Genomic DNA, 56097 nt, shown 5'->3' on the forward strand with positions numbered 1-56097 from the left:
CACGTCACGAGCTTCGCCCCGAGGCATCCCACTCTCGCCGAGATCTTCAAGGAGGTCATCCAGTGAGCACCACCGTCGCCACCGCCACCACCACCCCGCGCAGCACCGGCCCCAGCACCGCCGAGAGCATCTGGCTCGTCGCGGAGCGCGAGATCGCGTCGAAGCTGCGCAGCAAGGTGTTCCTCGTCTCGACCGGCATCCTGTTCGCGATCGCGCTCGTCGCGGTCGTGTGGGGCAGCATCGCCGCACAGACCCGCACCGACACCCCCGTCGCCGTCACCAGCCAGACGGCGAGCGTCGTCGACGGGCTGACCGGCATCAAGGCGACCGAGGCGCCGAGCACGGCCGCGGCCGTCGCCATGGTCAAGAAGGGCAGCGTGGATGCCGCGATCGTGCCGGCCGCGAACGGCGGCGCCTTCGACTACCAGATCGTCGCGAAGGACTCCGCGCCGGGCGCCCTCGTCTCGCAGCTCAGCCAGTCGCCGGAGGTGAAGCTCTTGGAGGGCTCGACGACCGACAACATCCTGCGCTACTTCGTCGCGCTCGGGTTCGGTCTGGTGTTCCTCATGGCCGCGTCGACGTTCGGCGGCACGATCGCGCAGAGCGTCGTGGAGGAGAAGCAGACGCGCGTCGTGGAGATCCTCATCTCCGCGATCCCCGTCCGCACGCTCCTCGCAGGCAAGGTCATCGGGAACACGATCCTCGCGATGTCGCAGATCGTCGTCTTCGCCGCCATCGCGATCGTCGGCCTGTCCATCACCGGGCAGGGGGAGCTCCTCGCCGGCCTCGGCGGTCCCGTCGTGTGGTTCGCGATCTTCTTCCTGTTCGGCTTCGTGCTGCTGGCATCCCTCTTCTCCGCCGGCGGCGCCATGGTCTCGCGACAGGAGGATGTCGGGTCGACGACCGCGCCCCTGACGATCCTCGTCGTGCTGCCGTACATGCTGGTGCTGCTCTTCAACGACAACCCGCTCGTCCTCGGCATCATGTCGTACGTGCCGTTCTCCGCCCCGGTCGCGATGCCCCTGCGGCTGTACCTCGGGGAGGCGGCGTGGTGGGAGCCGCTCCTCTCGCTCGTCATCCTCATCGCCACGTGCCTCGGCGCGATCCTCATCGCCGCGCGCATCTACCGGAACTCGATCCTCCGCATGGGCGGCCGGGTCAAGCTCTCGGAGGCCCTCGCCGGCTGACGAGACGGGGGGAGGATGCGGCGGCATCGGCTATCGGCCGGGCCGCCGCATCCGTCTGCGGTACTACCATCCACACGTGGGCAGGCGGATGGCGGTCATCGGCGGCGGCATCGGCGGAGTCGCGGCCGCGTACTTCTGCGATGACGCGTTCTCGGTGGATCTCTTCGAGGCGGAGACCGTGCTCGGCGGCAACGCTGCCACCGTCGTCGTCGACGGTGTGGCGGTCGACCTGGGTGCGGAGACCTTCCACCCCGCGACGCATCCCCGGTATTGGGCGCTGCTCCACGAGATCGGGGCGGACGACACGATCGTCGAGATCCCCGGATCGCTGTCCATCTTCGACGCGGTGACGCGGCGGCCGCGGTTCGTGTCGACACATCCGCTGCGGACCCCGGGCTCTGCACTGGGCTTCCTGCGGTTCACGCGGGCCGCGCGGGGGTTCCTCGCGTCGGATCCGCCGCCGGAGGTCACCCTCGGCGAGTGGTTCGCGCAGCATCCCTTCGGCCGCTTCGAGAGCGAGGTGCTGCTGCCGTGGCTCGCCTCGCTGACGTCCTCGCGCGTCGAGACGCTGAAGATGCAGTCCGCGCACGCGTTCTTCGCGCTGTTCGTGCCGGCATTGCCGTCGAACCCGCTCAGCAAGGCGCGCACGTACGGATCACGCATCGGGCTGGGCGGGATCGTCGCACGGCTCGCGGATCGCTGCGCGAACCTCACGCTGCATCTCGGCACCCGCGTGACTCGTCTCGTGCGCGGGAATGACGGATGGTTCGTCGAGACGACTGCGGGACCGTCGGGGCCGTACGAGCACGTCGTCGTGAATGCGCCGCCGCACACCGCGCTGTCGTTCCTGGCGGATGCGCCCGGGGAGCTCCGGGAGATCCTCAGCCGCTACGAGTACTACCCCGCGCGGCTCGTCATCCACGACGATGCGAGTGTGATGCCCGCGGATCGCCGCGATTGGGGCATGCACGATGCGGCCGTCACTGGTGACACGTGCGAGGCATCCTTCTGGCTCGGCGCGTATCGCGCGGATGCAGCGGGCCGCCCGCTCGAGCTGTTCAAGAGCTGGGCGACGTACCGGGAGATCGACCCGTCGAGGATCCGCGCCGAGCGGACCTTCCACCATCTGCTGCTGACGCCGGAGGCGGTGCGCGCAGCGCGCGAGCTCGCGGAATGGCAGGGCGTCGACGGCCTCCACTTCGTCGGCCATGCGACGGCCCTCACCGACCTGCAGGAGACGGCGCTGCAGTCCGCGATCGCGGTCGCGAAGTCGGTCGCTCCCGGCTCGGAGCGCCTCACCCACCCCTAGATGCCCGTAGGGATGGCGAGAGATCGTCCAGATGGCGAGAGATTTCGGCGGATGCAGGTCGCCTAGCGGGGATCTTCTCGCCAGCCGTACGGGCCGCGGTCACCATGACACGAAGGAGGGGGCGAGCCTTTCGGCTCGCCCCCTCGAGTGACTGGTCCGTGGCAGCGGATCAGACGAATGCGACCGCGGATGCCCAGACCTCGGGCGCGGCGGCGAGACCCTCGCGGGTGACCGTCGCCTCGATGAGGCCGTAGGGACGGTCGGCGGCGAAGAAGACCTCGTTCGGGTTGTCGAGGCCGAACGGCGACAGGTCGACCACGAAGTGGTGGCTGTTCGGCATCGAGAACTTGATCTCGCCGATCTCCGGGTGCGCCTCGAGCACGGCCTTGCCCATGTCGAACAGGGTCGTCTGCAGGGCGGCCGAGTAGCGGCGCGAGAACTCCTCGAGGAGGATGCGCTTCACGTCGTCGTAGACGGCGTTGAAGTCGACGTCGACGACGCCCGGGAGGTAGCGCCACTGCGTCGCGACACTCGTCGCGAGGATGCGGTCGTTGGTCTCCTGGAGGGTGGTGTAGCGGTCCTTCGGGTAGCCCTCGAAGCCCGACGCGGTCGACTTCAGGACCTTGAGGTCCTTGAGGCCGGCGAGGACGTGACGCTCGTCGCCGTCGGCGACGACAGCGGCGGTGCGGACCTCCTGGCCCTTGCGGACGAACGAGTGGTCGTGCTCCTGGCCCTCGAGCTGGATGCGCTCCCAGGCGTAGCTCTCAGCGAGCCAGCGGCCGCCGGTGATCCACTCGAACTCGCCCGTGAAGTGGTTCGCGAGACGGAGGAGGAACTGCTCGGGCGAGCCGATGCCGTCGCGGGCGAACGCGTAGACCGTGTTCTTCTGCGTGTCCGTCGGGACGACGTGGGCGTTGTCGCCCGCGAGGTGGGCGCCGGCGAGGTCGCCGCGCAGCTGCGACGTGACGTTGAGGTCCTCGATCTCGTGCCGGTCGGAGTCGCGCGTGATCTTGACGACGCGGACCTCGGCCTTGCCGTACTGGTTGGGGCCCAGGACGATGGCGCCGGTGCCGGTCTCGGTGGTGGTGTCGGTGATGGTCATGTCAGCTTCCTCGGTAGGTCGAATAGGCGAAGGGGCTCAGCAGGAGCGGCACGTGGTAGTGCCGGTCGACGTCGTCGATGACGAACGCGAGCACCGCTTCGGGGAAAAAGGTCGGAATGGAACGGGATGCGAAGTACGCGCCCGTGTCGAAGCGCAGGCGATAGACGCCCGGAGTGAGCTGCTCGGGTCCGAGCTGCTTGGCACGGCCGTCGGCATCCGTCTCGGCCTCCGCGATGAGCGCGCCGTCCGCTGCGAACAGCTGGACCGGAACGCCTGGCGCGGGAAGCCCGCTGACGGCGTCGAGGACGTGGGTGGTCAGGTGCGACACGCTCATGCGGTGACGGATCCCTTCAGCCTCAGCAGTGCGATCTCCCGCAGCTGCCCCGCGACGACGCGGTCTTCCTCCTCCGGCGTGTGCGTGAGCCGCACGTTCAGGGAGGCGAGGATCTCGTCCGCGCTGCGACCGGCAGCGCGGATGAGGAACACCCGCCCGAAACGCTCCTCGTAGGCGAGGTTGCCCTCGCGAAGAGCTTCCTGGACCGCGCTGTCGGACGGGTCGACCCCGGCCTGCTCGGAACGGGACATGCTGGCCTCGCGGCTCGCCCCGTCCGCGCGCTCCCCGATGCGGGGATGGTGCGCGAGCGCGGCCTCGATCTCGGCCCCGGTGAACGGATCGGCGGCACCGGCCGCCTCGTTCCACAGGTCCTCGAGCGAGGCGTACGGACGACGGTCGGCGACGGTCTCATACCATCGCATCACATCGACACACGGCCGAAGCGTTGCGATCGCCTCCGAGCGATCAGCTTCGTTGAATTGCTCAAGCAGCATCGCTTGACTTCCTTCTTGTGTCTGCTGGCATCCACGGTGTACGTAAATACGAAGTCGGAGTGATTTCGTATCGTGGAACTGTTATTTCAGCATACGACAATACTAGCGCCAGAGATGGATGCTGGCAACCCCCTGCGCAGGAATAGCCCCGATGAAAGGACGGACGCCCTGCCTCCTCCGCCGGCAGGGCGTCCGTCGTCTTTCGGAACCGGGTGTCAGGCGGCCAGCGCCTCGCGCAGCCGGCCCACGTGGCCGTTCGGGTTCACGTTGTACTCGATCGACGTAAGGCTCCCGTCCTCGTCGATCACCATCGTCGAGCGGATCAGGCCGTCGAACGTGCGGTCGCCGACGGTCTTCTGACCCCACGCGCCCCACGTCTTCGCGATCTCGGCGTCCTCGTCGGAGAGGAGCGGGAAGCTCAGCTGCTCCGCATCCGCGAACTCCTTCAGACGCGAGACGGGGTCGGGCGAGATGCCGAGCACGGTGTAGCCCGCACCCTGGAGGGAGCCGAGGTTCTCACGGAAGTCGCACGCCTCGGTCGTGCAGCCCGGCGTGAAGGCGGCCGGGTAGAAGTACACGATCACCTTCCCGCCGCGGTAGTCGGTCAGGGATCGCTCGACGCCCGTGGCGTCGGTCAGCGTGAAGTCAGGGGCGATGTGGCCGAGTTCGAGCTCGTCTGTCATCGTTCGCTCCGTTCTCTTTCGTGCCGCGATGCGGCTCTCTTGTTCCACCGTGGCCGGCCGGCCGTCGCGCCCCTCCGCGCTCCGGCCGACCGGCCACGAGGTCTTTACGCGACGCCGCGGCGGAGGAGCCGGCCGCGGGGTCGCTCCCGGTCGATCGGCGCGCCGGCCAGGTAGGTCGTGCGCACGATTCCGGACAGCACTCGTCCCTCGTAGGGCGAGACGGGATGGCGGTGCTCCAGCGTGTGCGGATCGACGACGAACGTCGCCTCCGGCGCGAAGACCGCGAAGTCTGCGGCGTTGCCGACCGCGATGCGGCCCTTGTCGGTGAGACCCACGCGCGCGGCGGGGGCCTCCGACATCCACGAGACGACGCGCTCGAGCGGGATGCCACGGCCCTTCGCCTCGGTCCAGATGAGCGGAAGGCCGAGCTGCAGCGATGAGATGCCGCCCCAGGCCTGCTCGAAGTCGCCGTCGCCCTTGAACTTCATCTCCGGCGTCGAGGGCGAGTGGTCGGACACGACGTAATCGATCGTGCCCGCCTCGAGGCCCTGCCACAGCTCGTCGCGGTTGGCGTGCTCGCGGATGGGCGGGCAGCACTTGAACGCCGTGTTCCCCGCCGGGATGTCCTCGGCGTCGAGCGTCAGGTAGTGCGGGCAGGTCTCGACCGTGAGGCGCACGCCGCGAGCCTTCGCCTCGGCGATGCGCGACAGCGAGTCGCCGTTGGACAAGTGCAGGATGTGGGCCTTGACGCCGGTGTCGGCGGCACCCCGGATGACCTCGGCGATCGCCGCATCCTCCGCCGCCCGCGGACGCGAGGCCAGGAAGTCGGAGTATTCCGGGCCGCCGTGGTGCGGCGCGTGGTCGATGATGTGACCGTCCTCGGCGTGGACGACCAGCAGCGAGTCGAGCCGCTCGATCACTGCCATCGCGTCGCGCATCTCGTCGACCGAGACGTCCGGGAACTCGTCGACGCCGGACGGCAGCAGGAAGCACTTGAAGCCGTAGACGCCCGCCTCCACCAGCGGCGGCAGCTCCGCGATGTTGCCCGGGATCACGCCGCCCCAGAAGCCGACGTCGACGAAGACGCGTCCTTCCGCGGTGGCGCGCTTGATGTCGAGCGCCTCGACCGACACCGTGGGCGGGATGCTGTTCAGCGGCATGTCGACGATCGTCGTCACGCCGCCCGCGGCTGCGGCGCGGGTGGCGGACTCGAAGCCCTCCCACTCGGTGCGGCCCGGCTCGTTGACGTGCACGTGCGTGTCGACGAGACCGGGGAGGATGACTTCTCCCTCCGGCACGTCGACGAGGTTCTCCGCCTGCAGCCCCGTGCCGGCCGCCGCGATGCGCGTGATGCGCCCTTCGCGCACGCCGATCTCGACATCGGAGAAGGCTCCGTCGACGAGCGCGCGACCGCGCAGCACCGTGTCGAAGACGAGGGGCGGGATGCCGGAAACCAGGTTCTCGGCGAGCTGTTCGAGGAGTTCTCCGGCGTCGGTCATGCTGCGCTCCGCATCGGGTTCGAGTTCGGAAAGGGCGCGGACGGACGCGAACACCGTCGTCTCGTCCTCGCTGAGGAGCGTACGCCCGCAGACGGCGTGCACGGGGATGCCGGCGGCCGCTGCCGCACGCGCGACGCCGATGGGCGTCTTGCCCATGAGGCTCTGCGCATCGAGGCTCCCCTCTCCGGTGATGACGGCGTCGGCACCGGAGAGACGGTCCTTGAGACCGGTGAACTCCAGCACGACGTCGATGCCCGGGCGGCGCACGGCGCCGAGCGCGATGGCGGCGAAGCCGACGCCGCCTGCCGCTCCCGCGCCGGGGCGGGCCGCCGCGGCCGCAGCCGGCACGACGAGGTCGGCATCCTGAGAGCCCAGCACGTCGACCAAGCGGGCGAGGGCGGCGTCGAGGTCGCCCACATCCTGCGCGGTCGCGCCCTTCTGCGGACCGAAGACCGCGGCGGCGCCGCTGCGCCCGAGGAGCGGGTTGTCGACGTCGCTCGCGAGCACGAGCTCGGCCTCGGCGAGACGGCGGTCGAGACCCGAGAGGTCGACCGACGCCAGCCCGGCGAGCGCCGCTCCCCCGAGCGCGACCTCAACGCCGTCTGCGTCGAGCAGCTGCGCGCCGAGGGCCTGCAACACCCCGGCGCCGCCGTCGGTCGAGGCGCTTCCGCCGACGCCGAGGACGATCCGCCGGGCACCCGCATCCAGAGCCGCGACGATCAGCTGGCCCGTGCCATAGCTCGTCGCGCCCCGCGCATCCTTCACGCCTCCGGGAAGGACGTCGAGACCCGACGCCTGCGCCATCTCGACCACGGCGTCCGTGCCCCGCAGTGCGTACGCCGCGACGACCGGCTGGCCGGTCGGGCCGGCCACGGGCACCTCACGGCGCTCGTAGCCGGCCGCGATCGCGGCATCCAGCGTGCCTTCGCCGCCGTCGGCGGCAGGGATCGCGACGACCTCGATCGAGGGGTCGGCCCGCCGGGCGCCCGCGGCGACGCGAGCGGCCACCTCGGGAGCGGTGAGCGACCCCTTGAACTTGTCGGGGGCGATGACGATGCGCATCTGCGGATCCTTCGTGCGTGGCGCGTCAGTCGAGCAGGGCGTAGATCGCCTCGGGGGCGTCGGCGGGCGACGTCGCGAGGTCCTCGAACTCGTTCATGGTGTCGAGATCGGCGCCCATGGCGATGTTGGTGACGCGCTCGAGGATCACCTCGACGACCACCGGCACCTGGAATTCGTCGCGCAGACGCTGCGCCTCGGCGAAGCCGGCGGCGAGATCTTCCGGACGCTCCACGCGCAGCGCCTTGGCGCCCAGGCCCTCGGCCACCTTGACGTGGTCCACACCGTAACCGGTGGCGATGCTGGACGAGTCCTGCGGGGTGTTCACGTTGTCGAACGCCAGCGACACCTCGTAGTCCATCTCGAAGCCGCGCTGCGACTGACGGATGAGACCCAGGTAGCTGTTGTTCACCACGACGTGGATGTACGGCAGCTTGTGCTGCGCGCCCACGGCGAGCTCCTCGATCATGAACTGGAAGTCGTAGTCGCCCGAGAGCGCGACGACCTGCTCGCCGGGCTTGCCGCGCACGACGCCGAGGGCGGCGGGGCCGGTCCAGCCGAGCGGGCCCGCCTGGCCGGCGTTGATCCACTTGCGCGGGCCGTACACGTGCAGCAGCTGCGCGCCGGCGATCTGCGAGAGGCCGATCGTCGTGACGAACGTGGTGTCGCGGTCGAACGCCGACAGCATCTCCTGGTAGACGCGGTGCGGCTTCATCGGCACGGTGTCGAAGTTCGTCTTGCGCTGCAGACGCGCCTTGCGGTCGCGGCATTCCTCGGCCCAGCCGTTGTAGTCGGGCAGCTCGGCGACGCGGTCGCGCGCCGCCTCGAGGAGAGCGTCGATGAACGCGCCCGCGTCGGAGACCACACCGTAGTCGGGCGCGAACACGCGGCCGATCTGGGTCGGCTCGATGTCGACGTGCACGAACGTGCGGCCCTTGCGGTACGTGTCGAGGCCGCCGGTGTGGCGGTTCGCCCAGCGGTTGCCGATGCCGAGCACGAAGTCGGACTCCAGGAAGCTCGCGTTGCCGTAGCGCTGCGAGGTCTGGATGCCCACGAGGCCCGCCGCGAGCGGGTGGTCGTCGGGAAGCACGCCCCAGCCCATGAGGGTCGGGAAGACGGGGACGCCCAGGGTCTCGGCGAGCTCGACGAGCTTGGCGGACGCGCCGGAGTTCACGATGCCGCCACCGGCGATGATCGCCGGGTGCTTCGAGGCCACGAGCATGTCGAGGACCTTCTCGGCCTGCGCGCGCGTCGCCGCGGGCTTGGCGACCGGGAGCGGCTCGTACGTGTCGATGTCGAACTCGATCTCGGTCATCTGCACGTCGAAGGGCAGGTCGATGAGCACCGGGCCGGGGCGGCCGGAGCGCATGATCTGGAACGCGGACTGGAAGACGCCGGGCACCTGCGCGCCCTCGAGCACGGTCTTCGCGAACTTCGTGACCGGCTTCGCGATCGACGCGATGTCGACGGCCTGGAAGTCCTCCTTGTCGAGCTTCGCGATCGGCGCCTGGCCGGTGATGCACAGCATCGGGATGGAGTCGGCGATCGCGGCGTAGAGGCCCGTGATCATGTCGGTGCCGGCGGGGCCCGACGTGCCCAGGCACACGCCGATGCGGCCGTCGCCGGTGCGGCTGTAGCCGTCGGCCATGTGCGAGGCGCCCTCCACGTGACGGGCGAGGGTGTGCCGGATGCCGCCGTTGGCGCGCATCGCGGAGTAGAGGGGGTTGATCGCGGCGCCCGGAAGGCCGAACGCCTCGTCGGCGCCCTCCTTGATCAGGATCTGCACGATGGCGTCGACGGCACGCATGCGGGTCATTTCAATGCTCCTAAGTTCGGTCCCCGAGCCTGTCGAGGGGTCGGTCCCCGAGCCTGTCGAGGGGTCGGGGGAATTCAGTCAGTCGCGGCCGGACAGCTCGTTGGTGAGCTTGAACAGGCCCGAGTGGTCGAGGCCGCCGTCGCCGCGGGCGACGAGCGAGGTCACGAGCTGGGCGACAGCCGACCCGAGCGGGACGGAGATGCCGGCCTGGCGGGCGGCGGCGGTGACGATGCCCAGGTCCTTGTTGTGGAGGGCGAGACGGAATCCGGGCGCGAAGTCGCGGTTGAGCATCTTCTGGCCCTTCTGGTCGAGGACCTTCGAGCCGGCGAGACCGCCGCCGAGGACCTTCAGGGCGGCGTCGGTGTCGACGCCGTAAGCCTCGAGGAAGACGACAGCCTCGGCGAGCGCCTGGATGTTGACGGCCACGATGAGCTGGTTGGCAGCCTTGACCGTCTGGCCGGCGCCGGCGGGGCCGACGTGGACGATGGTCTTGCCGATCGCGTTCAGGACGGGCTCCGCCTTCGCGAAGTCGTCCGGCGAGCCGCCGACCATGATCGAGAGCACGGCGTCGATCGCGCCCTGCTCGCCGCCGGAGACCGGGGCGTCGACGACGCCGAAGCCGGCGGCGACGGCCTCCTCGGCCAGCTCCTTCGCGACATCGGGGCGGATCGACGAGTTGTCGATCCACAGCGCGCCGGCCTTGGCATTGGCGAACACGCCGTCCTCACCGCGCACGACACCGGCGACGTCCGGCGAGTCCGGGACCATCGTGATGACGACGTCGGCATCCTTCACCGCATCCGCAACCGAGGAGGCGCCGTGGCCGCCGGCCTCGACGAGCGCGTCGATGGGGCCCTGGCTGCGGTTGTAGCCGGTGACGTCGTAGCCGGCCTTCACGAGGTTCTTCGCCATGGGCAGGCCCATGATGCCGAGGCCGATGATCGCGATGTTCGTCATTGTTCGCTCCTTCGCGCGGTTGGTTCAGTGAGTGGATGCGGCGGCCCAGGCGAACGGGTCGCTCTGCGTGGCCTTGTACTCGAGGCCGATGACGCCGGTGTAGCCGCCCGCCTCGGCGTCGGCGATCCACTGCGCGAGCGGGAGGTCGCCGGTGCCGGGCTCGCCGCGGCCGGGGGCGTCGGCGATCTGGATGTGGCCGAACTCGGCGGCGTGGCCGGCGATGACCGCTGCGACGTCGTCGCCGTTGACGGCGAGGTGGTAGAAGTCGGCGAGGAGCTTGACGTTGTCGACGCCCTCTTCGGCCTTCACGCGGTCGATGATCGCGAGCGCGTCGGCCGCGGTCTTCAGCGGGTAGGTCTCCATGCCGCTGACCGGCTCGAGGAGCACGATGCCGCCGAGCTCGGCGACGGCGCGGCCGGCGGCGGCGAGGTTCTTGACGGCGAGGTCGTCCTGCGCCTGCGGGTCGACACCCTCGATGCGGTTGCCGTACAGGGCGTTGAAGGCCTTGGTGCCGAGGCGCTTGCCGATCTCGACGACGACGGCGATGTTCGCCGCGAACTCGTCCTCCCGGCCGACCCACGACACGAGGCCGCGGTCGCCGCCGCCCATGTCGCCGGCGAAGAAGTTGAGACCGGTCAGCTGGACGCCGGCATCCTGGATCGCCGCGACGAACGCGTCGACGTCGGCCTGCGCCGGAACGGCGGTGGCGAACGGCCACCAGAACTCGACGGCGTCGTAGCCCGCGGCCTTCGCGGCGGCGGGGCGCTCGAGGACGGGGAGGTCCGTGAGGAGGATCGAGCAGTTGACCGTGTACGTCATCGTCAAGTCGCTTTCTTAATTCTTCCGCAATTCGGAAGACAACTTTTACTACGTGAAAGTCTAGGCGAGGTATACCGCCCCGTCAACAGGCAATCCGCACCCGGAACGCCGCCCGTGTCCCGTGTCCGCATCCGTGTCCCCCGAAGTGCGGCCTCCGGCGTCGGCAGCCCGCATGTTCTGGGACACCCGCTTTGCTCGTGTCACACAAAGTGCGAGTCGTCGCGCGGTCAGCCCGCGTGTTCTGGGACAGGAGGCACATCGGCACCGGAATGGCAGACGCCCGGTACCCCTCGCGGGGCGCCGGGCGTCTCGACCCCTCGACGAGCTCGGGGACCGGGATGGGACGAGCTCGGGGACCGGGATGGTGCGAGCTCGGGGACCGGGACAAAGACCTCAGGTGAGCTTGATCTGACGGTTCATGTCCTTGTAGAGGAGGTAGCGGAAGTCCTCGGGGCCTCCGGCGTAGCAGGCCTGCGGGCAGAACGCGCGCAGCAGCATGTAGTCGCCCGCCTCGACCTCGACCCAGTCGTCGTTGAGCCGATAGACGGCCTTGCCCTGCAGCACGAACAGGCCGTGCTCCATGATGTGCGTCTCCGCGAACGGGATCGACCCGCCAGGCTTGAAGGTGACGATGTTCACCTGCATGTCGTGCGCCATGTCGGAGGCGTCCGAGAAGCGCGTGGTCGCCCACACGTCGTCGGTGTCGGGCATCGAGACGGGCGCGATGTCCTGGTCGCGCGTGACGAAGGATGCCGGCGCCGCGATGCCTTCGAGGTACTCGTACGCCTTGCGGATCCAGTGGAAGCTGGTGCGCTCGGCACCCTCGTTCGCGAGCGACCACTCGGACTCCGGCGAGATGAAGGCGTAGCCGCCCTCGCCGAGCACATGCTGCTGTCCGTCGAGGGTGAGGGTCAGCTCGCCGGCGGTGACGAAGAGCACGCTCTCGACACCCTTCTCAGCTTCGGGCTTGGGTGCGGCACCGCCGGGGCCGATCTCGACGATCAGCTGCGAGAACGTCTGCGCCGAGCTCGGCGTCGGGCGGGCGATGATCCACGCGTGCGTGTTCGTGAACCCGGGCAAGCTGCTCGTGACGATGTCGCGCAGCACGCCCTTCGGGATGACCGTGTACGCGAGCTTCACGACGGCGCGGTCGGTGAGCAGGTCGGACTGCGGAGGCAGCCCGCCCGCGGGGGTGTAGTAGCCCATGTGGGTCCCTTTCGATGCGGAGGAGACGGGCGTCAGGCGGCGGCCAGACGCGGGTGGGCGAGCAGCAGGAGCTCGCTTTCGGAGATCCCGATGTCGGTCTGCACCTCGTCGGCGCCGATGGCACCGCACTGTACGCCGCGCAGCACGAACCACGCCAGGGCGCGCGCGGTCGCCGGCTCGTCGAGGACCGCGCCGACGGTCTTCTGCAGATAGTTGCGCAGACGCACCGCCGAGGCCGGGTAGCCCTCGCGATAGAAGGCGTAGGTCGCGATGTAGCGGGTCGCCAGGTTGTGGGCGTGCATGTCCCACCCCTGGTAGATGCCGCGCTCGAGCGAGCGGCGCACCAGTCGCGCGTGCAGCGCCCATGCGTCTTCGGCGCGGTCGCCGACGGGCAGGATGTTGGTCGAGCCGTCGGAGATCCGGATGCCGGTGCCCGCAGCCGCGAGCTGCATGACCTCCTTGGCGAGGTCGGCGACGGGGTGCTCCATCGACTGATAGCGGGCGGAGATGCCGAGCGATGCACTGTAGTCGTACGTGCCGTAGTGGAACGCCGTGATGCGCCCGGGCACCGCGGTCGGCAGCTCCGCGAGCGGCGACCGGCCGGAAGCGCCGAGGATCAGCTGCGGCGTCTCGACCTGCACCTCGAAACGGATGCGGCCGTCGGGCAGGCCGTTCGCGCGCTCGATCGCAGCGGCGGCATCCGCCATCGCCTCGACCTGGGCGACCGTCGACACCTTGGGCAGCGTGAGCGTCAGGCCGTCGGGAAGACCGCCCTGCTCGAGCAGCGCGCCGAGGAAGATGTCGAGGGTGCGCAGCCCTCGGGCCCGCGTCGGCGCCTCGAAGCACTTGAACCGGATGCCGATGAACGGCGCCGCGGTGCCGGCAGCCACCGACCCGGCGACGATGCGCGCCGCGCGCGCCGCATCCTCGTCCTCGACCGCTCCGCGGTCTCCGTAGCCGTCCTCGAAGTCGAGGCGGATGTCCTCGATGGGCTCGGACTCGAGCTTCGCCGCGACGCGCGAGGCGACCGCATCCACGTCGTCCGCCTGGACGCCGACCCGCGCCGCGAGCGCGGCGATCCCGCCCGCCTGCGAGACCGCGTGGAGCGCCGCAGCGCCCCACGCGGCCTCGAGGCCCGGCGTGTAGGTGTCGCCGGGGACGTACACCGTGTGCACCGGCTGACGCGACCCGTCATCACCCGGATAGGCGGTGGCGAGCAGCTCGTCGGTGGCGGCGAGCTGCGCATCGATGCCGGCGAGGTCCGCCGGGGTGAGCGACGTCATACGGCTGCGCCCTCGAGCTCGATCGAGTCCAGCAGCTCGTACGCGGGGAGCGTCAGGAAGTCGACGAACTCCTCGCTCAGGCAGATGTCCGACACGAGCTGCGCGGCGGGGACGTAGTAGCGCTCGAACCGCACGGGGTCGTTCTCGCCGCGCAGGCGCTCGACCTCTTCCGCGAGCACGCGCGAGACGAGCTCGGGGGTGACGACATCACCGGTGTCCTCGAGCACGACGCTGTTGCGCAGCTGCTGCCAGACCTGCGAGCGCGAGATCTCGGCGGTCGCCGCATCCTCCATCAGGTTGTGGATGCCGACCGCGCCGTTGCCCGAGAGCCACACGGCGGTGTAGGCGACGGACACGTAGAGGTTGGTCCGCAGGCCCTCTTCGGTGACGCGGCCCGGGGCGGACTCCACGTCGATGAGCTGGGCCGCGGAGACCGAGACCTCGGGACGCTGCTTGTCGAGCTGGTTCGGCTTGTCGCCGAGCACGCCGTCGAACACCTCGCGGCAGACGGACACGAGGCCCGGGTGCGCGACCCACGAGCCGTCGAAGCCGTCGCCGGCCTCGCGGGTCTTGTCGGCGCGGACCTTCGTGAACGCGGCCTCGGCGGCCTCCGGGTCCTTGCGGCTCGGGATGAAAGCGGCCATGCCGCCGACGGCGAAGGCGCCGCGCTTGTGGCAGGTCTTCACCAGCAGCTCGGTGTACGCGCGCATGAACGGCGCCGTCATGGCGACGTCGGCGCGGTCCGGGACGATGAAGTCGGCGCCCTGGTCGCGGAAGACCTTGATGAAGCTGAACAGGTAGTCCCAGCGGCCGGCGTTGAGGCCCGACGCGTGGTCGCGCAGCTCGTAGAGGATCTCCTCCATCTCGTACGCCGCGGTGATCGTCTCGATGAGGACGGTCGCACGGATCGTGCCGTAGGGGATGCCGAGGGCTTCCTGCGCGTACGTGAAGACGTCGTTCCACAGTCGCGCCTCGCGGTGGCTCTCCATCTTGGGCAGGTAGTAGTACGGGCCCGCGCCGTTCTCGATGAGGAGCTTCGCGACGTGGAAGAAGTGCAGGCCGAAGTCGACGAGGGCGCCGACCGCGATCTCGCCGTCGACGAGCACGTGGTTCTCGGGCAGGTGCCAGCCGCGCGGGCGGGCGACGACGGTCGGGCGCTCGACGTCGGTGCGCAGGGCGTATTGCTTGCCCTGCGGGGACGTGTAGGCGAGCGTGCCGCGCGCGGCGTCGCGCAGGATGCGGATGCTGCCGACCTGGTTCTCCCACGTCGGGCTCGTCGCGTCCTCGAGGTCCGCGAGCCACACCTTCGCGCCGGAGTTCAGCGCGTTGATCGCCATCTTCGGGTCGGCGGCGGGGCCGGTGATCTCGACGCGACGGTCGATCAGGGCGGCGGGCGCCGGTGCGACCTGCCACTCGCCCTCGCGGACGTCGCGGGTCTCCTCGAGGAAGTCGAGGGTGCCGGTCTCGGCGACCTGCGCGCGCTTCACCTTGCGGGCGGCGAGCAGCTCGTCGCGGCGACCGGCGAAGCGGCGGTGGAGCTCCTCGACGAACGCGAGCGCCTCCGGGGTGAGGATCTCATCGGCGCCTTCGACCTGGGCCGGCCGGGTGATCTCGATGGTCATGGGGTGCGGCTCCTTAAGCTGCGGTTGCGGAGGGGATGGATGCCGAGGCCGTCCGACGGACGGCTTCGGCGACAGCGGGAGCGACGCTCTGGTCGAAGGCGCTGGGGATGATGTACTGCGCGTGCAGCTCGTCGGCGGTGACGCACGAGGCGATGGCCTGGGCTGCCGCGACGAGCATGTCGGTGGTGATGTCCGATGCGCGGGCGTCCAGAAGCCCCCGGAACAGACCCGGGAACGCCAGGACGTTGTTGATCTGGTTCGGGAAGTCGCTGCGGCCCGTGGCGACGATCGTCGCGTACTTCGCGGCGACCTTCGGGTCGACCTCGGGGTCGGGGTTCGCCATCGCGAAGACGATCGCGCCCGGAGCCATCGTCTTCAGCTCCTCCTCGCCGAAGAGGTTCGGAGCGCTCACGCCGATGAAGACGTCGGCGCCGACGAGCGCGTCGGCGAGCGAACCGGTCCGGCCGCCCTGGTTGGTGTTCTGGGCGATCCACAGGCGGTGCGGGTCGGTGTACTCGTCGTCGATGTGGATGATGCCGGCGCGGCCGGCCGCGACGATGTGCTGCGCGCCCTGCGCCTGCAGCAGCTGGATGATCGCGTTGCCCGCGGCGCCCACGCCGGAGATGACGATGTTGACGTCCTCGATCTTCTTCTCGACGAGCTTGAGCGCGTTGACGAGGGCGGCGAGGGTCACGATGGCGGTGCCGTGCTGGTCGTCGTGGAAGACCGGGATGTCGAGCTCCTCGCGGAGGCGGCGCTCGATCTCGAAGCAGCGGGGAGCCGCGATGTCCTCGAGGTTGATGCCGCCGTACACCGGCGCGATCGCCTTGACGATGGAGATGATCTCCTCCGTGTCCTGCGTGTCGAGGGCGACCGGCCAGGCGTCGACGCCGGCGAACTGCTTGAACAGGACGGCCTTGCCCTCCATGACGGGGAGGGATGCCGCGGCCCCGATGTTGCCGAGACCGAGAACGGCGGAGCCGTCGGTGACGACCGCCACCGTGTTGCCCTTGACGGTGTAGCGGTTGACGTTCTCGGGGTTCGCCGCGATGTCGAGGCACACACGCGCGACGCCCGGCGTGTAGGCGCGGGACAGGTCGTCACGGTCGAGCAGAGGAGCGGTGGGGTCGACGGTGAGCTTGCCGCCCTCGTGCAGCGCGAAGGTGCGGTCGACGGACTCGATGACGGTGACGCCCGGGATCGCGGCGATCGCGGCGGCGACCTCGTCGGCGTGGCCCGTGCCGGACGTGTAGACGTTGAGGTCGATGACGAGCGTCTCATGGCCGGAGTCGTCGACGTCGAGACCGTGGACGAGGGCGCCCGCCTCCGTGATCGCCGTCACGATCTCCTTGGTCGCGGTGCCGCGCACGGGCGCCTGGGCTCGCAGCTGGATGGAGTATCCGGGACTCGGGTTCGCCATTGATCGTCCTCTCGGGAGTGCACCCGACGTCGGATGCAGCCATGTGTTTCTTTCGCTATACGGATATTATCGTCTGCGATACGGAAACGCAATGGTGTACCAGAATCGACTTCAGGCGCTCCTCCCGTGAGGTAGTGTGGCACGGCAGTATAGTTTCCACCATGCGGATAACTTTGCCCGCAGAACGATGAGGAAGGCCCCCACATGGCGGCAGCAGCAGCCGACGGCGTCAAGTCCGTCGCCCGCGTCTTCGACCTGCTCGAGCTGATCGCGGATGCCGGCGGCAGCGTGACGCTGAGCGAGCTGTCCACCGCTGCGGGGCTTCCGCTGCCCACCATCCATCGCTTGCTGCGCACGCTCGTCTCCCTCGGCTACGCGCGCCAGCTGCAGAATCGCCGCTATGCCCTCGGCCCGCGCCTCGTGCGTCTCGGCGAGGTCGCCAACCGCCAGTTCGGCCAGATCGCGATGCCGCAGCTGAAGGAGCTCGTCGAGCGCCTCGGCGAGACGGCGAACCTCGCCACGATCGACGGCGACCGCGTCATCTACGTGTCGCAGGCTCCGTCGCCGCACGCGATGCGCATGTTCACCGAGGTCGGCCGCCGCGTCTACATGCACTCCTCCGGCGTCGGCAAGGCGATCCTCGCCCAGCTCGACGACGCCGAGGTGCGCGACATCATCGGCCGCACCGGGATGCCGCACGCGACCGAGAACACGATCGCCACCGTCGACGGACTGCTCTCGGAGCTCGCCGACATCCGCCGCCGCGGCTACGCGATCGACGAGGGCGAGCAGGAGATCGGCGTCCGCTGCTACGCGATGGCGGTCCCGAACATGCCGGTGCCCACCGCCGTTTCGGTGTCCGGCCCGCGGGCGCGCGTCGACGACGCCTTCGGCGAGCGCGCCATCCCGGTGCTCACCGAGGTCACGAGCGAGATCTCCGCACTCGCCAACGCCGAGTAGCCCCGCACAGCATCCACCCCCGCAGCACCCACTCCCGGTCGTTCGGATGGCGAGAGATCGTACGGATGACGAGAGATTCCGGGCGTTCCGGCTCGCCATCCGTGATTCCTCTCGCCATCCGTGCGGCCGAGGGTTGACGACGCGCCCGGCATCCCATATTCTTTCCGTAGGTCAGAACTGACTTTCCGAATAACGGAACTCGATGATGAGAGGAAGCGCCATGACGCACGACGACGTTCGCGAAGCCGCATCCTCGACGCGTTCCTCGGTCTGGCAGTCCATCGCCATCGACCCCGACATCCACATCCCGGCGCGCCGCACGCGCGCCACGGACGGCGGTCGCACCCGCGCCTTCTCATGGCGCAACTGGTTCGCGCACGGCGCCTGAGCCGCGCCCGACGGAATCACCGAGATTCCGGGACCTCGGGCGCAGCCCGCGCGCGGCGTAGACTCGCCGCATCCGCGGGCGCCCACCGGCACCGGCCGGATGCGAGCGCATAGCGGCGCGAGGACTCGGGATCTCCCCCGAGGCACGTAGGAATCGTGCCGTGACGGCGAAGGACGCCGACTGAGGAGATCGAGAATGACCGACATCGCCGTGATCGTCAACGGGAGCAGCCGCCCGCTCGACGGCGTCGCCGCCCATGCGACCGCGCTCGACTGGCTGCGCGACACCGGCCTGTCCGGAAGCAAGGAAGGCTGCGCGGAGGGCGAGTGCGGCGCGTGCGCCATGCTGCTCGCCACCCCCACACCCGAGGGCGGCACCGCCTGGACCCCCGTGAACGCGTGCCTCGTGCCCGTGTACGCCCTGAACGGCCAGGAGATCGTCACCGCCGAGGGGCTCGGGACGCCGGAGGCGCTGCATCCCGTGCAGGAGAAGCTCGCCGAGGCGGGCGGATCGCAGTGCGGGTACTGCACCCCGGGCTTCGCGTGCAGCATGGCGGGCGAGTACTACCGCGCCGACCGTCACGAGGCGCCCCGACCGGTTGCTGAGCCTGTCGAAGCGTGCCCCGTCCACGACGACCCCGAGCACGGGCCCAACGGCTTCGACCTGCACGCCCTGAGCGGCAACCTGTGCCGCTGCACCGGGTACCGACCGATCCGGGACGCCGCATACACGCTCGGGATGCCGGAGGCCGACGACCCGCTGCAGCAGCGGCTGAGCGCGCCGGCGCCCGCCGCGGTCCCCACCGACGCCGAGGTCGACGGCGCCCGCTTCGTGCGGCCTGCGACACTCGCCGAGACCGTCCGGATCCTCGGCGACGAGCCATCCGCGCTCCTGGTCGCCGGGTCCACGGACTGGGGCGTCGAGGTCAACATCCGCGGCAGCCGCGCCCCGTTCGTCGTCGCGATCGACCAGCTCGACGAGCTGCGCGGCCTCACCGAGACCGCCGAGTACGTCGAGATCGGCGCCGCCCTGCCGCTGTCGGATGTCGAGAAGCGGCTCGAGGGCCGCATCCCCCTCCTCGCGCAGCTGTTCCCGCAGTTCGCGTCGCGGCTCATCCGCAACCGCGGCACGTTCGGCGGCAACCTCGGCACCGGCTCCCCGATCGGCGACACGCCGCCCGCGCTCCTCGCGCTCCGCGCGAGCGTCATCCTCGCGAGCGTCGACGGCGAGCGCGAGGTCGACCTCGCCGAGTACTTCACCGGGTACCGCCAGTCGGTGCGCCGGAATGACGAGCTCATCAAGGCGATCCGCATCCCCCTCCCGCTCGCGGGAACGACCGCCTTCCACAAGATCGCGAAGCGCCGGTTCGACGACATCTCGTCCGTCGCCGTCGCGTTCGCGCTCGATGTCGAGGACGGCGTCGTGGCCAGCGCCCGCATCGGCCTCGGCGGCGTCGCCGCCACCCCGCTGCGCGCCTACGCGACGGAGGAGGCGCTCCTCGGCCAGGCCTGGAACGTCGCGACCGTCAAGCACGCGTCCGCGATCCTGCAGGCCGAAGGCACTCCGATGTCCGACCACCGCGCGAGCTCGGATTACCGCTCGCACATGCTGGGCACCTCGCTGCTCAAGCTCTACAGCCAGACCGTCATCCAGTCGAAGGAGGTGTCGGCATGAGCGCCCTCGCCGACCGCCCCGCCAACCCCGTCGTCGGAATCCCGGCAGCCCATGAGAGTGCGGCGCTGCACGTCACCGGCGCGGCCATGTACACCGACGACCTCGCCGCCCACACGCACGGCGTGCTGACCGCGTGGCCTGTCCAGTCCACGAACGCGCACGCGCGCGTCACGGTCGACGTCTCACCGGCCTACGACGTCCCGGGCGTCGTGCGGGTCCTCACCGCGGATGACGTGCCCGGCGTCAACGACGCCGGCATCAAGCACGACGAGCCGCTGTTCCCGTCCGAGGCGATGTTCTACGGGCACGCCCTCGTATGGGTGCTCGGCGAGACGCAGGAGGCCGCGCGTCTCGGAGCGGCCGCCGTCGCCGTCGAGTACGAACCGCTCCCGTCACTCATCACGGTCCGCGACGCGATCGAGGCCGGCTCCTATCAGGGCATCGCTCGCACCGTGGAGCGGGGGGATGCGGCTGCGGCCCTGAAGACCTCGGCCCACGTCTTCGAGGGCGTGACGGAGTTCGGCGGCCAGGAGCACTTCTACCTCGAGACGCAGGCGTCGCTCGCCGTGCGCGACTCGGAGGGGCAGTACTTCATCCAGTGCTCGACGCAGCACCCGTCGGAGACCCAGGAGATCGTCGCGCACGTCCTCGGCATCTCGTCGAGCGAGGTGACGGTGCAGGTGCTGCGGATGGGCGGCGGCTTCGGCGGCAAGGAGATGCAGCCGCACGGGTACGCGGCCATCGCCGCGCTCGGCGCGAAGCTCACCGGCCGCCCCGTGCGTCTGCGGCTGAACCGCACGCAGGACATCACGATGACCGGCAAGCGCCACCCCTTCCACATCACGTGGAAGGTCGGGTTCGACGAGGCCGGCTACCTGCAGGCGCTGGATGCCGTGCTCACGGCCGACGGCGGCTGGAGCATCGACCTGTCCGAGCCCGTGCTCGGCCGGGCCCTCTGCCACCTCGACAACTCTTACTGGATCCCCAACGTGCACGCGCACGGCCGCATCGCGAAGACGAACAAAACGTCGAACACCGCCTACCGCGGCTTCGGCGGGCCGCAGGGCGTCTTCCTCATCGAGGACATCCTCGGTCGGGTCGCCCCGGCGCTCGGCATCGATCCGCTGGACCTCCGCCGCCGCAACTTCTATAAGGCCGGCCAGACGACTCCGTACGGCCAGCTCGTGAAGGATGCGGGACGCCTTCCGGCGATCTGGAACCAGCTGCGCGGTGAGTCCGACCTTGACGCGCGTCGCGCGCAGATCGCGGCCTTCAACGCCGAGCACACGGACGTGAAGCGCGCGATCGCGATGACCCCGATCAAGTTCGGCATCTCGTTCAACTTCGCCGCCTTCAACCAGGCCGGGGCCCTCGTGCACGTCTACAAGGACGGCTCGGTGCTCATCAACCACGGCGGCACCGAGATGGGCCAGGGACTGCACACGAAGATGCTGCAGGTGGCGGCCACCGCGCTCGGGCTCGAGCTCCACCAGGTGCGCCTCGCCCCGACGCGCACCGACAAGGTCCCGAACACGTCGGCGACGGCGGCCTCGTCCGGCGCCGACCTCAACGGCGGCGCGGTCAAGAACGCGTGCGAGCAGATCCGCGACCGGATGGCGAAGGTCGCCGGACGGATGCTGAACGTCGATGAGCGCGACGTCCGCTTCTCCGGCGGCTACGTCACCGGCCTCGGCAACCGCGACCAGCGCTTCACGTTCGCGGAGGTCGCCAACGCCGCCTACCTGCAGCGCGTGCAGCTGTTCGCCGCGGGCTACTACCGCACCGAGGGTCTGCACTGGAACCCCGACATCATGCAGGGCTCCCCCTTCAAGTACTTCGCATACGGCTGCGCCGTCACCGAGGTCGAGGTCGACGGCTTCACCGGCACGTACACGCTGCGGCGCGTGGACATCATCCACGACGTGGGCGACTCGCTGTCCCCGATGCTCGACATCGGCCAGATCGAGGGTGCGTACGTGCAGGGCGTCGGATGGCTGACGCTCGAGGAGCTGCGCTGGGACGAGAGCGACGGACCGCACCGCGGCCGCCTGCAGACCCAGTCGGCCTCGACGTACAAGCTGCCGAGCTTCTCGGAGATGCCCACGGAGTTCAACGTGAGCCTCTTCCAGAACGCCCGCGAGGACGGCGCCGTCTACGGCTCCAAGGCCGTCGGCGAGCCGCCGTTCATGCTCGCCTTCAGCGCCCGCGAGGCGCTCCGCGAGGCCGTCGGCGCCTTCGGACCCCGTGGCCACATGGTCGAGCTCGCCTCGCCGGCGACGCCGGAGGCGGTGTTCTGGGCGGTCGAGGCCGCGCGTGCGGCCGCGGGCGTGGATGCGGCCGAGCCCGAGCTCGCGCCGGCATCCGTCTGAGCATCATGGACTGGCTGGATGCCCTGCGGGCGCTGCGCGATGCGCGCACGCCCGCGGTCATCGTCACGCTGGCCATGGTGCGCGGCCACGCGCCGCGCAACGGCGGCGCCAAGATGGTCGTCTCGCCGGGAGCGATGTTCGGCACGATCGGCGGCGGGAACCTCGAGGCGACCGCCGCCGATCGCGCGCGCGCGATGCTCGCGGCGGGAACCGCGGAGCCCGAGCTGCTGACGCTGAAGCTCAGCGACAAAGCGACGACGGAGTACGGCGTGCAGTGCTGCGGAGGAGAGGTCACCATCATGCTCGAGCCCGTCCGCGTCGTGCCGACCGTGGCGATCTTCGGCCTCGGTCACGTCGGCTTGGAGCTCGCCCGCATCCTCGCCCGCCACGAGCTCGACCTGCATCTGGTCGACTCCCGCGCGGAGATGGTGGATGCGGCGCGCCTGGCGCCCGCCGTCGGCGATGCCGTCGCCCGGGTCGAGGTGCATCACGCGCCCGTGCCCGAGTCGGTGCTCGCGAAGATCCCCACCGGCGCGCACGTGCTCGTCATGACGCACGACCACGTGGAGGACCTCGCGATCGTCGACCAGTCGCTCCGCACGGAGGGCATCGGGTCGATCGGCCTCATCGGGTCGGCGTCGAAGTGGGCGCGCTTCCGCGCGAAGCTCACCGAGGCCGGCCACACGCCTGCCGAGCTCGAGCGCGTCACGACGCCGATCGGCATCCCGGAGGTCGCCGGGAAGCAGCCCGCGGTCATCGCCGTGAGCGTCGCGGCGCGCCTTCTGCAGTTGATCGAGGAGGCGGCCCCGGTCCCTTCCTCGTGACCATTCGCGGATAAGGCGGTCGAATTGCGATTCGACCGCCTTTTTTGTGTGCCTGAAATTCGCCATCGCGCAATAGGCGCATGACTTCGCTCGGACATTTGCCCTTCACGGGTCGTTGAGCGAGGGAGGAACGACCGAGACGAAACGCAGCGAGTTGCATTCGGACATGAGGTCACTGCGTTTCGTCTCGCTTCGCTCGCTCAACGACCCACATCCTGAACTGCGGAACGATAAGAATCGCCCCGACTCCCACACGGGGAGCCGGGGCGATCCAGCGAAAGAGACAGCCGATCAGTGCGGGAGCACCGCCTCAATGGGTCCGCGCAGGAAGTACAGCGCGAATCCGGCCGATACGACCCACATGAGCCAGTGCACCTTGCGGGCCCGGCCGGAGAACGCGTTCACCAGCGACCAGGAGATGAAGCCGACGCCGATGCCGTTGGCGATCGAGTAGGTCAGCGGCATGACGACGATCGTGAGGAAGACCGGCAGTGCGACGGCGAACTTGTCGAACTTGACCTCCTTGATCTGGGCCATCATCATCGCGCCGACGACCACGAGCGCGGCCGACCCGACCTCGATCGGCACGACGAGCGTCAGCGGCGTGAGGAACATCGACAGGAGGAACAGCACGCCCACGACGAGGGAGGCGAGCCCCGAACGAGCACCTTCGCCGATACCCGACGCGGAGTCGACGTAGACCGTGTTCGACGAGGTCGAGGTCATGCCTCCCGCGACGGCGCCGAAGCCCTCGACGACGAACGCGGAGCGCAGGCGCGGGAACGTGCCGTCCTTGTAGGCGAGGCCCGCGTTCTTCGCGAGGCCCGTCATCGTGCCCATCGCGTCGAAGAAGTTCGAGAACACGAGGGTGAAGACGAGCATCGTCGCCGACAGCACGCCGATCTGGCCGAACGCACCGAACAGATCGAACTGGCCGACCAGGCCGAAGTTCGGCATCGTCACCCACTGCGTCGGCAGCTGCGGGATCGTCATGTGCCAGCCGTTCGGGTCCTTGAACGACGGACCGAGGTGCAGGAACGACTGGGCGACGATCGCGACGATCGTCGTGATGACGATGCCGATCAGGATGCCGCCCGGCACCTTCCGCGCGACGAGCACGCCGATCAGGATCAGGCCCAGCACGAAGATGAGCGTCGGCACCGACGTCAGCGAGCCGCCCTCGCCGAGCTGGACCGGCGGTCCGCCCGGCGTGCGCGTCACGAAGCCGGAGTCGACGAACCCGATGAAGGCGATGAACAGGCCGATGCCGACCGTGATCGCGGCCTTCAGCGCCTGCGGCACCGCCTTGAAGATCGCGGTCCGGATGCCGGTGGCACCGAAGATCACGATCAGGATGCCGTTGATCACGACGAGGCCCATCGCCTCCGGCCAGGTCACCTGCCCCACCACCGAGACGGCGAGGAAGGAGTTGATGCCGAGCCCGGCGGCGAGAGCGAACGGAAGGCGTGCGATGAGGCCGAAGAGGATCGTCATCACGCCGGCGGTGAGGCCGGTGGCGGCGGCGATCTCCGCGGGATTCAGCATGTTGCCCGCGATGTCCTTCGAGCCGCCGAGGATCAGCGGGTTCAGGATCACGATGTAGGCCATGGTGACGAAGGTCACGATGCCGCCGCGGAACTCGCGGCCGAGCGTCGAGCCTCGGCGGGTGATCTCGAAGAAGCGGTCGAAGCCGTTCTTTGGTGCGGCGTCGACCGTCGTCGTGGCGCCGGTGGGCAGCGGAGGAAGGTCGTCCTCCTGGCGGGAGAACAGCACCGCGGCGTCGTTCTCGGGGATTTCCGTGGACGAGGTGTCCGGGTTCTGTGAAGACATCGTCGGCTCCGGTCAGTACTCGATGCGGGTGGAGTTCTCGCTCCAGGCGGTGAAGGGCGCGACGCGCTCCTCGGCCGGGAGAGGGATGTCCGAGACGGGCATCATCGACCGGTCTCCGCCTTCGAAGTAGCGGTAGAACGCCGCGTCATCGAAGCCGGCATCCGCTGCGTCGTCGCGATCGGCCGCGAAGTACACGCGGTCGAGGCGCGCCCACAGCGAGGTGGCCAGGCACATCGGGCACGGCTCGCAGCTCGTGTAGAGCGTCGCGCCGGACAGATCGAATGTGCCGAGCCCCTGACAGGCGTTGCGGATGGCGGTGACCTCGGCATGCGCCGAGGGATCGAGGTTCGCCGTGACGCGGTTGACGCCCTCGAAGACGCGGCCGTCCGCCGAGACGACGATCGCGCCGAAGGGCCCGCCCGCATTGCGGACGTTGTCGACGGCTATCTGGACGGCTCTGGCGAGGTATTCGGCAGGGCCGGGTTGCGGTGCGGATTCAGGCACGGCGGAGCTGCTCATGACGTGATTCATGACGAAAAGCTTCCTTGCTGTCGTCGCAGTGATACGGCTTATCGGGTCGGACCCGGATCGGGTCGTTCCACGAGATATACGTCGAACCGCTAGGGATGTGCTTCTTCACCGGGCATCGAGTGTGGATGCGGCGGCGTGACGAGCATAACAACGAACCGTGCTTTCGTCTAGAGAATTCGGAATGCGACTTCCGCATTGCGGTATCCGTGTTTTGCATTCCGCATCTGCTGATCTACAGTCGCATCCATGACGCATTTTCGGATCGCAGAGGCCGCCGGCCTGCTCGGAGTCAGCGACGACACTGTCCGCCGCTGGATCCGCGACCGGGTCCTGACCGTCTCGAAGGACGACTCCGGCAAGCAGGTCGTCGACGGCTCCGAGCTCGCCGCGCACGCGCAGTGGCTCGCCCACGCGGCGACGGATGACGGTGACGGACGCTCCAGCGCCCGCAACCGCTTCGTCGGCCTCGTGACGAAGGTCGAGATCGAGGGGCTCATGGCGCAGGTCGAGCTCCAGTGCGGTCCGTTCCGCGTCGTATCGCTCATGTCGTCTGAGGCAGCCCGCGAGCTCCGGCTCCAGGTCGGCGACCGGGGCGTGGCCGTGGTCAAGGCGACCACGGTGATCATCGAGACCCACAGCAAGGAGACCCATCCGTGAGAGCCCGCAACATCGGCGTGATCGCCGCCGTCGTCGCCGCGACCCTCGCCCTCGGCGGCTGCGCGAGCACCGCCGCGCCCGCCGCATCCCCGTCGAAGACCGCCGACGCCCTGTCCGGCGACCTCACCGTCTACGCCGCCGCATCCCTCTCCGGCGCGTTCGACGAGCTCGCCAAGGAGTTCGGCGCCGCGCACCCGGGCGTCACCGTGAAGCCGATCACCTACGACGGCTCGTCAACGCTGGCCACGCAGCTCATCGGGGGTGCGCCGGCCGACGTCTTCGCGTCCGCCGATCAGAAGAACATGGCCAAGATCACCGACGCGAAGCTCGCCGGGACACCGACGAACTTCGCGACGAACGTCATGGAGATCGCGACCGCGCCCGGGAACCCGAAGGGGTTCACCGATCTCGCGTCGCTGACCAAGCCCGGTGCGACGGTGGTCGTCTGCGCGCCGGCCGTGCCCTGCGGCAGCGCCGCACAGACGCTCCTGAAGAACGCCGGCGTGACGCTCACCCCCGCGAGCGAGGAGCAGAACGTCACCGCGGTGCTCGCGAAGGTGAAGAGCGGCGACGCCGACGCCGGGCTGGTCTACGTCACCGACGTGAAGGCGGCGGGCTCGGCGGTGACCGGTGTCCCGATCGCGGGGGCGGATGCGGCCACCAACGTCTACCCGATCTCGGCGCTGACGAACGCTCCGAACCCGAAGGCGGCGGCCGCGTTCGTCGCGTTCGTCGCCGGACCGGAGGGCCAGGCCGTCCTCAAGAAGTTCGGTTTCGGAGCCCCGTGACGCAAACCCTGACGGATGCCCCCACCCGCGCGGTGGGGGCATCCGCGCGCCTGCCGGTCTGGCTCATCGTCCCGGCCGTCCTCGGCGCGGCGCTCCTGATCCTCCCGTTCGTCGCCCTGCTCACGCACCTCGACTGGAGAGCTGTTCCCGCGGCGATCACGTCCGAGGCCGCGCTGCAGGCGCTCGGGCTCTCACTGTCCACCGCCGCGATCGCCACCGTCGCGTGCCTCGTCGTCGGAGTGCCGCTCGCGATCGTCATCGCCCGCTCGCCGCGCTGGCTCGCCGCCATCCTGCGCACCTTCACGACCCTGCCGCTCGTCCTGCCGCCGCTCGTCGGCGGCATCGCGCTGCTCGCGCTCCTCGGCCGGCAGAGCGTCCTCGGCGACCTCCTCGCGCAGGTCGGCATCCGCATCCCGTTCACGACACCCGCGGTCGTCATCGCGCAGGCGTTCGTCGCCCTGCCGTTCCTCGTCATCTCCATCGAGGGGTCGCTGCGCACGAGCGGGACCGCGCACGAGGCCGTCGCCGCCTCCCTCGGCGCCGGTCCCTTCACCGTCTTCCGCCGCGTGACCCTCCCGCTGGTGGCTCCCGGACTCGTCGCGGGCACAGTCCTGTGCTTCGCCCGCGCGCTCGGCGAGTTCGGCGCGACCGCCCTGTTCGCCGGCAACGCCGCGGGCGTCACCCGGACGATGCCGCTCGCGATCTACACCGCCTTCAACGGCGCCGGCGTCGACGAAGACACCGCGATCGCGCTGTCCCTCCTGCTGATCCTGGTGGCCATCGCCGTGCTCGTCCTCATGCGCGGCTGGCGAGCGGATGCCGTCCGATGACTCTTCGCGCTTCGTTCCGTGCACGCGTCGGCTCGTTCGCCGTCGAGGCCGACCTCGCCGCCGCCGAGGAATCCGTGCTCGCGATCCTCGGCCCGAATGGATCGGGCAAGTCGACGATGCTCGCGGCGCTCGCCGGGCACCTGCCGATCGAGTCCGGGGAGATCCGACTCGGCAACCGGGTGCTCGACGGCGACGGCGTCCATGTCGTGCCCGCCAGGCGCCGGGTCGGGTTCCTCGGCCAGCGCCCCCTTCTCTTCCCGCATCTGTCCGCCCTGGAGAACGTGGCGTTCGGCCCGCGCGCGCAGGGGGTTGCGCGCGCCCGGGCGCGGGCGGATGCGGGGAGCTGGCTCGAGCGCGTCGGCCTCGGCGATCTCGCCGGGAGCCGGCCCGCCGCGCTGTCCGGCGGTCAGCAGCAGCGGGTCGCCCTCGCGCGTGCGCTCGCCGCACGCCCCGACGCGCTGCTCCTCGACGAGCCGTTCGCCGCGCTCGACGTCGAGACCGCGGCCCAGGCGCGGCGTCTCGTCGCCGAGGAGCGGGACGCGGCCGGCATCCCGATCGTCCTCGTGACGCACGATCCGCTCGATGCCGTCGTCCTCGCGAAGCGCACCGCCGTCGTGCAGGACGGGCGCATCGCGCAGCAGGGGCCGACCGCCGACGTGCTCGGCCATCCGGGCTCGGCGTTCGTCGCGGCCCTCGCCGGAGTGAACCTCGTGTCGGGGGCGGGCACCGGCCGCGGCACGGTGCGTGCCGACGGCATCGAGTGGACGGGGGCCGGCGACGTGGTGCCGGCTCAGTTCGACGCGACCGTCGCGTTCGCGCCGGGGTCCGTGCGGCTGCGCTCCCTCGGCGACATCGCGCACGCGCCCAACACGTGGAACGGCACTGTGGCGACCCTGGAACCTCTGCCGGGAGGGATACGGCTGCGCACTATGCAGCATCCGGGCATCGCGATCGACGTGCCGTCGGCGGTGGCGGTCGCTGCGGGGGTGGCCCCCGGCATCCGCCTGCGCTTCACCGTGCATCCCGACGACGTCTCCGTTCAAGTTTCCGCATTGCGGTAGTATTTTTCCGATGTTGGGGTTCTCGCGACTCCAGGAGGGGCCGCCCCTGAGCAGTTCGTCGGTGCGACCCTTCGGCGAGCTCGGGGACCGTAGACGGTGCTACCGTTCGAACCGTAGGGGGTTGGCCATGACGATCACGCAGGTCGGTGCGCCGAGCGGTGCTCGGCGGCTGCCGTCGACGGGTGCGCCCGCCGGCCTGGTCGACGCGTTCCGCCGGCCCCTGCGCGACCTGCGGATCTCGATCACCGACCGTTGCAACTTCCGCTGCGTGTACTGCATGCCGAAGACGGTGTTCGGCCGCGACTACGCGTTCCTCGATCGCGACGAGCTGCTCACCTTCGAGGAGATCACGCGTATCGCGCGTGTGTCCGCGGCCCACGGCGTGCACAAGATCCGGCTGACCGGCGGCGAGCCGCTGCTGCGCCGCGGCATCGAGGAGCTCATCGGGATGCTGGCGGAGCTGCGCACCCCGGAGGGGGCGCCGCTCGAGATCGCGCTGACGACGAACGGCGCGGCGCTCGGCGTGAAGGCGGCGGCCCTCAAGGCGGCGGGGCTGACGCGCGTCACCGTCTCGCTCGACTCCCTCGACGATGAGCTCTTCCAGCGCATGAACGACGTGCGGTTCCCCGTCTCCCGCGTGCTCGCGGGCATCGACGCGGCGCACGAGGCCGGGCTCGCCCCCATCCGTCTCAACATGGTCGTCAAGCGAGGTCTCAACGACCAGGAGATCCTCGACATGGCGCGCCATTTCAAGGGCACTCCCTACACGCTGCGCTTCATCGAGTACATGGATGTGGGCAACACCAACGGCTGGTCGCTCGACGAGGTCGTGCCCTCCGCGGAGGTCGTCTCCCGCATCCACGAGGTCTTCCCGCTCGAGCCGGTCGGCGCCGTCGTGCCCGGGGAGACCGCGCAGCGCTGGCGCTACGTCGACGGCGGGGGCGAGATCGGCGTCATCTCGAGTGTCACGAACGCATTCTGCGGTACGTGCAACCGCGCCCGCATCTCGACGGAGGGCAAGCTCTTCACGTGCCTCTTCGCCTCCGATGGGCACGACCTACGGGCGCTCCTGCGCGGCGGGGCGACGGATGACGAGCTGTCCGCGGCGATGGCGGCGATCTGGGGCGCGCGCGACGACCGCTACTCCGAGGAGCGCGCGAGCCTCACTCCGGAGCTCCGGGCGAGCCGCAAGCACGTCGAGATGTCGTACATCGGCGGCTGACCCGCATCCTTCGTGCCCTGCCTCACGTCATACGGATGGCGAGAGATTGTACGGATGGCGAGAGATTCGGGCTGATTCCGGCCGCCAAGCGTGAATCCTCTTGCCACTCGTGCGGACGGGTTACAGCCCGACCCACTCCGAGACGCCGTCGTCGTAGTGCTGGCGCTTCCAGATCGGCACCTCGTGCTTGATGAGCTCGACGAGCCGCTCGCACGCGTCGAACGCCTGGGCGCGATGCGGTGCGGATGCGGCGGCGAACAGCGCGACATCCCCGATCTTCAGGTCGCCGACACGATGCGCCGCCGCCACGGCGTATCCCGTCTCGGTGCGCACGCGCTCGACGCAGTCGGCGAGGAACCTTCCGGCTTCGGGGTGTGCGCGGTAGTCCAGCGAGCGCACGGCCTTGCCGCCGTCATGGTCGCGCACGACGCCGCAGAACATCACGACGGCGCCGCTCGCATCGTCCTCGACGGCGCGGCGGATCGCCGCCTCGTCGAGCGGCTCCTCAGAGACAAGGGCATAGGTCACTGGACGGCCTCCCGGTCGGAGATGGTGTCGCCGCCGACGGCGGCGTAGGCCTGGATGCCGCCGACGAGATAGACCACGTCGGGGAAGCCGTGCTCGCGCAGGATGCGGACGGCCGCCCGTGCGCGGGGGTCCATCTCGCAGTACACGATGACCGGGCCGGCCTCGGGCATCACGCCGGCGCGCAGGTCACCGAGCGGCAGGAGCGTCGAATCCGGGATGCGGCGGGCCGCCGCCTCGTGCGGCTCACGGACGTCGAGCAGCCGCGGAGCCGCGCCCGCCCGCACCCGCTGCAGGACCTCTGCCGCGGAGACGGACACCAGATCGTCGTCGGACGAGACTCCGCAGAACAGGTCGTAGTCGATGAGGTCCGTGATCTCGGGGGTCTCGTCGGAGACCTCGTAGGCGATCTCGCGCGTGCGCGCGGTCAGCGCGTCGTAGACGAGCACGCGGCCGATGAGCGGCTCGCCGACACCCGTGATGAGCTTGATCGCTTCGGTCGCGACGAGCGAGCCGATCGTGCCGCACAACGTCGGGAGGACTCCGCCGAGCTCGCACGACAACGCCTCGTCGGCCGCGGGCGGCACCGGGAAGAGGTCGCGGTACGTCGGTCCGTGTCCATGCCACGACACGCCGACCTGACCGTGGAAGCGCAGGATCGAACCCCACACGAGCGGGATGCCGGCGAGCACCGCCATGTCGTTCGCGAGATACCGCGTCGGGAAGTTGTCGCTGCCGTCGACCAGCAGGTCCCACTGCTCACCGCCGTGGAAGATGAGGTTCAGACTCGTGTTGCGCGCGCGCATCTCGTACGTGAGAACCCGGCATCCGGGATCGATCTCGGCCACCGTGTCGGCGAGGGAGTCGACCTTCGGGCGTCCGATGTCGGACACCCCGTGGCTCAGCTGCCTATGGAGGTTCGAGAGCTCGACGGCGTCGTCGTCGATGACCCCGATCGTGCCGACGCCGGCCGCCGCGAGCGCGGGGACGACAGCGCTGCCGAGCCCGCCCGCGCCGAGGACGAGGACCCTGGATGCGGCGAGCCGCCGTTGCGCGGTCTCTCCGAAGCCGGGCAGCATCAGCTGGCGGCTGTAGCGGGCGATGCGGTCCGCCTCGAGCGGCGGACCGGGCTCGACGAGCGGGGACATGGTTCGATCCTACGGCTAGGGTCCGCATCGCGGACATCTTTTTCCGCTTGATGGATGCGGTTCCCCGCATCCGTCGTATCATCATCGTATGGCGATGGTGACCGTGCGGTACTTCGCGGCCGCGGCCGAGGCGGCCGGGCGCGAGGAAGAGCAGCTCGAGCTCGGCTCGGACGCGACCGTGGGCACGCTGCGCGATCTCTTGCGCCAGCGCTACGGCGCCGCGATGGAGCGGGTGCTCCGTTCCGGATCGTTCCTCGTCGACGGTGTCGTCCGCCGCAGCCCCGGCGCTGCCATCGGCGCGAACGTCGACGTCCTCCCGCCGTTCGCGGGCGGATGATGCGCGCCCACACCGACCACCAGCGGGCGGTCGCCGAACTGCTCGCGCCGCTCGGCGCGCGGCTCGCGGACCCGGCCCAGGCTGTCGTCATTCCGGTCTTCGACGCGCTCGGCCGTGTGCTGGCGACGGATGTCGCCTCCCCGACGGCGCTCCCCCGCTTCGCGAACTCTCAGATGGACGGCTACGCGGTGCACGCGACCGACCTCGCGTCCGCCTCGGCCTCCGACCCGGTGCGCCTCCCGGTCGGGCGCACGAGCGCGGCCGGCGACCCGGTCTTTCGCCTTGAGGCCGGGCACGCATCTCCCGTCATGACGGGTGCCGCCGTGCCGGACGGAGCTGATGCCGTCATCCCCATCGAGCAGGCCGATCCGCCGTCGTTCGCGGGCATCGGCGCAGGCTCCCACGACGCTCCCGCGGGGACGACCGTCTCCTTCGCCGCATCCGTCGCGCCGGGCACCTTCGTGCGCGCGGTCGGGACGGACATCGCGGAAGGCGCCGTCGTCCTGCGCGCGGGCACGCGTCTCGGCCCCGCTCAGCTCGGCTCCCTCGCCGCGGCAGGCGTCGTCGAGGTGCCGGTGCGGCCGCGGCCCCGCGTCCTCGTCCTGTCGACGGGTCACGAGCTGCGCGCGCCCGGTGCGGACCTCGACACCGAGGGCGACAGCGGCGCGATCTATGACGCCAATTCGACGATGATGACCGCTGCGGTCGTCGACGCCGGAGCGATCGCGGTGACGGATATCGCGCCCGATGATGCGGCCGCCGTCGTCGCGGTGCTGGAGCGGCATCCGGAGGTCGATCTGGTCGTCACGACCGGCGGCGTCAGTGCGGGGGCGTTCGAGGTCGTGCGCGATGCACTCGCCCCGCTCGGCGTCGATTTCGGACCGGTCGCGATGCAGCCCGGCGGCCCGCAGGGGCTCGGGCTCGCCACCGTGCCCGGAGGGCGCCGCATCCCGGTCGTCGCGTTCCCGGGCAACCCGGTGTCGACGCTCGTCTCGTTCGAGCTGTTCCTCCGGCCGGTGCTGCGCGGCTTCGCGGGGCTTCCGCCGCAGCGCCCGACGCAGCACGCCGTGCTCGCACATCCCGTCACCTCGCCGCCCGCCCGCCACCAGGTCCGCCGTGGCACTCTGCGCGCGGACGGCAGCGTCGAGGTCGGGGCCCCGAGCTCCCATCTGCTGCACGCGTACGCGCTCGCGAACGTGCTCGTGCACCTGCCCGTCGGCGTGGACGCCCTCCCCGCAGGTGCCGAGGTCGAGGTCTGGAGGATCGATGAGTGACCCGCAGGAGCCGCAGCTGACCCACCTGCGCGCCGACGGTTCGGCGCACATGGTCGACGTCACCGACAAGGGCGTCACGCGCCGCGAGGCGCGGGCGCAGGCGGTGCTCATCACGACGCCCAGTGTGGTCGCCGCGATCGCCGACGGAACGCTCCCGAAGGGCGAGGCGCTCGGCACCGCGCGTCTGGCCGGCATCATGGGCGCGAAGCAGACGTCGAGCCTCATTCCGCTGTGCCATCCGCTTCCGCTGACGAAGCTCGCCGTCGACCTGGAGCCCGGCGACGACCGCGTCCGGATCGTCGCGACGGCCGTCACGAACGGCGTCACCGGCGTCGAGATGGAGGCGCTCACCGCCGCGAGCGTCGCCGCGCTCACGCTTTACGACATGATCAAGGCCGTCGACAACCGGGCCATCATCACGGACATCAAGGTGCTCGCCAAGTCCGGCGGCAAGAGCGGCGACTGGTCCGTCGAGTAAGGCTCCGTGCGTTCGACTCGCTCAGCATCCACCATCGCCGGTCGTTGAGCGAGGAACGACCGAGACGAAACGCGGACGGTGCGTCTCGAGATCGACTCCCGACGTTTCGACTCGCTTCGGCCACACCCTGCCGGTCGTTGAGCGAGGGAGGAACGACCGAGACGAAACGCTCCGGGCGTCAGCGCTCGACGAGGACTCCGTCGAGGTCGGCCCACACATGCTTGCCGGGGGCGAAGACGACTCCCGCGATCGTGACGGGCACGTCGACCTCGCCGGCGCCGTCCTTGGCGCTCTTGCGAGGGTTCGAGCCGAGCGCCTTGACACCGATCGGCAGTGACGCGATCGCGATGCGGTCGCGGATGGCGCCGTTGATGATGAGCCCCGCCCATCCGTTGTCGGCCGCGGACCCGGCGATCATGTCGCCGACGAGGGCCGACTCGAGCGATCCGCCGCCGTCGATCACGAGGACGGCGCCGTCGCCGGGCGTCGCGAGCAGCGCCTTCACGATCGCGTTGTCGCGGTGGCAGCGCACCGTGCGGATCGGCCCGTCGAAGGCGGCGAGCCCGCCGGCATCCTGCAGCTGCAGAGACAGCGCGTCGAGGTCGTCGCCGCGCTCGTCGTAGAGGTCCGCCGTTGCGATCATGATCCGAGGCTAGCGCGCGCGACGCACCCGCCACACGATGAGGCATCCGACGAGCAGCGCCAGCAGTCCGCCGATGATCAGCTCGAACGGCACGGTGCCGCCGGTGGAGCTCAGCGCGCTGGATCCCGAACCGGTCGTCGACCCGGAGCCGGACGACGAGCCCGAGCCGGAGCCGCCGCTGTTCGCTGCGACCACCGTGATCGGAGCGGTCAGGGTGCGCGTGTCGCCCGTGGCGGACACGCCGATCGCAGCGACGGTGTGCGCCCCGAGGGGTGCGGCGGCGGGGATCGTCAGACTGGCTGAGAACGCCCCGCTCCCATCGACCGTGGCCGATCCGAGCATCGTGGGCGCGGAGTACATGCCGATCTCGACCGTGGTGCCGGGGAGGAATCCGGCCCCGGACACGGTGATCGTCCCGCCGGCTTTCACCTGCGCCGGCGTTTCGGTGAGAGGTCCGTCGCCCGTCGGAACGGTGGCCGGCAGAGCCACATCCAACGCGACATCCACCGTCACCGTCGTGAAGAACGATCCCGCCGCATTCGTCGCGGTGACCGTGATCGTGCTCGACCCGGCGTCGACGACTCCGGGAGTCCCGTGGAGGGTCGCCGTGCCGTCGCCGTTGTCCGTGAGCGTGAGCCATGGCGGCACGCCGGTCGCGGTGAGGGCCGGCGTCGGGTGCCCGGAGGCGGTGATGTCGATCGTCCGCGCCGCGCCGGGCAGCACGGTGACCGGCGACACGGAAGCGATCGAGGGCTTGGTCGACACGGTCACCGTGGCCGCCGACGACGGGGTCGATCCGGCGACGTTCGTGAAGACGGCGCGGAAGGACGCCCCGTCGTCCGCGAGCGCGGCCGTGAAGCCGAGGGTCGTCGAGGTCGCGCCCGACACGTCCGTCCACGGGCCGCCGCCGTCGGAGCGCTGCCACTGCACCGTCGGGGCCGGGAAGCCGCTCGCGGCCGCGGACAGCGACACCGGGTCTCCTGCGAGCACCGACACCGCGACCGGCGGCGTCGTCACGGCGGGCGCCTCATCCACGACGAGGGTGAACGCCTGTGTCGTGGCCCCGGTGGCGTTCGTCGCGATCAGCTGCAGGGGGTACGACCCGCCGGTCCCGGTATCCGGCGTTCCCGACAGCTGCGCGGTGCCCGGGGCGCCGGCCGTGAAGGTGACACCCGAGGGAAGCGTGCCGGTGAGGCTGATCGTCGTCGCAGTGGGGAAGCCCGGATCGACCGTGGGGATGAACGACCCGGCGGTCCCCGCGGTGAACGTCGCGGTGTCGGCACTGGTGAACGCGGGCTTCGCGCCGACGCTCAGCTCGAACGACTGCGTCGCGGTCCCGACCGCGTTCTGCGCGGTGACCGTCAGGGCGTGCGTGCCGGCGAGCGCTGCCGCCGGCGTTCCGGACAGTGTGCCCGTCCCATCGCCGTGGTCGACGAACGAGATGCCCGCAGGCAGCATCGCGACGGAGAGCGTGGGCGCGGGCCGTCCGGTCGCGGTCACTGTGTACGAGAAGGGGGTTCCGACCGCCGCGACGGACGACGCGCTGCTCGTGATCGTCGGAGCGTCCGACAGGACGAACGTGACGCTCGTCAGCGCCGGGAGCCCGGAGGTGTTCGTCGCGGTGAACGTCACCGTGCTCGACACAGGATCGCCGGCCGCGGGCGGCGTATCCGTCGGCGTTCCGGAGATCGTCGCACCACCCGCGCTCGGTGTGAACGTGAGCCCCGCAGGGAGGGTTCCGGTCATCGATACGGAGGGCGCCGGGTAGCCGTACGCGACCAACGACAGGGAGTACGGCGTCCCTGCGGTGAGTGCGACCGGGCTCGGCAGTGCCGCGAGGGTCGGGGGTTCATCGACCGTGACGTCCGCCTGGACGAGGGCGTTCTCGAACGTCGCCGCGGCGCCTCCGACACCGCCCGCCGATCCCGCGGTGAAGGATGTCGACGTGACTCCGCCGGCGAAGGTGGACGGCGTCGACACGATCGAGCCGACCGGCGCGGCGCCCGTCCAGGCGACCTGCATGCCGGAGAAAGCGGTGAGGTCGGATGCCGCGACCGGGTTGCCCGCCGAGTCCTTGAGGAGGGACGCGGTCAGCGTGGAGGCGAAGTGGACGAGGATCGTGGCGGGGGAGGCACTCGTGGTCAAGGTGAGATGCGGCTGCGTCGAGCCGGTTGTCGATGCAGAATCGCATCTCGCGGTTCCCGCGCCCGTCGCGCACCCCCACCAGTTGTGCGTCGCGTCGACGCTGATCGACCCGCTCGCGAGGGCGGGGGCGCTGTTGCCGGAGAAGATGTTGAAGTTCGCGGCGAGCGACCCGCCGGTCACGTCGATCGCGCTCCCCGTGGCGGCCGCGTTCGATGTGAAGACGTTGCGGACGACGGTCGCGGAGCCGCCCTGCTGCCAGATCGCTCCACCGAGGGTGGGCGAGGCATCCGCCGTCGTGACCGCGTTGCCGTCGAAGGTGTTGTCGGAGATCTGGATGGATGCCGCGGCCCCCGCGTCGACCGAGTAGGCGATCGCGGCTCCGCCGCCGGCGAGCTGCGCCGCGGTGTGCGCAGTGTTCGTCTTGAATGTCGAGCCCGTGATGCTGAGCTTCTGCTGTCCCTGGGGCGCTGCGGCGGCGAGGTAGGACACGGCGCCGCCGGACGAGGTGCCGCTGTCGTTGCTCGTGAAGGTCGAGTTCTGGATGGTGAGCGACCCGCCCATGAACTGGATCGCGCCCCCCGGCGCTGCTGCAGCGGACGAGTGGTTGTCGGTGAACACCGACCGGACCACCGTAAGAGAGTCGCCGGCGCTCGTGAGAGGGGATCCGGCGATGATCGCGCCGCCGCCGAACAGGCTGTCGCGGCCGCCCTGGAACGTGAGGTCCTGCACCGTGACGGACACCCCGCCGATCGGGCCGGGGTCGGTCGTCATGAGCTGGGTCGATCCGTTGCCGATGAGGCGCGCCGTTCCCGTTCCCGCTGCAGGACCGGCGATCGTGATGTCGGAGCCTGTCTTCGTTCCTACGACGAGCGCTCCGTCCGTGAGCGTGTAATCGCCCACCGGCACGGTGACGGTCTGCGACCCGCCGAGGTTGCCCGCGACGCACAGCGCGGTGCGCAGTGTGACCGGACCGACCGGTGCTGTGACGGCCGAATCGGTGCACGCGCCCTGCACATCGCCGTCCGCGGTCGTCGTGACCGAGATCGTCGCGGCGTACGCCGGAACGGCGACGACGACGCTCGCGGCGACCGCTGCCAGCACGACCGCGATCGCGATCGCGCCCGATCTCCGCCCAGCAGCACTCGTGGACATGAAGCCCCCCTCAGTCATGCACCTCGCCAGATGCTATCGGGTCGGAAAGCGCGACGTCACTCGTAATCGTGCAAAATGTCCGTTTCCACCAGCCTCGCGGTGCAGTAGTGTCACCGTGGGGAGGGGCATCGCATGGGGACAGGCATCTCGCGTCGAGCGATGCTGGCGGCATCCGCCGGCGGCATCGCGCTCGTCTCGGCATCCGGCGCCGGCGCCGCCGTGGCGGCCTCGAGGTCGTCGACCGGCGCACCCGCCAGCGCCCCGGCTCCGACCGGGGGCATCGCCGGGGACCCGTCTCGGCCGATGCGGTCCGAGTTCACCGGCCACCTCGGAGGGACCTACGACGCCGTGTCGCCGTGGGCGCCGCACCGGCTCCGTCTCGAAAGCGTGGGGGATCTCGCACCGGGGGGCGACGGCGAGAACGCCTTCCGGCTTTCGTTCTCGACCGACGACACGGCGCGCGACGGCATCTACCACCTGACCTCGCCGGCGGGCACACGACACGTCATCTACCTCGGCCGCGTGGGTCCCGCCGCAGGCACACTCGAGGCGATCGTGGACCGCACGCGGTGACCGCCATGATCCTCCCGCACGTGACGCCGGGTCGCACGACGCTCGATGACCCCGCCGTCGCAGAGGTCCTCGCCGAGCACTGCGCCGACGAGTTCTCCGCCGTCGACGATCGGATGCGCGTCGCACTCGTGGAATTGCAGCTGCGCGCCCGGCTCGGCGGTTTCGCCGACGCGTTCCCCGAGGCCCACGCACGACTGCTCGTGCGCGACGGTGGCCTCGTCGGGTACGCGATCGTCGACAGCCGGGACACGAGCATCCACCTCGTCGATCTCGTCGTGCGTCCGGCGTTCCGCCGCACCGGCGCCGCCACGGCCCTGCTCGGTGAGCTGACGACGGAGGCGGACTCCTCGGATCGCGACCTCACGCTCTCCGTTACGCCCGGCAGCCCGGCGGAGCGACTGTATGCGGCCCACGGCTTCGCGCGGGTCGAGGATGCGGCGCCGGACGCGCTGCACGTCGGGATGCGGCGGGCCGCCGCATCCGTCCCCCCACTCCGAGAGGACATCCGATGAGCCAACCGTTCGTCGGCGAGATCAGGCTCTTCGCCGGCTCGTTCGCACCAGCCGGCTGGGCGATCTGTGACGGTTCGCTCGTCGCGATCTCACAGTACGAGACGCTCTTCCAGCTCATCGGTACGACCTACGGCGGGGATGGCCAGTCGACCTTCGCGCTCCCGGACCTGCGGGGGCGCGCTCCCCTGCATCCGGGTCCGAGTCATGTGCTCGGCCAGGCCGCCGGCGTCGAGACGGTGACGATCACGACGCCGTCGATGCCGTCGCACGCACATGCCGCGCAGGCCGCAGCGACCCCCACCACCAACTCGCCGTCGGGCGCACACTGGTCCGCACAGGCGACGGCCGCATACGGACCCGTCCCGGGCGCCGCGGCGCTCGCGCCCGGGAGCATCGGCCCGGCCGGGGGCGGCCAGCCCCATGAGAACATGCCGCCGTACCTCGTCAGCACGTACATCATCTCGTTCTTCGGCATCTTCCCGTCGCAGACCTGACCGCAGACCGACCCGACAACAGAGGGGTGCGTGGAGCATGACCGAGCCGTTCCTGGGTGAGATCCGCCGGGTCTCCTTCAATTTCGCGCCGAAGGGATGGGCGATGTGCAATGGAAGCCTGCTCTCCATCGCCCAGAACCAGGCGCTGTTCGCGCTGCTCGGCACGACGTGGGGCGGCAACGGTGTGACGACGTTCGGCCTCCCCGACCTGCGCGACCGCATCGCGTTCGGCGCGGGCTCGGCGCTCACTCAGGGCGCGGCGGGAGGCGAGGCGACGCACACGCTGACCGTCTCGGAGATGCCGCCGCACACCCATCTGCCGCTCGCGACCGCGTCCGCCGCGACCACCGCAGATCCGACCGGCGCCACGTGGGCGAGCACCCCGCAACCGGCCTACGCGACGAGTGCCGCGATGGCGCTCGACGCGTCAGCGATCGGTAAGGCGGGCAGCGATCAGCCGCACGAGAACATGCCGCCGTACCTCGCGATCAACCACATCATCGCCCTCCAGGGCATCTTCCCCTCGCAGACCTGACCGGAGGACACATGAGCGACCCGTTCGTCGGCGAGATCCGCACCGTCGGCTTCAACTTCGCCCCCAAAGGCTGGGCGATGTGTTCCGGCCAGCTGATCCCCATCTCGCAGAACACGGCCCTGTTCTCCCTCCTCGGCACGTACTACGGCGGGAACGGGACGTCGAACTTCGCCCTGCCGAACCTCAACGGCGTGATGGTGATCGGCCAGGGGCAGGGCCCCGGACTGTCGCTGCGCGACATCGGCGAGATCGGCGGAGCGAGCGCCGTCTCCCTCGTCCAGGACGAGCTGCCCCCGCACACGCATCAACCGATCGGATCGACGGCGACCGCGACGTCCGGCGAGCCGCAGAACCTCACGTGGGCGGAGCCGCGTCTCGGCCGGGCGCAGCGCGCCGCATACGCACCCACCCCCTCCACTCCCATGGCTCCCCTGGGAATGACCGGGGGTGGAGCGGCGCACAACAACATGCCGCCGTACCTCGCGATGTACTACGTGATCGCACTGCAAGGCGTCTACCCGCCTCGCTCCTGACGCTTCAGGCGCCGGCGGAGGGCGGGTTCACGTCGGGATGCAGAGCGGTGAACAGCGAGTAGGTCTCGCCGCCCGCATCCGGCCCGCGCTGCTTGAACTCCTCCAGCAGGTCGCCGAGGCGATCCTCGAGCTCGGCTTTGTGCTCGGGGGTGAGCTTGAGGCCGAGCCAGGAGACGTGGAGCTCGTCGGGCGCGACGCCCTCGATCTGCTGCAGGAACGTCTCGACGAGCACGGGCGCGCCCTCGGGGATCGACGTGCGCCACGAGAGTCCGGTCGCGCGATACGGAACCTCGCGCGCTCCCTGCCGCCCCGCCCGCGGCTCCTCGGCGACGAGGTAGCCGGTCTGCACGAGCGTGCGGACGTGGTGGAGCATCGTTCCGGGATTCACGCCGAGCAGCTCGGCGAGCTCCTTGTTCGTGCGAGCCTCGAACGCGCACAGCCGCAGCACGCGCATGCGCAGCGGCGAACTCAGCGCCCGCGCGCGCGCCTGGCTCTCGGCATCCTCATCCGCGAGGCTGGCCCGGACCTTCTCGTCGTCCCCCATGTCGCGAGTCTACTGGTTGACAAGTCCCAATCGGAAGGTGCAGACTGATTGACATGTCTCAATCAGCGGAGGTCGCGACCGACGAAGAGGTCGCGCAGAAGCGGTCTCTGTGGCACGACCGCAACTTCCTGACCCTGTGGAGCGGCCAGGCGCTCAGCCAGTTCGGCGCGCAGATCTCGATGCTCGGCATCCCGGTGCTGGCCGTCGTGCTGCTGGAGGCGACCGCGTTCCAGGTGGGGGTGCTGGATGCTGCGGGCCTCGTCGCCTTCCTCGTCATCGGCCTTCCGGCCGGCGCCTGGGTCGACCGGATGCGCAAGCGTCACGTGATGATCTGGGCCGACGGCGTGCGCGCGCTCGCGATCGCCTCGATCCCGATCCTGTGGGTGACGGGCTCCCTCCACATCTGGCAGCTCTACGCCGTGGCGTTCGTCATCGGCGTCGCCACCGTGTTCTTCGACGTGTCGTACCAGAGCATCATCCCGTCGCTCGTGAAGCCCGACCAGATCGCCGAGGCCAACGGCAAGCTCGAATCGACCCAGCAGGTCGCGCACCTCGCCGGCCCGGCGTTCGCGGGCGGGCTCATCTCGCTCGTGTCGGCGCCGTTCGCAATGGTCGTCACGTCGTTCACGTACGTGGCATCCTTCGTCGCGCTGCTGTTCACGCGCGACCACGAGGTCCGCCGCCCCGCCCACGAGCACGAGCCCCTCCTGCGCGAGATCGGCGAGGGCCTGCGCTGGGTGTTCGGCAACCGCTACCTGCGACGCATCGTCGGGACGACCGGCACCTCGAACTTCTTCAACACCGTGTCGATGACGATGCTGCCGATCTTCCTGCTGCGCGAACTCGGAATGACGGCCGCCGCCATGGGCCTCATCCTCTCCCTCGGCGCGGTGGGTGGGGTCGTCGGCGCGATCGCGACGCCGCACATCGTGCGCTGGGTCGGCGAGGGCCGCGCCATCCCCCTCTCCGCGATCGCGTTCTCGGTCGTGGCGGTCTTCCTGCCGCTCGCGGCGATGACGCCCGCCATCGCGTTCCCCCTGCTCGTGGTGCAGGGATTCGTCGCGAGCTTCACGGTGCTCGTCTACAACATCACGCAGGTGACCTTCCGTCAGCGGATCACCCCGCCGCGCCTCCTCGGCCGCATGAACGCGTCGGTGCGCTTCGTCGTGTGGGGCGTCATGCCGATCGCATCGCTCCTCGCGGGGCTCCTCGGCACGTGGCTCGGGATCGTCCCCACGATGTGGATCGGCGCGATCGGCCAGCTCGCCTCCGCCCTCTTCGTCGTGATCGGGCCGTTCTGGCTCATGCGCACGCTTCCCGGCGCCGCGGAGGAGGCGGATGCGGGAGAGGTGGATGCCACGGCCTGAGCCGCGCGGACGGATCACCCGACCGCGGGGCCGTTCAATGACGGATCCGACCCAAGGACATCGGCGGATCGAAGGGGCGCCTCTACGATCGCCTCCATGACCGCCCTTTCGCGCGGCACGCGCGCCGGATACGCACTCGGAGGCATCGCCTCCGGCACGTACGGCACCGTGCCCGGCCTGATCCTGATGCCGTTCCTCACCGACCTCCTCGGCGTCGACGCGGCCATCGCGGGTCTGATCGTGTTCGCGCCGAAGGCGTGGGATTTCTTCCTCAACCCCATCGCAGGGCGGCTGAGCGACCGGTCGAAGCATCCGCGCGACCGTCGACGGCCGTTCATCCTGCGGGCCGGCATCCTGCTCGCCCTCGCGTTCCTGGCGATGTTCTTCGGCCCGACGGAACCACCGGTCGCTGCGGCACTCTGGGTGCTGGTGTTGTTCCTCGCCAGCGCGACGGTGTACGCGTTCTTCCAGGTGCCGTACCTCGCGATGTCGGCCGAGATCACCGACGACTATTCCGAACGCACGCGGCTCGTCACCTGGCGCGTGATCGTCTTCACGCTGGCGATCCTCATCTCCGGGGCGACGGCACCGGCCCTCGTCGAACTCGTCGGCGGGGTGGCCGGGTATCGGATCATGGCCGGCGCGATGGCCGTGCTCATCCTGATCGGGACGGCGGGCGTGTGGTGGGGCACGCGGCATGTCGGCCTCACCCGCACCGAGGTCGCTGGCGGGCGCCTGTTCGAGCAGCTCGGCATCGTGCTGCGCGACCGCGACGCCCGGTCGCTCATCGTCGCCTATGTGCTGCAGGCGGTCGCGATCGGCATGGTCCTCGGCGGGGTCGTCTACGTTGCGAGGCACGTCGTGCACGACCCGAGTGCGGCCACGATCGCGTTCGTGTGCTTCGTCGCACCCGCGGTCGTGCTGACCCCGGTGTGGTCGATGCTCGGGCGGCGGGTCGGGAAGAAGGGCGGGTTCACGGCGGCGACGGTCGTCATGATGGTCGGCTTGCTCGCTCTCCTGAGCGCCCGAGCAGGAACGACACCGATGCTGATCGCGTCCGGGATCGTCGGAGTCGGCTATGCGGGGGCGCAGCTCTTCCCCCTCGCGATGCTGCCCGACATCGCCGCGGAGGATGCCAAGCGCAGCGGCGTCAACCGGATCGGGATGATCTCGGGCGTGTGGTCGGGGTTCGAGCTCCTCGGCTATGCGCTGGGGCCCGCGCTGCTCGGAGTCGTGCTCAGCATCGGCGGCTATGTCGCCTCCAGCGGAAGCACCGTCCCGCAGCCCGAGAGCGCGCAGTGGGCGATCGTCCTCGGCGTCTCGCTGATCCCCGCATCGCTGTGCGCGATCAGCCTCGTGCCCCTGCGCCGCTACCGCCTGGACGACCGGCTGCGGGCGGAGGCGCAGACGCAGACGGTCTGATCCGCCCACCGCAGTGCTACCAGCGCAGCGGCACCCGCTCGATCGAGCGCCCGGCAGCGTCGAGCAGATGTCCGTTCCGCTTGATCTCGCGCAGCACCGTCCAGCGATCCGTGACCTCGACCTTATCGCCCCATGCGCGCTCGATCCGCGGAAGAGCGGTCAGCGACCGGGCGCGCGCGCACACGAAGAGCGGCGCGGACCCGACCAGCACTCCCACCCGATGCGTCTCCGGGAGCCTCGAGGCGCGGGCGGCGGCCTCCTCGACGTCCCCGGAGCGCGCCCACAGCACGGCACCGCGCCGATAGCCCGCCGCCGGCATCGCCAGATCGCACCCGAGGCGCAGGAGTCCCGCTCCGACGGCACGGTCCACCGTCCGCCGGGCCGTCGCCTCGGAGACGCCGAGGCGCTGCGCGAGGGTCGCCGCCGGCATCCGGGGATCGTCGTCGAGGGTGTCCGCGACCTCTGCCACGACCTCCGGCCGAGGGATGCGGGCGGCCCCGCCGTCGTGCTCGTCACGGACCGCCCGCTGCTGCGACCGGGACAGCACGCGCAGCCGCCAGCCGGAGTCCTCCGCGACGATGGCCGCCGCGACATCCATCCGCCGCACGCGCGCACCGGCGTCCGCGATCTCGCGCACCCGGTCGCCGAGGAGCGGAAGCCCGCCGGTGCCCGCGACGAGGACGAGGACTCCGGCGGACGTGTCGTCGGCGCTGAGCACCCAGGGCCGCCGAACGACCGCCGCGACGACATCCGCAGACGTGCGGCGATCGAGCAGCACGATCGCGACATCCGTCGTCGACGACCATCGTTCGGGCGTCGGCCACGCGGTGAGCCATGCCAGCGACTCCTCGCGCAGCGCGTGCCAGTGCCGCGCGACCGTCGCGGCATCCGCTCCGACCGCCGCAGCGATACGCGTCCACGGGGCGCGCGCATCGATCTGCAGAGCCTGCACGATCGCGAGGTCCAACTCGTCGAGTGCACGCGCGTCGTCGATATCCATGTGACGAATCGTATGCATGATTCACGCCTGGTTGAAGGATCCCGGAAGAATAGGACCGGTGATGCGTCCTCTCCCTACTGTCAGAGCATGCATGTGACCGAATCGTCGATCATGGCGAGCATCGAGGATCTCGTGGCGATGTCGCCGCGCGCCACGGGATCCGCGGGAGGCGAGTCCGCGGCCGCATACGTCGAGCGCCGGTTCGCGGAGGCGGGGCTCGACACGCAGGTGCTCGAGGTGCCGTCGTTCTCGTGGACCGCCGAGTGCAGCCTGCAGATCGGGGACGACGACATCCCGTGCGCGCCGGTCCTGCACTCGGGTCTGGCCGCCCACGACTGGACGGGCACCGCAGACCACCAGCTCGACGCGCCGGTCGTCGACATCGGCACAGACCGCGTGCGGCGGCATGACGTGCGCGGAGCCATCGTGCTGTTCGATCTGACCTTCGACATGACCGTGGCGCATTCGCTGCCGCTCACCCTCTACCTGCACGACCCCGGCCGCCGGGTGTTCCGCCGTGAGGTCCTCGCGAGCCGCAACCCGTACGTGACCTCCCTTGCCCGGACGATGACCGAGGCGGCAGCGGGCGGCGCGGTCGGCGTCATCGGTGTACTGCGCGATTATCCGGATTCCCGGAACTATCACAACGAGTACTACCGGCGAACGCTGTTCCCGCTGCCCGGCGTGTCGGTGACGCGGGCCGAGGGGCTGCGGTTGCGCGGGCTGCTGCAGCACACCCCCCGCGCCCGGCTGCGCCTCGACATCGCGCGACGGGAGGTCGTCTCACGCAGCGTGATCGGCGTCCTGCCCGGACGCACGGCCGACACGATCATGATCCAGTCGCATCACGACTCGATCGGGCCCGGCGCCGTCGAGGACGCGTCCGGTACGGCCGAGGTCATCGCCCTCGCCGAGCACTTCGGCGCCCAGGCCGCCGCCGGACGCATCCGGGAGAAGACGCTCCTGTTCGTGACATTCGACACGCATTTCACCGGCTACCAGGCCCATCGGGAGTTCGCCCGTCGGTATGTGCTCGCCCGGCGCACCCCGTGGAACATCGTGCTCAATGCGACGATCGAGCACATCGGACTGCGCGCCGTCGAAGGGCCCGACGGCGGCTTCGCCTCGACCGGGGAGACCGAGCCGCGCGGCGTCTTCGTGAATGTGAATCCCGCGTTCACGGTGCGGATCGGCCGCGCCGTGCGCCGACACGGCCTCCACGGCACGAGCCTGCTCGGCGCCGGGCTGCTCGAGTTCTTCGCCGGCGGGATCCCGACCGACGCATCCTTCACCTTCGTGTCCGGGGTGCCGACGATCAGTCTCATCTCCGGCCCGCTGTACCTGTACGACGACGCCGACACCATCGACCGGATCGATCGTGCGCAGCTCCTGCCCGTGGCGAGGTTCTTCGCGGACATCGTGGATGACGCGGACGGCCGGCGCGGGACCCTCCTCGGAACGATGCCCGCTCGCCTGCGCCGCTTGCTGCCGCGGGGGCGCTGGTGATCAGGATCGTGGCGTTCCCGGCACGCGCGGTCGACGGCGGCGTGCAGGAGCAGACGGGGATGCTGATGCTCCCCGCATCCCCCGCCCCGCGCGGCGGATACCCGGTCGTCGTCTACGGGCACATGACGACCGGCGGTTCTGCGCGCTCCGCGCCGAGCACCGCGACGCCCGCCCATCCGGAGTGGCGGCGGATGTCGCAGGGCGACGCGCTGTGCGATCGGCTCGTCGCCCGCGGGATCGCGGTGCTGCGCCCCGACTACGAGGGGATCGGCGGCCCCGGCGTCCACCCTTATCTGATCGGGTCGTCGCTCGCCGAGTCCGTCCTGGCGATGATGCGGGAGCGCGACTCGTTCGACGCCGATCTCGGCGACATGTGGGTGGCCGCCGGGCACTCCGAGGGGGCCGTCGCCGCACTGCACGCGTCCGCACGGGAGGAGCCCGACGCGCAGGCGCGCCTCGTCGGCACCGCCGTGTTCGGTCCCGTCACCCGCATGGACGTCAGCATCGGGGCGGCCCGCCGCATCGCGGTGCCGTTTCCCGGTTCCGGCGTCGTCTCCGCGCTCATCGCGCTGATGCTGCGTGGAGCCGCGGCGACCGATGCGGGGATGCGGCGGCTCCTGGAGACCGACGGGCTCAGCGAGCGCGCCGCCGAGCGTTGGGCCGACCTCGACGAGCTGTGCCTCACGGAGCTCGCCGCCGACGGTTCGTGGGGCGGGATCGCGCCAGGGCGCATCGGCGGGCGGGCCGGCGACGAGCTGTTCGCGATGCTCGCCGCGTCCTTCCGCGCCAACGAGGTCGCCGCGCTTCGCGGGTTCCGCGCACCGCTGCGGATCGACGCCGCCCGGTTCGACGAGGTCGCGCCGGCACCCCTCACGGCCCGGATGCTCCGCGGCTACCGCTCCGCAGGCGTTCCGCTCGACAGCGCGTGGTGGCCGACCCACCACTCGGGCATGATGCGGCCGCAGCACGCCCCGTCGCGGGCGGCGGAGTGGATCGCCGCCCGCTTCGCCGGGTGACCTACTCGTCGATGAGCTCCGCGTCGATGATGTCGTCGACGTCCGACGGCCCGTCGCTCGTGAGCACGAGCGCGGAGCCGTCGGCCGCGACATCCACCCGCACGACGTCGCCGTCGCGCACGCGGCCCGCGAGCAGAGCCATCGCGAGGCGGTCCTGGATCTCCGACTGCATGAGCCGGCGGAGGGGCCGCGCGCCGAACACCGGGTCGTAGCCGCGCTCGGCGAGCCAGGCGCGGGCGTCGGGCGTGACCGCGAGGGTGAGCCGGCGTTCGCGCAGACGTCGCTGCAGCACGTCGACCGACAGCTCGACGATCTGCGCGAGGTCGTCCTCGCTGAGCGCCTGGAACATCACGATGTCGTCGAGGCGGTTCAGGAACTCCGGCTTGAACGCCTGGCGCACGATCGCCATGACGGTGTCCCGCTTCTCATCGGTAGACAGCGTCGGGTCGATCAGCACGGGCGAGCCGAGGTTCGACGTCAGGATCAGGATCACGTTGGTGAAGTCGACCGTGCGGCCCTGACCATCGGTCAGGCGCCCGTCGTCCATCACCTGCAGCAGGACGTCGAAGACCTCGGGATGCGCCTTCTCGACCTCGTCGAGGAGCACCACCGAGTACGGACGACGGCGCACAGCCTCGGTCAGCTGACCGCCCTGCTCGTAGCCGACATACCCGGGAGGGGCGCCGACGAGGCGCGACACCGTGTGCTTCTCCCCGTATTCCGACATGTCGATGCGCACCATGGCGTGCTCGTCGTCGAAGAGGAACTCCGCGAGCGCCTTGGCGAGCTCGGTCTTGCCGACGCCGGTCGGGCCGAGGAAGAGGAACGAGCCGGTCGGCCGGTTCGGGTCGCTGATGCCCGCGCGGGAGCGGCGCACCGCATCCGCCACCGCCTTCACGGCGTCCTTCTGGCCGATGAGGCGTCTGCCCAACTCGGCCTCGAGGTGGAGCAGCTTCTCGGTCTCGCCCTGCAGGAGGCGGCCGACCGGGATGCCGGTCCACGCCGCGATGACCGCGGCGATGTCCTCGTCGGTGACCTGGTCGCCGACCATGCGATCCTCGACGGACTCCTGCTGCTCAGCCACCATCAGCTCGCGCTCGAGACTCGGGATCTCGCCGTAGAGCAGGCGCGACGCCCGCTCGAGATTGCCCTCTCGCTGTGCGCGCTCGGCTTCGCCGCGCGCCTTGTCGAGCTTCGTCTTCAGGTCGCCGACCCGATTCAGGGTCGCGCGCTCCTGCTCCCACCGCGCCTGCAGGCCGTCCAGACGCGCCTGTTCGCCCGCGAGCTGCTCCCGCAGCGACGCGAGCCGCTCCTTCGAGGCGTCGTCCTTCTCCTTCTTCAGGGCGAGCTCCTCGAGCTTCAGCCGGTCGACGTGGCGGCGCAGCTCGTCGATCTCGAGCGGCGCGGAGTCGATCTCCATGCGCAGCCGCGACGCGGCCTCGTCGATGAGGTCGATGGCCTTGTCCGGCAGCTGCCGCGAGGGGATGTAGCGGTGCGAGAGGGATGCGGCGGCCACCAGCGCGGCATCCGCGATCGCCACCTTGTGGTGCGCCTCGTAGCGCTCCTTGAGGCCACGCAGGATCGCGATGGTGTCCTCGACGGAGGGCTCACCGACATAGACCTGCTGGAAGCGGCGCTCGAGCGCGGCATCCTTCTCGATGAACTCGCGGTACTCGTTGAGCGTGGTCGCCCCGATGAGCCGCAGCTCACCGCGCGCGAGCATGGGCTTGAGCATGTTGGATGCCGCGACGGACCCTTCGCCGCCGCCCGCGCCCATGAGCACGTGCAGCTCGTCGATGAACGTGATGATGCGGCCGTCGGACTCGGTGATCTCCTTGAGCACGCTCTTCAGGCGCTCCTCGAACTGGCCGCGGTACATCGCACCGGCGACCAGCGCGGAGATGTCGATTGTGACGAGCTCCTTGTCCTTGAGAGACTCGGCGACGTCGCCCGCGACGATGCGCTGGGCGAGGCCTTCGACGACGGCGGTCTTGCCGACGCCCGGCTCGCCGATCAGGACGGGGTTGTTCTTCGTGCGGCGGGTCAGCACCTGGCTGACCCTGCGGATCTCGCTGTCCCGCCCGATGACGGGGTCGAGCTTGCCCTGACGGGCGCGGTCGGTGAGGTTGATGCCGAATTGCTCGAGGGCGCTCTTCGACTCCTCCTGACCCGGCTGCTGCGTGGCGTTCATCTGTCTCCTAGAAAGCTTCGGAACTCAAAGTTGAGTCACCTGCACTCAAGTTTACTCCCACGCCCGTCTCTCCGCAATCGCGAGCGCACGCACCCCCGTGCGGCGCGGGGAGTGCGGGAGGACAATGAAGAAAGCAAAGGAGGGAGCTCCGATGTTCCAGACCATGGTCTACACGCTCTGCTTCCCGGGTGCGGCTCAATGCGGCACGCGAGAGGTCGTGGACTACACGTCCGCGATCTACCCGGTCGGCATCCTGCTCATCGCGGCGGTCGTCGGGTTGATCATCGGGCTGACGAGGAATCGCAGGCGCGAGCGCTGAGCCGTCACGCGGAATCCCTCTCCGCGATCTCGCGCATCGCGTCGTCGTAGGCGCGCTGCACGGCAGCGCCGATCCACTCGTTGCCCTTGTACACGTTCCCGGCGCCGATGTCCGCGGTGAGCCCGCCGGCCTCGAGCCGGGCGATGACGGCGTCCTCCGCCGCGACCACCTTCAGCGACGAGCCGACGGCGCGCAGCTGATCCGCGTATCGGCGCAGCACATCCACGTGCGACAGTCCGATCTGGTCGATGCCGCGCAGACGCACGATGACGACCGAGCCGCTGGACGCCTGCCCCACGATCGGCAGCTGCTTCTCGAAGACCGGGGCGCTCGCGAAGAACAGGCTGCCGTAGGGCTGCAGCACGATCGCGCGCCCGCCGGGCACCTCGGTGGGCGGGTCGAGTTCGCGTGTGCGGCCGTCCGGCTCGATCGTGAGCTCGCGCACCCGGATGTGGTTCGACTGGTCGGCGACGTACAGGATGATGCCGAGCCCGACGCCGACGAGGACGGCGAACTGCAGAGGGATGACGAGGGTCAGCGCGAACGTGACGGTCATGATCGCGGCGGGCAGCGGCCCCGACTTGACGACCGAGTTGATACGGCTCGGCCGGACCGTGCCGACTCCGACGACGATGAGGAGCCCGGCGAGCGACGGCATCGCGATGTAGGACACGGCATCCGCCGCGAACAGGATGACGAGCGCCATGACCCCGCCCGCGATGAAGAGCGAGAGGCGCGACTTCGCGCCGGACTGGACGAGGATCGACGATCCGGACATCGAGCCGCCGACGGGCATGCCCTGGAAGATCCCGGAGACGATGTTGCCGGCGCCCTGGCCGAGGAAGTCGCGGTTGGCGTTCGCACGCTTGCCGTCCGCCGTCGGGATGCCGGCCGATACCGCCGCACCCTGCACGAGTCCGATGAAAGCGAGCGAGATCGCCGGGATCAGGAGGTTCGGCGCGTCTGCGAGGTCGGGGAGCACCGGCACCGGGAGCGACCGAGGGACCGTCACGATGTCCTTCAGCAGGGTCGCGGGGTGTCCCACCCAGAGGTTCAGGAGCGCGGCCGCGGCCGAGCCCACGATGACGGCGAGCACGAGGCTGAGGCTGCCGAGCCGGGTCGGGCGGAACGCGAGGATGACGAGCACCGTGATGGCGCCGACCACCAGCGACGGGATGCTCCAGTCCGGGAAGTGCAGCAGGATGTCGATGGTCTTGAAGAGGCGGTTGGCGCCGCGGCCCTGGTAGCCCGTGAGATTCGACAGCTGCCCGAGCACGATATTGATGCCGATGGCGGTGACGAACCCCGTCATGACCGCGGTCGGCACGAAGCTCACGAGCCGCCCGGCCCGTGCGAGCCCCGCGATCGCCATCACGACCCCGGTGAGCAGCGCGAGCGTCGAGAGGCTCCGATCCGGATCCGGCGCCGACGACAGTCCGGCGTCGGACACGACGAGCGCCATCGCGCTCGTCGCCTGCACCGCCATGAAGGCGCTGCTCGTGAGGATGGCCGCCCCGGTCATGCCGAAGAGATAGCCGTAGAGGCCCGCGAGCGGGTTCACCCCGGCGAGCACGCCCGCAGCCAGCCCGTCCGGCACCGCCTCGACGCCGAGGATCAGACCGGCGGCGGCATCCTTCCCCAGCGTCCTGCGCGAGAACCACGTCCTCGGATTCCATCCCACCCCCACACGGTAACGAAAACGTGCGGCTGTGGTCGGCAACCGCCGGCTATCGATGCCGCGCGAGCGCCCGTTCGTAGACCTCGATCATGGCGGCGGTGCGCGACGACTGGAGGAATCGCTCGGCGACCGCGGGATTCGGATGGAGCGCCCGCCCGGCCGCGACGTCCGCTGCCGCGGCGCGCAGGGCGACCGCGAGTGCCGGCACCGTGTCATCCGCAACCGGCCAGAAGCCCGACTCGAGCTCGGCGCCGATGTCGGGGTCGCTGACGACCGCGGGCGTTCCGAGCGTCGCGGCCTCGAACACCGTCATCCCCTGCGTCTCGAATCCGATCGAGGTCTGCACGACCGCATCCGCCCCCGCGATGCGGCGGAGGACGTCGGCGTACGGAACCCGGCCCGCGAAGACCACGCTCGCCGCCGGCTCGAGCTTCGCGACGAGGCGCTCCGCCGCGCGCAGCTGGCCGCCGCCGCCGATCACCTCGATGTCCGCGTCGATTCCGGAGAGGGCGACGGCCTCGAGGAACGGCAGCAGCCGCTTCTCCGGGCTCATGCGTCCCAGCCAGACGAGGTGCGGGCGGCCATCCGCCTTCGGCGGCGCCGTTGCGAGGACATCAGCCCGGATCTCGTCGTCGATCCCGTTCCAGATCACATCGACGCTCGGGAACACGCCGTGCCGCTCGAGCCGCCTGGCGAAGTGCGAGGACGGAGCCGTCACCGCATCCGAGCGCTCGGCCAACCGTCGCAGGTACGCCCACCCGTCACCGGAATCCGGAGATGCGCCCGAAGGAGGGAGTTCCTGCGCGGCATCCTCCGAAGAAGCCGCGACACTCCGGATTCCGGACGGCGCCGCGGGTCCGAGCGCGCGACGCTCCCACGCGTTGAGCACGCGCATCACGAGACCCGGGAACGGCGCGGTCGCCTCGATGCCGACGTCGACACGGTTGTGCATCGTGTGCACCACCGGCAGCCCGTGGCGTGCGGCGAACCGGTGCCCGATGAACGCGCCCCAGAAGTCGGCCTGCACGTGGACGAGGTCGACAGGCGGACGGTCGCGCATCGCCGCATCCAGCCACCGGTCGGTGCGACCGCCCGGCCACGTCATCGAGTACTCGCGATCGGGAGTGATCGGGATGGAGGGGAGGTCGAGGTACGCAGAGTCCTGCATCGCCTCGCGCGCCCGCCGCCCGTGCATGCGCGGCGCGACCACCGTCACCGTGTGCCCCGTGCGCTCGAGGTGCGTCTTCTGCAGACGCATCGACACCTGCGCTCCCCCGAGTGATTCGAGGTGCTGGTCGCCGAAGAAGACGATGTGCACGGTGTCCGCCTGTGCCTATGCGGGCAGCGGCTCGTCGCGGTACAGCGCCTCGAACGTGTCGAGCGTGCGATTGATGTCGTGCACCGAGACCAGGTCGAGGGACGCCTGCTGCATCCGCAGCCGCTCCTCCGGGGCCGCGGTCAGGACGTCCGTGAGCCGCGCGGCCATCTCGTCGACGTTCCCCGGCTCGAAGAGGTAGCCGTTCTCACCGTCGTGCACGAGGTGCGGCAGCGCCACGGCGTTCGCGGCGACGACCGGAAGCCCGGACGCCATCGCCTCCATCGTCGCGATCGACTGCAGCTCGGCGATGGATGCGATCGCGAACACGCTCGCGTGCGAGTAGAGGTCGCGCAGATCCTCGTCGGAGGTGTGCCCGTGGAACGTGACCCGGTCCTTCAGGCCGAGCTGCTGGGTGAGCAGCTCGAGGTTGCGCCGCTGATCGCCGCTGCCGACGATGTCGACGGTGACCGCGAGGGCGGGGTCGAGCTTCGCCGTCGCCTTCAGCAGGACGTCGATGTGCTTCTCGGTCGTCAGACGCCCGACGAACAGGATGCGGTTCGCATCCCGCGGCGTGAGATCCGGCGCGTAGTTGCGCATGTCGATGCCGCAGCTGACCGGGATGACGCCGGTGAGGCCGGTCGTCGCCTCGAGGAAGTCGGCGGCCTTGCGCGTCGGCGTCGTGACGGCGCGGGTGAGGTCGAACGTGCGCGTGGCGTCGTCCCACGCGAGCTTCACGACGACCTTGTCGAGGAACGGCGGCAGGGTCGTGAAGTCGACGATGTTCTCCGCCATCACGTGGTTCGTGGCGATGATCGGGATGCCGCGCTTGTGGGCCTCGCGCGCGAGTCCGCGCCCGATGACGATGTGCGACTGGATGTGCACCACATCCGGCTTGACCTCGTTGAGCACCTTGCGCGCGTAGTGCTTCGACATCCACGGCAGCACGAAGGTGAGCCAGTCGTGCGGGGCCCAGCGCCACGACGGCAGACGGTGCACCGTCATCGTCTGGCCCTCGATCTGCTCCCGGAACGTGCCGTGGTTGCTGTGCCCGATGCTCGGGGCCATGACGTGCACGTCGTCGCCGCGCGCGACGAGGCCGGCGGCGAGACGCTCGGCGAACCGGGCGGCGCCGTTGACGTGCGGGGCGAAGGTGTCTGCTCCGATGAGCACCGTCAAGGGGCGATGGTCGCCTTCCGGATGCGACGCACCTTCCGAGGAAGACGACGGCGGAGTGGCGGGGGAGGTCACGGGTCGGTGGCTGCTCTCTGTGGTGCGGCGCGCGGACGACCCAACTCTACCCGAGCGCATCCTGGGAGCCCGGGGAGGCGCCTGGCACGGGCGAGGCGAGACCGCGCCCGGGACGACGGAGGGGTGCGCGGAAGCGCGTTCCGCACACCCCTCGCTGCAGGGTCGTCAGGAGTCGAGGGCTCCCGAGACGTCGTTGGCCGACTTCTCGATGGCCTCCTGGAGCTTCTCGTAGTCGTCCTTGTCGACCGCCTTGCTGATCCGCTTCTCGGATCTCGTCAGCGCGGCCTCGACCTTGTCGGCCCACTTGTCGTCGACGATCGCGACGACGGCGGAGGATCCCGGCGGAAGGTACTCGTCGACATCCACGCCGAGCTCCTTCTCCTCGTGGCCCTTCTTGATCTTCCCGAGGATGGCGCCGATTCCGGCGCCGATCGCGGTGGCAGCCAGCAGCGGCGGCGCGAAGAGGCCGACGACGACGCCGGCGCCCGCGCCCCATGCGGCGCCGCGGCCCACCGTGCCGTCCTTGTGCTCCTTGACCGTCACCTTGCCCTTCGCGTCGCGCTCGAGGACGACGGCGCCGACGATCTCGTATTCGCCCTGCTCCTGGCCCGCCTTGAGCGCGTCGTAGTCGTCCTGCGCCGCATTCGCGTCGTTGTACGCGCCGACGACCAGCGCGAGGTTGTCCGAACCCATATTCGTTCCTTCCTCTCTATCGGAAACGTACTCGGGTCTCAGTGGTGGAAGGCGCCCGCCTCCTCCTCGGTCATCGACACCGTGATGGGGTGCCTGTCGAAGTGCGCCATGGCGTCGCGGTAGTCATCCATGAGCAGCGCAGCCTGGTCGCGCTCGAAGCCGGCGCGCACGAGGATGCGCTGGATCGGCAGGTCCTCACGGTGAGGCGGCATCGTGTACGCCGGCACCTGCCACCCGCGCGTGCGGAGCCGGTCGGCGAGGTCGAACAGCGTGAACGAGTGGTCCATGCCGTCCTTCAGCTTCCACGAGACGGCGGGGATGCCCTTCTCGGGGTCGCCGTCGTGGATGATGTCGAAGTGCCCGAGCTTCTCGATCTCGGCGGCGAGGTACATCGCGGTGTCGGAGCACGACTGGTGCACCTTGCGGTATCCCTCGCGACCCAGGCGCAGGAAGTTGTAGTACTGCGCGACGATCTGACCGCCGGGACGCGAGAAGTTCAGCGCGAACGTCGGCATGTTGCCGCCGAGGTAGTTCACGTTGAAGATGAGGTCCTCGGGGAGGTCCTCCGCGTCCCGCCACACGACCCAGCCCACCCCGAGCGGCGCCAGGCCGAACTTGTGGCCCGACGTGTTGATCGACTTCACGCGCGGCAGCCGGAAGTCCCACACGAGGTCAGGCGCGGTGAACGGCGCGAGGAATCCGCCGCTGGCGCCGTCGACGTGGATGGGGATGTCGAGCCCGGTGTCCGCCTGCAGCTTGTCGAGAGCCTCGCTGACGGCCTGCACCGGCTCGAAGATGCCGGTGAAGGTGACACCGAGCGTCGGGACGACCCCGATCGTGTTCTCGTCGACGCGCTTGAGGACCTCCTCGGCGTTCATGTGGAACCGCTCGCCCTCCATGGGGATCTCGCGGAGCTCCACGTCCCAGTACCGGGCGAACTTGTGCCAGCAGACCTGCACAGGGCCGGTGATCATGTTCGGCTTGTCGGTGGGCTTGCCCGCCGCGCGCTGCCGCGCGCGCCAGTTCCAGAGCAGCGCCATGCCGCCGAGCATCGCCGCCTCGCTCGATCCCGTCGTGGACGTGCCGAGCGTGTTGGCCGCATCGGGCGAGTTCCAGAGGTCCGCGAGCATGTGCACGCAGCGCTCCTCGATCGCCGCGGTCTGCGGGTACTCGTCCTTGTCGATCATGTTCTTGTCGAGCGTCTCGGCCATGAGGACGCGGACCTCGGGCTCGAGCCACGTCTGGCAGAACGTCGCGAGGTTCTGCCGCGAGTTGCCGTCCATCATCAGCTCGTCGGAGACGACCTGGTAGGCGTGGCGGGCGAGGTGCTCCTTGTCGGGCATCCGGTACTTCGGCATCGAGACCGAGAGGTCACCCGACGAGAAGACCTCGTCGAGCATCTCGTTCCGGATCTTGTCACGCTTGTGCAGCATTGTCTTTCCTTCTCTTCAGGCTCTGTCAGGCGGTCGGTTCGGCGGCGGGGGCGACGTCCGCGGCAGGCGGCGCCTCGTCCGGTTCGTGT

General features: G+C 70.1%; 53 protein-coding genes and 1 pseudogene (2 of these 54 cut by a window edge). 26 read left to right on the top strand and 28 right to left on the bottom strand.

The window, feature by feature from the left end; all coding sequences use genetic code 11:
- From QSV35_RS09040 to QSV35_RS09050, 3 genes are all read left to right on the top strand, one after another.
- On the top strand, positions 1–66 hold the final stretch of the coding sequence (locus QSV35_RS09040) for an ABC transporter ATP-binding protein (protein WP_286288362.1). 819 nt of this gene lie to the left of the window's left edge; only the last 66 of its 885 coding nucleotides appear in the window; the start codon falls outside the window, past its left edge; the stop codon is at positions 64–66.
- Entirely contained in the window at positions 63–1187 is a 1125-nt protein-coding gene (locus QSV35_RS09045) for an ABC transporter permease (protein WP_286288363.1), read from the top strand. Before QSV35_RS09040 ends, QSV35_RS09045 begins: the two co-directional genes overlap by 4 nt.
- A gap of 76 nt (positions 1188–1263) precedes the next feature.
- A complete protein-coding gene (locus QSV35_RS09050; RefSeq protein WP_286288364.1) occupies positions 1264–2496 on the top strand; it encodes an FAD-dependent oxidoreductase in 1233 nt (410 codons plus the stop codon).
- A 169-nt stretch (positions 2497–2665) separates the two neighbouring features.
- On the opposite strand, the gene pucL is transcribed toward QSV35_RS09050, so the two are convergent.
- The 13 genes and pseudogenes from pucL to QSV35_RS09115 all read right to left on the bottom strand — a co-directional run bounded on the left by pucL (position 2666) and on the right by QSV35_RS09115 (position 16790).
- The gene (pucL, locus tag QSV35_RS09055) at positions 2666–3598 is read right to left on the bottom strand and encodes a factor-independent urate hydroxylase (protein ID WP_286288365.1); all 933 of its coding nucleotides are present in this window, start codon (positions 3596–3598) and stop codon (positions 2666–2668) included.
- A gap of 1 nt (position 3599) precedes the next feature.
- Complete coding sequence (gene uraH / locus QSV35_RS09060) at positions 3600–3932, bottom strand: hydroxyisourate hydrolase (RefSeq protein WP_286288366.1); 333 nt, start codon at positions 3930–3932, stop codon at positions 3600–3602.
- Entirely contained in the window at positions 3929–4426 is a 498-nt protein-coding gene (uraD, locus tag QSV35_RS09065) for a 2-oxo-4-hydroxy-4-carboxy-5-ureidoimidazoline decarboxylase (RefSeq protein WP_286288368.1), read from the bottom strand. The genes uraH and uraD overlap by 4 nt, the downstream gene beginning before the upstream one ends.
- Before the next feature lie 215 nt (positions 4427–4641).
- The gene (gene bcp / locus QSV35_RS09070) at positions 4642–5109 is read right to left on the bottom strand and encodes a thioredoxin-dependent thiol peroxidase (protein WP_286288369.1); all 468 of its coding nucleotides are present in this window, start codon (positions 5107–5109) and stop codon (positions 4642–4644) included.
- A gap of 104 nt (positions 5110–5213) precedes the next feature.
- Complete coding sequence (gene allB / locus QSV35_RS09075) at positions 5214–6554, bottom strand: allantoinase AllB (RefSeq protein WP_419956830.1); 1341 nt, start codon at positions 6552–6554, stop codon at positions 5214–5216.
- Positions 6555–6572: 18 nt separating this feature from the next.
- Positions 6573–7670 (bottom strand): annotated as a pseudogene (locus QSV35_RS09080) (glycerate kinase); the annotation flags it as partial.
- Positions 7671–7695: 25 nt separating this feature from the next.
- Positions 7696–9483: a glyoxylate carboligase gene (gene gcl, locus QSV35_RS09085; RefSeq protein ID WP_286288370.1), complete on the bottom strand. Its 1788-nt coding sequence runs from the start codon at positions 9481–9483 to the stop codon at positions 7696–7698.
- Positions 9484–9561: 78 nt separating this feature from the next.
- Positions 9562–10440: a 2-hydroxy-3-oxopropionate reductase gene (locus tag QSV35_RS09090; RefSeq protein WP_286288371.1), complete on the bottom strand. Its 879-nt coding sequence runs from the start codon at positions 10438–10440 to the stop codon at positions 9562–9564.
- 24 nt (positions 10441–10464) lie between these two features.
- Positions 10465–11259, bottom strand: a complete 795-nt coding sequence (locus QSV35_RS09095) for a hydroxypyruvate isomerase family protein (RefSeq protein WP_286288479.1) — start codon at positions 11257–11259, stop codon at positions 10465–10467.
- Between the two features lie 393 nt (positions 11260–11652).
- Entirely contained in the window at positions 11653–12465 is an 813-nt protein-coding gene (locus QSV35_RS09100) for a bifunctional allantoicase/(S)-ureidoglycine aminohydrolase (RefSeq protein WP_286288373.1), read from the bottom strand.
- A 32-nt stretch (positions 12466–12497) separates the two neighbouring features.
- The gene (locus QSV35_RS09105; RefSeq protein WP_286288376.1) at positions 12498–13748 is read right to left on the bottom strand and encodes a DUF6986 family protein; all 1251 of its coding nucleotides are present in this window, start codon (positions 13746–13748) and stop codon (positions 12498–12500) included.
- A complete protein-coding gene (gene aceB, locus QSV35_RS09110; protein WP_286288377.1) occupies positions 13745–15370 on the bottom strand; it encodes a malate synthase A in 1626 nt (541 codons plus the stop codon). The genes QSV35_RS09105 and aceB overlap by 4 nt, the downstream gene beginning before the upstream one ends.
- A gap of 13 nt (positions 15371–15383) precedes the next feature.
- Positions 15384–16790: an NAD(P)-dependent malic enzyme gene (locus QSV35_RS09115; protein WP_286288380.1), complete on the bottom strand. Its 1407-nt coding sequence runs from the start codon at positions 16788–16790 to the stop codon at positions 15384–15386.
- Between the two features lie 204 nt (positions 16791–16994).
- Between QSV35_RS09115 and QSV35_RS09120 the strand changes: the two genes are divergently transcribed.
- The 5 genes from QSV35_RS09120 to xdhC all read left to right on the top strand — a co-directional run bounded on the left by QSV35_RS09120 (position 16995) and on the right by xdhC (position 23005).
- Positions 16995–17750 (top strand): IclR family transcriptional regulator, encoded by a 756-nt coding sequence (locus tag QSV35_RS09120; RefSeq protein ID WP_286288381.1) that lies wholly within the window; start codon positions 16995–16997, stop codon positions 17748–17750.
- 220 nt (positions 17751–17970) lie between these two features.
- Positions 17971–18138, top strand: coding sequence for a hypothetical protein (locus tag QSV35_RS09125; protein ID WP_286288382.1), 168 nt, complete (start codon positions 17971–17973; stop codon positions 18136–18138).
- Positions 18139–18333: 195 nt separating this feature from the next.
- Complete coding sequence (locus QSV35_RS09130; protein WP_286288383.1) at positions 18334–19812, top strand: xanthine dehydrogenase small subunit; 1479 nt, start codon at positions 18334–18336, stop codon at positions 19810–19812.
- Complete coding sequence (gene xdhB / locus QSV35_RS09135) at positions 19809–22181, top strand: xanthine dehydrogenase molybdopterin binding subunit (protein ID WP_286288384.1); 2373 nt, start codon at positions 19809–19811, stop codon at positions 22179–22181. Before QSV35_RS09130 ends, xdhB begins: the two co-directional genes overlap by 4 nt.
- 5 nt (positions 22182–22186) lie before the next feature.
- Positions 22187–23005 (top strand): xanthine dehydrogenase accessory protein XdhC, encoded by an 819-nt coding sequence (gene xdhC, locus QSV35_RS09140; protein ID WP_286288385.1) that lies wholly within the window; start codon positions 22187–22189, stop codon positions 23003–23005.
- A gap of 291 nt (positions 23006–23296) precedes the next feature.
- Here xdhC and QSV35_RS09145 read toward each other — a convergent pair whose 3' ends face one another.
- Positions 23297–24835: an NCS2 family permease gene (locus QSV35_RS09145; RefSeq protein ID WP_286288386.1), complete on the bottom strand. Its 1539-nt coding sequence runs from the start codon at positions 24833–24835 to the stop codon at positions 23297–23299.
- Positions 24836–24847: 12 nt separating this feature from the next.
- Complete coding sequence (locus tag QSV35_RS09150) at positions 24848–25354, bottom strand: nucleoside deaminase (protein WP_286288387.1); 507 nt, start codon at positions 25352–25354, stop codon at positions 24848–24850.
- A gap of 258 nt (positions 25355–25612) precedes the next feature.
- Between QSV35_RS09150 and QSV35_RS09155 the strand changes: the two genes are divergently transcribed.
- From QSV35_RS09155 to moaA, 5 genes are all read left to right on the top strand, one after another.
- Positions 25613–26023 (top strand): TOBE domain-containing protein, encoded by a 411-nt coding sequence (locus QSV35_RS09155; protein ID WP_286288389.1) that lies wholly within the window; start codon positions 25613–25615, stop codon positions 26021–26023.
- Positions 26020–26811 (top strand): molybdate ABC transporter substrate-binding protein, encoded by a 792-nt coding sequence (gene modA, locus QSV35_RS09160; protein ID WP_286288391.1) that lies wholly within the window; start codon positions 26020–26022, stop codon positions 26809–26811. The genes QSV35_RS09155 and modA overlap by 4 nt, the downstream gene beginning before the upstream one ends.
- Positions 26808–27641, top strand: coding sequence for an ABC transporter permease (locus QSV35_RS09165; protein ID WP_286288392.1), 834 nt, complete (start codon positions 26808–26810; stop codon positions 27639–27641). Before modA ends, QSV35_RS09165 begins: the two co-directional genes overlap by 4 nt.
- Positions 27638–28702: a sulfate/molybdate ABC transporter ATP-binding protein gene (locus tag QSV35_RS09170; RefSeq protein ID WP_286288393.1), complete on the top strand. Its 1065-nt coding sequence runs from the start codon at positions 27638–27640 to the stop codon at positions 28700–28702. Before QSV35_RS09165 ends, QSV35_RS09170 begins: the two co-directional genes overlap by 4 nt.
- A 127-nt stretch (positions 28703–28829) precedes the next feature.
- On the top strand, positions 28830–29924 hold the full coding sequence (gene moaA, locus QSV35_RS09175) for a GTP 3',8-cyclase MoaA (protein ID WP_286288394.1): 1095 nt from the start codon (positions 28830–28832) through the stop codon (positions 29922–29924).
- Between the two features lie 120 nt (positions 29925–30044).
- On the opposite strand, the gene QSV35_RS09180 is transcribed toward moaA, so the two are convergent.
- Positions 30045–30452 carry a molybdenum cofactor biosynthesis protein MoaE gene (locus QSV35_RS09180; RefSeq protein ID WP_286288395.1) on the bottom strand — a complete coding sequence of 136 codons (408 nt, stop codon included), beginning with the start codon at positions 30450–30452 and terminating at the stop codon, positions 30045–30047.
- Entirely contained in the window at positions 30449–31597 is a 1149-nt protein-coding gene (locus tag QSV35_RS09185) for a ThiF family adenylyltransferase (RefSeq protein ID WP_286288398.1), read from the bottom strand. Before QSV35_RS09185 ends, QSV35_RS09180 begins: the two co-directional genes overlap by 4 nt.
- Positions 31598–31685: 88 nt before the next feature.
- On the opposite strand from QSV35_RS09185, the gene QSV35_RS09190 reads away from it, so the two are divergent.
- Genes QSV35_RS09190 through moaC form a run of 3 tightly spaced genes read left to right on the top strand, consistent with a single transcriptional unit; the run spans position 31686 to position 33686 of the window.
- Positions 31686–31934 carry a MoaD/ThiS family protein gene (locus tag QSV35_RS09190; RefSeq protein WP_286288400.1) on the top strand — a complete coding sequence of 83 codons (249 nt, stop codon included), beginning with the start codon at positions 31686–31688 and terminating at the stop codon, positions 31932–31934.
- The gene (locus tag QSV35_RS09195; RefSeq protein WP_286288401.1) at positions 31931–33208 is read left to right on the top strand and encodes a molybdopterin molybdotransferase MoeA; all 1278 of its coding nucleotides are present in this window, start codon (positions 31931–31933) and stop codon (positions 33206–33208) included. The genes QSV35_RS09190 and QSV35_RS09195 overlap by 4 nt, the downstream gene beginning before the upstream one ends.
- Complete coding sequence (moaC, locus tag QSV35_RS09200) at positions 33201–33686, top strand: cyclic pyranopterin monophosphate synthase MoaC (protein ID WP_286288403.1); 486 nt, start codon at positions 33201–33203, stop codon at positions 33684–33686. The genes QSV35_RS09195 and moaC overlap by 8 nt, the downstream gene beginning before the upstream one ends.
- 178 nt (positions 33687–33864) lie before the next feature.
- Here moaC and rraA read toward each other — a convergent pair whose 3' ends face one another.
- Positions 33865–34329 (bottom strand): ribonuclease E activity regulator RraA, encoded by a 465-nt coding sequence (rraA, locus tag QSV35_RS09205; RefSeq protein ID WP_286288404.1) that lies wholly within the window; start codon positions 34327–34329, stop codon positions 33865–33867.
- A 9-nt stretch (positions 34330–34338) separates the two neighbouring features.
- Positions 34339–37626, bottom strand: a complete 3288-nt coding sequence (locus tag QSV35_RS09210) for a beta strand repeat-containing protein (RefSeq protein ID WP_286288405.1) — start codon at positions 37624–37626, stop codon at positions 34339–34341.
- 132 nt (positions 37627–37758) lie between these two features.
- Here QSV35_RS09210 and QSV35_RS09215 point away from each other — a divergent pair, with 132 nt between their 5' ends.
- Genes QSV35_RS09215 through QSV35_RS09235 form a run of 5 tightly spaced genes read left to right on the top strand, consistent with a single transcriptional unit; the run spans position 37759 to position 40273 of the window.
- Positions 37759–38199, top strand: coding sequence for a DUF6916 family protein (locus QSV35_RS09215; protein ID WP_286288406.1), 441 nt, complete (start codon positions 37759–37761; stop codon positions 38197–38199).
- 5 nt (positions 38200–38204) lie between these two features.
- Complete coding sequence (locus QSV35_RS09220; RefSeq protein ID WP_286288480.1) at positions 38205–38711, top strand: GNAT family N-acetyltransferase; 507 nt, start codon at positions 38205–38207, stop codon at positions 38709–38711.
- On the top strand, positions 38708–39205 hold the full coding sequence (locus tag QSV35_RS09225; RefSeq protein WP_286288407.1) for a phage tail protein: 498 nt from the start codon (positions 38708–38710) through the stop codon (positions 39203–39205). Before QSV35_RS09220 ends, QSV35_RS09225 begins: the two co-directional genes overlap by 4 nt.
- Positions 39206–39242: 37 nt before the next feature.
- Positions 39243–39740 carry a phage tail protein gene (locus QSV35_RS09230; protein WP_286288409.1) on the top strand — a complete coding sequence of 166 codons (498 nt, stop codon included), beginning with the start codon at positions 39243–39245 and terminating at the stop codon, positions 39738–39740.
- 11 nt (positions 39741–39751) lie between these two features.
- On the top strand, positions 39752–40273 hold the full coding sequence (locus QSV35_RS09235; RefSeq protein WP_286288410.1) for a phage tail protein: 522 nt from the start codon (positions 39752–39754) through the stop codon (positions 40271–40273).
- Positions 40274–40277: 4 nt separating this feature from the next.
- Here QSV35_RS09235 and QSV35_RS09240 read toward each other — a convergent pair whose 3' ends face one another.
- Positions 40278–40817, bottom strand: a complete 540-nt coding sequence (locus QSV35_RS09240; RefSeq protein WP_286288411.1) for an ArsR/SmtB family transcription factor — start codon at positions 40815–40817, stop codon at positions 40278–40280.
- Positions 40818–40870: 53 nt separating this feature from the next.
- Here QSV35_RS09240 and QSV35_RS09245 point away from each other — a divergent pair, with 53 nt between their 5' ends.
- Entirely contained in the window at positions 40871–42184 is a 1314-nt protein-coding gene (locus tag QSV35_RS09245; RefSeq protein ID WP_286288412.1) for an MFS transporter, read from the top strand.
- Positions 42185–42280: 96 nt separating this feature from the next.
- Positions 42281–43606: an MFS transporter gene (locus tag QSV35_RS09250; RefSeq protein ID WP_286288413.1), complete on the top strand. Its 1326-nt coding sequence runs from the start codon at positions 42281–42283 to the stop codon at positions 43604–43606.
- Positions 43607–43622: 16 nt separating this feature from the next.
- On the opposite strand, the gene QSV35_RS09255 is transcribed toward QSV35_RS09250, so the two are convergent.
- Positions 43623–44606 carry an Lrp/AsnC family transcriptional regulator gene (locus QSV35_RS09255; RefSeq protein ID WP_286288414.1) on the bottom strand — a complete coding sequence of 328 codons (984 nt, stop codon included), beginning with the start codon at positions 44604–44606 and terminating at the stop codon, positions 43623–43625.
- Between the two features lie 87 nt (positions 44607–44693).
- On the opposite strand from QSV35_RS09255, the gene QSV35_RS09260 reads away from it, so the two are divergent.
- Together QSV35_RS09260 and QSV35_RS09265 are read left to right on the top strand one after the other, a co-directional pair.
- Positions 44694–46112, top strand: a complete 1419-nt coding sequence (locus QSV35_RS09260) for a M28 family peptidase (protein WP_286288415.1) — start codon at positions 44694–44696, stop codon at positions 46110–46112.
- Positions 46109–47128, top strand: coding sequence for an alpha/beta hydrolase family protein (locus QSV35_RS09265; protein ID WP_286288416.1), 1020 nt, complete (start codon positions 46109–46111; stop codon positions 47126–47128). The genes QSV35_RS09260 and QSV35_RS09265 overlap by 4 nt, the downstream gene beginning before the upstream one ends.
- A gap of 1 nt (position 47129) precedes the next feature.
- On the opposite strand, the gene QSV35_RS09270 is transcribed toward QSV35_RS09265, so the two are convergent.
- Complete coding sequence (locus tag QSV35_RS09270; RefSeq protein ID WP_286288417.1) at positions 47130–49319, bottom strand: ATP-dependent Clp protease ATP-binding subunit; 2190 nt, start codon at positions 49317–49319, stop codon at positions 47130–47132.
- A 151-nt stretch (positions 49320–49470) separates the two neighbouring features.
- Here QSV35_RS09270 and QSV35_RS09275 point away from each other — a divergent pair, with 151 nt between their 5' ends.
- On the top strand, positions 49471–49638 hold the full coding sequence (locus QSV35_RS09275; protein ID WP_286288418.1) for a hypothetical protein: 168 nt from the start codon (positions 49471–49473) through the stop codon (positions 49636–49638).
- Positions 49639–49642: 4 nt separating this feature from the next.
- Here QSV35_RS09275 and QSV35_RS09280 read toward each other — a convergent pair whose 3' ends face one another.
- From QSV35_RS09280 to gadC, 6 genes are all read right to left on the bottom strand, one after another.
- The gene (locus tag QSV35_RS09280; RefSeq protein ID WP_286288419.1) at positions 49643–51319 is read right to left on the bottom strand and encodes a SulP family inorganic anion transporter; all 1677 of its coding nucleotides are present in this window, start codon (positions 51317–51319) and stop codon (positions 49643–49645) included.
- 46 nt (positions 51320–51365) lie between these two features.
- The gene (locus tag QSV35_RS09285; protein ID WP_286288420.1) at positions 51366–52634 is read right to left on the bottom strand and encodes a glycosyltransferase; all 1269 of its coding nucleotides are present in this window, start codon (positions 52632–52634) and stop codon (positions 51366–51368) included.
- A 15-nt stretch (positions 52635–52649) separates the two neighbouring features.
- On the bottom strand, positions 52650–53882 hold the full coding sequence (locus tag QSV35_RS09290) for a glycosyltransferase (protein WP_286288421.1): 1233 nt from the start codon (positions 53880–53882) through the stop codon (positions 52650–52652).
- A gap of 165 nt (positions 53883–54047) precedes the next feature.
- Entirely contained in the window at positions 54048–54575 is a 528-nt protein-coding gene (locus QSV35_RS09295) for a DUF1269 domain-containing protein (protein ID WP_286288422.1), read from the bottom strand.
- Between the two features lie 38 nt (positions 54576–54613).
- On the bottom strand, positions 54614–56008 hold the full coding sequence (gene gad, locus QSV35_RS09300) for a glutamate decarboxylase (RefSeq protein ID WP_286288423.1): 1395 nt from the start codon (positions 56006–56008) through the stop codon (positions 54614–54616).
- Between the two features lie 25 nt (positions 56009–56033).
- A protein-coding gene (gadC, locus tag QSV35_RS09305) for a glutamate/gamma-aminobutyrate antiporter GadC (protein WP_286288424.1) crosses the window boundary here: on the bottom strand, positions 56034–56097 show its 3' portion. Its footprint extends 1370 nt past the window's final position; 64 of the gene's 1434 nt are visible here — the last part of the coding sequence; its start codon lies beyond the right edge, outside the window; the stop codon is at positions 56034–56036.

This window comes from Microbacterium candidum (assembly GCF_030315975.1).
Taxonomy (GTDB): Bacteria; Actinomycetota; Actinomycetes; order Actinomycetales; family Microbacteriaceae; genus Microbacterium; species Microbacterium candidum.

What these genes read in the sequence shown, in the direction of transcription:
- gcl (WP_286288370.1), bottom strand. Translation starts at nt 9,483, where the DNA reads ATGACCCGCATGCGTGCCGTCGACGCCATCGTGCAGATCCTGATCAAG.
- QSV35_RS09155 (WP_286288389.1), top strand. Translation starts at nt 25,613, where the DNA reads ATGACGCATTTTCGGATCGCAGAGGCCGCCGGCCTGCTCGGAGTCAGC.
- QSV35_RS09230 (WP_286288409.1), top strand. Translation starts at nt 39,243, where the DNA reads ATGACCGAGCCGTTCCTGGGTGAGATCCGCCGGGTCTCCTTCAATTTC.
- QSV35_RS09105 (WP_286288376.1), bottom strand. Translation starts at nt 13,748, where the DNA reads ATGACGTCGCTCACCCCGGCGGACCTCGCCGGCATCGATGCGCAGCTC.
- QSV35_RS09295 (WP_286288422.1), bottom strand. Translation starts at nt 54,575, where the DNA reads ATGGGTTCGGACAACCTCGCGCTGGTCGTCGGCGCGTACAACGACGCG.
- QSV35_RS09245 (WP_286288412.1), top strand. Translation starts at nt 40,871, where the DNA reads ATGTCTCAATCAGCGGAGGTCGCGACCGACGAAGAGGTCGCGCAGAAG.
- QSV35_RS09185 (WP_286288398.1), bottom strand. Translation starts at nt 31,597, where the DNA reads ATGTCCCCGCTCGTCGAGCCCGGTCCGCCGCTCGAGGCGGACCGCATC.
- moaC (WP_286288403.1), top strand. Translation starts at nt 33,201, where the DNA reads ATGAGTGACCCGCAGGAGCCGCAGCTGACCCACCTGCGCGCCGACGGT.
- rraA (WP_286288404.1), bottom strand. Translation starts at nt 34,329, where the DNA reads ATGATCGCAACGGCGGACCTCTACGACGAGCGCGGCGACGACCTCGAC.
- QSV35_RS09115 (WP_286288380.1), bottom strand. Translation starts at nt 16,790, where the DNA reads ATGGCGAACCCGAGTCCCGGATACTCCATCCAGCTGCGAGCCCAGGCG.
- QSV35_RS09235 (WP_286288410.1), top strand. Translation starts at nt 39,752, where the DNA reads ATGAGCGACCCGTTCGTCGGCGAGATCCGCACCGTCGGCTTCAACTTC.
- QSV35_RS09150 (WP_286288387.1), bottom strand. Translation starts at nt 25,354, where the DNA reads ATGAGCAGCTCCGCCGTGCCTGAATCCGCACCGCAACCCGGCCCTGCC.
- QSV35_RS09275 (WP_286288418.1), top strand. Translation starts at nt 49,471, where the DNA reads ATGTTCCAGACCATGGTCTACACGCTCTGCTTCCCGGGTGCGGCTCAA.
- QSV35_RS09255 (WP_286288414.1), bottom strand. Translation starts at nt 44,606, where the DNA reads ATGGATATCGACGACGCGCGTGCACTCGACGAGTTGGACCTCGCGATC.
- aceB (WP_286288377.1), bottom strand. Translation starts at nt 15,370, where the DNA reads ATGACCATCGAGATCACCCGGCCGGCCCAGGTCGAAGGCGCCGATGAG.
- QSV35_RS09215 (WP_286288406.1), top strand. Translation starts at nt 37,759, where the DNA reads ATGGGGACAGGCATCTCGCGTCGAGCGATGCTGGCGGCATCCGCCGGC.
- QSV35_RS09095 (WP_286288479.1), bottom strand. Translation starts at nt 11,259, where the DNA reads ATGACGTACACGGTCAACTGCTCGATCCTCCTCACGGACCTCCCCGTC.
- uraD (WP_286288368.1), bottom strand. Translation starts at nt 4,426, where the DNA reads ATGCTGCTTGAGCAATTCAACGAAGCTGATCGCTCGGAGGCGATCGCA.
- QSV35_RS09190 (WP_286288400.1), top strand. Translation starts at nt 31,686, where the DNA reads ATGGCGATGGTGACCGTGCGGTACTTCGCGGCCGCGGCCGAGGCGGCC.
- xdhC (WP_286288385.1), top strand. Translation starts at nt 22,187, where the DNA reads ATGGACTGGCTGGATGCCCTGCGGGCGCTGCGCGATGCGCGCACGCCC.
- QSV35_RS09195 (WP_286288401.1), top strand. Translation starts at nt 31,931, where the DNA reads ATGATGCGCGCCCACACCGACCACCAGCGGGCGGTCGCCGAACTGCTC.
- bcp (WP_286288369.1), bottom strand. Translation starts at nt 5,109, where the DNA reads ATGACAGACGAGCTCGAACTCGGCCACATCGCCCCTGACTTCACGCTG.
- QSV35_RS09125 (WP_286288382.1), top strand. Translation starts at nt 17,971, where the DNA reads ATGACGCACGACGACGTTCGCGAAGCCGCATCCTCGACGCGTTCCTCG.
- QSV35_RS09120 (WP_286288381.1), top strand. Translation starts at nt 16,995, where the DNA reads ATGGCGGCAGCAGCAGCCGACGGCGTCAAGTCCGTCGCCCGCGTCTTC.
- xdhB (WP_286288384.1), top strand. Translation starts at nt 19,809, where the DNA reads ATGAGCGCCCTCGCCGACCGCCCCGCCAACCCCGTCGTCGGAATCCCG.
- QSV35_RS09260 (WP_286288415.1), top strand. Translation starts at nt 44,694, where the DNA reads ATGCATGTGACCGAATCGTCGATCATGGCGAGCATCGAGGATCTCGTG.
- QSV35_RS09225 (WP_286288407.1), top strand. Translation starts at nt 38,708, where the DNA reads ATGAGCCAACCGTTCGTCGGCGAGATCAGGCTCTTCGCCGGCTCGTTC.
- QSV35_RS09220 (WP_286288480.1), top strand. Translation starts at nt 38,205, where the DNA reads ATGATCCTCCCGCACGTGACGCCGGGTCGCACGACGCTCGATGACCCC.
- gad (WP_286288423.1), bottom strand. Translation starts at nt 56,008, where the DNA reads ATGCTGCACAAGCGTGACAAGATCCGGAACGAGATGCTCGACGAGGTC.
- QSV35_RS09210 (WP_286288405.1), bottom strand. Translation starts at nt 37,626, where the DNA reads ATGTCCACGAGTGCTGCTGGGCGGAGATCGGGCGCGATCGCGATCGCG.
- pucL (WP_286288365.1), bottom strand. Translation starts at nt 3,598, where the DNA reads ATGACCATCACCGACACCACCACCGAGACCGGCACCGGCGCCATCGTC.
- QSV35_RS09090 (WP_286288371.1), bottom strand. Translation starts at nt 10,440, where the DNA reads ATGACGAACATCGCGATCATCGGCCTCGGCATCATGGGCCTGCCCATG.
- uraH (WP_286288366.1), bottom strand. Translation starts at nt 3,932, where the DNA reads ATGAGCGTGTCGCACCTGACCACCCACGTCCTCGACGCCGTCAGCGGG.
- QSV35_RS09240 (WP_286288411.1), bottom strand. Translation starts at nt 40,817, where the DNA reads ATGGGGGACGACGAGAAGGTCCGGGCCAGCCTCGCGGATGAGGATGCC.
- moaA (WP_286288394.1), top strand. Translation starts at nt 28,830, where the DNA reads ATGACGATCACGCAGGTCGGTGCGCCGAGCGGTGCTCGGCGGCTGCCG.
- QSV35_RS09270 (WP_286288417.1), bottom strand. Translation starts at nt 49,319, where the DNA reads ATGAACGCCACGCAGCAGCCGGGTCAGGAGGAGTCGAAGAGCGCCCTC.
- QSV35_RS09250 (WP_286288413.1), top strand. Translation starts at nt 42,281, where the DNA reads ATGACCGCCCTTTCGCGCGGCACGCGCGCCGGATACGCACTCGGAGGC.
- QSV35_RS09100 (WP_286288373.1), bottom strand. Translation starts at nt 12,465, where the DNA reads ATGGGCTACTACACCCCCGCGGGCGGGCTGCCTCCGCAGTCCGACCTG.
- QSV35_RS09170 (WP_286288393.1), top strand. Translation starts at nt 27,638, where the DNA reads ATGACTCTTCGCGCTTCGTTCCGTGCACGCGTCGGCTCGTTCGCCGTC.
- QSV35_RS09130 (WP_286288383.1), top strand. Translation starts at nt 18,334, where the DNA reads ATGACCGACATCGCCGTGATCGTCAACGGGAGCAGCCGCCCGCTCGAC.
- QSV35_RS09145 (WP_286288386.1), bottom strand. Translation starts at nt 24,835, where the DNA reads ATGTCTTCACAGAACCCGGACACCTCGTCCACGGAAATCCCCGAGAAC.